Source organism: Actinomadura rupiterrae (assembly GCF_024172125.1).
GTDB lineage: Bacteria > Actinomycetota > Actinomycetes > Streptosporangiales > Streptosporangiaceae > Spirillospora > Spirillospora rupiterrae.
Map to the genome: position 1 here is coordinate 113,666 of NZ_JAMZEA010000015.1, position 57,671 is coordinate 171,336.

The window sequence follows — 57,671 nt, forward strand, 5'->3', positions numbered from 1 at the left end:
GAGTAGAAGGCCGCCAGCTTCATCGTGTCCGGGCAGTCGATGATGAAGTCGGTAAGTCGCAGCATCCCCCGATCCTTCCACAAACCCCCACCACTTCGCCCCCTCACCTGCCGTTATGCCCCCGCGCCCCGCTGTCACAGCCCCCGCCTAACCTCTACCCCAACGCCCGCCACGCAGGAGAGCCCGATGAGCACCGAGATCCGCTTCGAGACCGTGTCCCCCGTGATCCCCGTCCGGGACCTGTCCGCCGCCCTGGACCGCTACCGCGCCCTGGGCTTCGACGTGTCCCGGGCCCCGCAGGACCCGAACTACGGCTTCGCCGACCGCGGCCCGGTCTCCCTCCACCTCACCCAATGGGACGACCACGACCCCGCCCGCACCGCCGCGTCCGTCTACCTCTACGTCTCGGACGCCGACGCCCTCCACGCCGAGTGGAAGAACGCCAACGTCCCCGGCTGCCTGGGCGCCCCCGCCGACACCCCCTACCGCCTCCGCGAGTTCACCTACATCGACCCCGAAGGCACCCTCCACCGCATCGGCTCACCCCTCAGCTAGCGGGGGGTCAGGGGGTTACTTGGATTTGCTGGGTCCAGCGGGATTGGGGTGGGCCTTGGGGGTCGCCTTTGTGGGGGGACGTGACGGTGGCGATGGTCGCGTGGCCGGGGTGGAGGGCCTTGCAGGTGGCGGTGATGGCGCCGTGGGGGCCGGGGTGGGAGGTGCAGGTCAGGATCTTCTCGTCCGAGCTGGTCAGGGGGGTCCAGGGCTGGTGCGGGGACGGATCGGAGGTCACGTGGAGGACGGTGCCGACCTTCAGGTGCAGGGGGGCCGGGCGTGCGCCCTTGCGGACGGTGGTCCTGGGGCCGGGAGGGGTGGCGGCGCAGGCCGTGCAGAGGAGTAGGAGCAGCGCCGTCAGGGGTCGCATGGCACCTCCCTTGGGCGAGGGTACGCGTGCCCGCCGTCCTTTGGGACGGCGGGCACGGGGCGGGTCAGCTCAGGCTGATGTCGTCGTAGGCGGTGGCGGTGGCGTCGCCGGGGTAGTTGTCGTCGCGGTTGGTGAGGGTCAGGGTGTAGGAGTGGCCGGCCGTGATGGTCGCGGTGACCGGCTTCCAGCCGGAGCCGGCGACGCAGGTCTTGGCGAGGACGGTCGTGGTGGTGTTGGTGGTGTTGTCCTTCAGCGTGGCGGTCGCCCAGTCGTAGGTGACGGTGTCCGGGCAGGTCACGTTGTAGTAGAAGGTCAGCTTGGTCGTGCCGGCGGGCGCGGTGAAGGTCTGCGCGATGGACGAGTTGCCGTTGGTCGGCGTGGTCTTGCTGCCCAGCAGGGCGGCGTAGGCGCCGCTGTGGGGGCCGCTGCTGGTGACGCCGGTGGCCGGGCCGGTGGGGGTCCAGCCGGACAGGGAGCCGGTCTCGAAGCCGCCGTTGGTGATGCCGCCTCCGCCGACCGGGTTGACGGTGAGGCTGAAGCTCGTGCTGTGGGTGGCCGAGGTCCCGGTTCCGGTGATGGTGATCGGGTAGGTGCCCGCCGGGGTGGACGAGCTGGTCGTGATGGTCGCGGTGCTCGAACCGCCGGCCGTCACGGACGCAGGGTTGAAGGACGCGGTCGCGCCCGACGGGAGGCCCGAGGCCGACAGCGTGACGGTCTGCGCCGAGCCGGAGGTGACGGCGGTGGACACCGTGGTGGTGGCCGAGCCGCCGGGGTTCACCGACGCGGACGCGGGGCTGACGCTGATAGAGAAGTCGTTCGCCGGCGTGCCCGTGCAGCCCGGGAGGGTGAACGAGGTCAGGCGGGTGTGCCAGTTGAAGCTGCCGTTGGCCGGCTCGTACTCGTTGGTGTACCAGAAGGTGCAGTCGTCGGTCGGGTCGACGGCCATGGAGGTGTAGTCGCCCCACCGGCTGTAGGAGGTCTGCGAGCCCGCGCCGGTGATCGTCGTGGTCTCCGCCTGGGTCATGGTGCCGAGCGGGTCGCCGGGCGCCCGTCCGGTGAACCGGATCGACGGGTGGCTGGACGAGGACGACTGGGAGTAGCCGAGCGCGATGTTGCCGACGTGGTCCATCGCGATCGAGCCCATCCACCGGTACGTGGTGTCGGGCGCGTAGGTGCCCTGCTGGTAGACGGTCGGGTTGCCGCCCGACAGCCGGAACTCGTACCAGCGCGTCCCGACGGCGCCGCCCACGGTGACGGCGTGGTCGGTCACGAACGCTTCATGGTCGCCGTAGTTGCGGTAGGCGAGCCGGTACATGATGCGGTCGGACAGCGAGTCGAGCTGCTGGCTCGTGCCGCTCTGCGGTATGCAGGTTCCGGTGCTGCCGCAGGCGGTGGTGTAGGACGCCACGGTCATGCTGGACGGTCCGGTGAACGTGGAGTTGGCCGGGGTCGTCCAGTCGACGTGGAACTTCCAGTAGGCCAGCGAGGTGTTGGTGGTGCCGAGCCCGACGAGCAGCTCGTTCTCGCCGGAGGGCGGTGGGGACGAGCCGTCCAGGTCGCCGGCGAGCAGCCCGCCGTAGGACGAACTGGTGGTGTAGCACTGCTGGGTGGCGGCGGCGCCGGTCAGCATCTTGGCTCGGTCCATCGCGCACGCCTCGGCACCGACGAAGGTGTTGCCGTTGAACAGGTTGTACGTGACGTAGTAGGCGTCCGGCCAGACCGAGATCTTCGGGTAGTCGGGGAAGCTGCTGAACTGGTAGCTGTACCGGTTGTAGGAGCCGGTCGCGTCCGCGCCGGTGGAGACGGCGACGCACTCGTAGTACGGGCCGTTGGCGGACGAGACGTTGGCGAACTGGGTGATGATCCAGCGGTTCGCGAGGTTGTCCCAGCGCACCGTCGCGTCCCCGTCGTTGGTCGACTGGCAGTACCCGCCGAACCCGGAGAAGACCGTGCTGGTGTCGACGGGCCCGTAGGTCGCGGTTCCGGTGGACTTGTTGAACACCGCGTAGGCGGTGTTCACGACCTCGACCACCTGGGTCGAGCCGACGGTGGCGTTGGGGTCCGGCGGGACGCCGGTCACCGAGTAGGTGCCCTGCGGGCCGCTGAAGCCCTGCCCGACGCCGTCGAAGTTGCTCGCGGTCTGGACCGTCCGGCCGCTGCCGGCGGACCGCTGCCGGACGGGGTCGGGGATCTTCGCGGCGGGCGGGGTCGGCAGCCGGGGCTCGTCGTCCGGCTCGACGTGGCGGTCCGCCCTGGGCGGGACGGGACGGATCGACCGCAGCGGCGGCGAGACGTCGTGGTGCACCGCCGGCCCGGAGTCCGCGGACTGGCGCGGCGGGCGGGGCGGCTGGGCGGGCGCCGCGGCGGTCGCGGCGTGCGCGGCGGCGGGGGCGGACAGCGCGGTCAGGGCCGCGAGTGCCGCGGTGAGCGCGGCCAGGCCGGCTCGGGGGATACGGGGACGGGACACGGCGGGGTCCTTTCGGCCAGAGAGGGATCGCCCTTGACCAGTGGGACAAAACAGGCGCGATGCTGGCACCGCCCCTCCCCGCCAACAAGGCCCCGCCCGCCGGGGCCGCCCGCGCGAACGCAGGGAAAACCCGATGGCTTCGTCCGGTCCGTTGTGCGGGGCCGCCGGCGGGCGCACTCTCGACGGCCGTCCCGCGCTCCCGCGCCGCGCCCGATACCGACCGCGCGGGCCGGGACCCTACAGCCTGTCGTTTCGCTACGGGGAGTCACCACGCGTCCGGCGCCCGCCTAGCCACAACCGGTCAGGCACCGGACCGGGGAAAACGGGGGAGGCCCTGCGGTGGTGCGCAGGGCCTCGCCGGGGCGGTGTCAGCGCTTGAGGGTTACCGGGAGGGTGGCGAAGCCGGTGAGGCCCATGATGTCGCGGCGCTCGGGGGTGCCGGCGATCTCGATGTGGGAGAAGGTGTCGATGAGGGCGGGGAACAACTCCGCGCCCTCGATGCGGGCCAGGTTGCCGCCCATGCAGTAGTGCGCGCCGGCGCTGAGGCTCAGGTTCGGGCCGTCGTCGCGGGTCAGGTCCAGGCGGTGCGGGTCGGGGTACTTGAGAGGGTCGCGGTTGGCCGCGCCGAGGAGCGCGATGACGTGCGCGCCCTCGGGGATCTCGGTGCCGCCCAGCTCGACGGGACGCGTGGTGATGCGGCTGGTGGCGGCGGTGTGCGCGGTGTGCCGCAGGAGCTCGTCGACGGCGGACGCGGTGATGGACTTGTCGGCGCGCCAGCGGGCCAGCTCGTCCGGGTGCTCGATCAGCGCGACGACGCCGGTCGCGATGAGGTTGGTGGTGGCGGCGAAGCCCGCGGTGAAAAGGAACGCGACCAGCGCCATCAGCTCGTCCTCGTCCAGGCGGCCCTCCTCGGAGCCCTGCACGATGGACGACATGAGGTCGTCGCGCGGTTCGGCGCGGCGGGCGTCGATGGTCTCCTGGAGCCGGCCGGTCAGCTCCTCGACGGCGGCGTCGGCGCGGACCAGGTCCTCCTCGGGGTAGAGGCCGGACCAGACGCGGGACCAGTCGTCGGCCAGCTCCTGGAAGCGCTTGCCGTCGGCGTGCGGGAGGCCGAGCATCTCGCTGATGACCGCGACCGGGAACGGCTCGGCGAGCACGCCGACCAGGTCGACCGGCTCGCCGCCGGCGGCGCGCTCCTCGATCTCGTCCAGGAACCGCTTCATCAGCCGCTCGACCGCCGGTTGCATCTTCTTGATCTTGTTGGGCGTGAAGACCTTGCTGGCCACGCTGCGGATCCGGCCGTGGTCGGGGTTGTCCAGCGTGACCATGGAGTTCAGGTAGAGGCGCAGGGACGGGTGGTCGGCCCAGTCCTCGCGCATGACGGTCGCGGCGCGCGGGCCGCTGTTGGTGTCGGGCATCCGCAGGAAGGCGGTGACCTCGTCGTAGCCGGACAGCGCCCACAACCCGAGGGCGGCGCTCTGGTGGACGCGGTTCGCCGCCTGCAACGTCTCGTACAGTGGGAACGGATTGGCGGGCTGCGGCGGCGTGAACAACGCGATGAGGGCGTCGTCTGCCTGCTGCGCAGTGGTCTTCGTTTCCACGGACAACGTGGGCTCCCGTCGTAGGGTCTCGTCAGTCTCGGCGCGCGCCGGTGCGCGCGCCTGCTTGGGGGCGCGCGGCTACCGCGCGGACCTCGTGTCCAGCTCCTCGTCGAGGATGTCGAACAGCTCCGCGGCCGACGCCGACTCCAGGTCGGCCTCGTCGCCGGCGTCCGGACGGTGCGTCTCGGTCCACGCGGTGGTCAGCGCGCGCAGCCGTTCGGCAACGCGGTCGTAGTCGGACGGGTCGGGGGACGCCGCCTTGAGCGCGGCTTCCAGGCGGCTCAGTTCCGTCTCCAGCGCGGACCGTCCCGGGCCGGTCTCCTCGCCGAGCCGCTCGTCCAGTTCGGCGGCGATCGCGGCGGGGGTCGGGTGGTCGAAGACGAGCGTCGCGGGCAGTTTCAGGCCGGTCGCGCCGCGCAGCGCGTTGCGGAGTTCGACCGCGGTGAGCGAGTCGAAGCCGAGCTCCTGGAACGGACGGTCCGCGCGGATGGCGTCCGCGCCGTCATGTCCGAGGACGGACGCGACGTGCGTGCGCACGAGGTCGCGCAGGATCCGCTCGCGTTCGGCGGGGTCGGGCGCCGCCGCGAGCTTCCGGCGCAGCTCCGCGCCGCCGTCTCCGCTGCCGGACGCCGCTGCCGCCCGGTGTCGCGGCATCCGGATCAGTCCGCGGAGCAGCGCCGGAAGGTTGTCCTCGGCCGCCGCCCGCACGCGCAGGGCCGCGGCGTCGAGGCGGAACGGCGCGAGGGACGGTTCGCCCGTGCGGAGCGCATCGTCCAGCAGCGCCAGCCCTTCGTCCTGGGCGAGGGCGGGCAGGCCGAGGCGGCGCATGCGTTCCAGGTCGGCGGCGCTCAGCTCGCCCAGCCCCGTGTCGGCGGCCCACAGGCCGAAGGCCAGGGACGTCACCGGCAGGCCGAGGCCGTGCCGGCGGGCGGCGAGCGCGTCAAGGTAGACGTTCGCGGCGGCGTAGTTGCCCTGGCCGGCGGCGAGGACGAGCCCGCCGACCGAGGAGAACAGGACGAACGCGCGCAGGTCGCGGCCGGCGGTCAGCTCGTGCAGGTTCCACGCGCCGTCCACCTTGGGTCGCAGGACGCGTTCCAGGCTCTCCGGGGTGAGGCCGCCGACCAGCGCGTTGTCGACGACACCGGCCGCGTGCACGACCGTGTCGACCGGGTGCCGGTCCAGGACGGCGGCGAGCGCGGCCCGGTCGGTGACGTCGCAGGCCTCGACCGCCACGTCGGCGCCGAGGGAGGCGAGTTCCGCGCGGAGTTCGGCCGCGCCGGGCGCGTCCGCTCCCCTGCGGCTGGTCAGGACAAGCCGCCGCACGCCGTGGTCGGCGGCCAGGTGGCGGGCGACGATCGCGCCGAGCCCGCTCGTCCCGCCCGTGATCAGGACGGTCGCGTCGGGATGCCACGGCACGATCTCCGCGTCCACGGCCGCGGCGGGGACGCGGGTCAGGCGCGGAAGGTACGGCTCGCCCTCGCGGACGGCGATCTCCGGCTCGCCGGCCAGGACGATCGGCTTGGCGTCGGCGGTGTCCAGGTCGACCAGCGTGAAGCGGCCGGGGTTCTCGGCCTCGGCCGCCCGGACCAGGCCCCAGACCGGGGCGTGCGCCAGATCGACGTCCTCGCCCGAGACCGACACGGCCCGGCGGGTGACGACCGCGAGCCGTCCGTCGCCGTCCTCGGCGAGCCAGTCCTGAAGCCTCGCGAGAACCTGGGCGGTCAGAGCACGGACGGCTTCCGGCGTCTCACCGCCCGCCTGCGGCACGACGTACATTTCCGGCTCGGCCTCGCGCTCACCGGACGCCGCCGTCCACGTGACGCCGAACAGCGATTCGCGGTGCTCGCCGTCCTCGGGCTGGAGCTGCTCAATCGACACCGGACGCGACACGAGCGACGCCACGGACAGGACGGGCTCGCCCGAGCCGTCCGCGACGAGCAGCTCGACACCCTCGCCGTCGAGGCGGGCCATCCGGACGCGCAGCGCGCCGGCGCCCGCGCGGTGCAGCGTGACACCGTTCCAGGAGAACGGCAGGTGCGGGGCCTCGCCGTCGTTCTCCTCGATCAGGCCGCCGTGCATCGCCGCGTCGAGCAGCGCCGGGTGGACGCCGTACCGCTCGGGCTCGGCGCCCTCGGGCAGCGCGACCTCGGCGAACACCTCGTCGCCGCGACGCCACGCCGCACGCAGGCCCCGGAAAACCGGGCCGTAGTCGTAGCCGCGGGCGAGCAGCCTGTCGTAGGCGCCGTCCACGGGCAGCGGTGTCGCGCCGGGCGGCGGCCAGGCCGCCAGGTCGGACGCGCCGACCGGCGCGCTACCGGTCGCGATGCCGCCGGTCGCGTTCCGCACCCAGGCGTCGTCGCTGGGGCTGGAGTAGATCTCGATCGTGCGGGCGCCGGAGTCGTCCGGTCCGCCGACGACGACGCGGACGGCGACCGCGCCGCGCTCGGGGATGACCAGCGGCGCTTCGAGGGTCAGCTCGTCCACGGCGTCGCAGCCGACCTGCCGTGCCGCGCGCAGCGCCAGCTCGACCAGGCCCGTCCCGGGCAGCAGGACGGTGCCGAGGACGTCGTGGTCGGCGAGCCAGGGCTGCGCGTCGAGCGAGAGCCGCCCGGTGAACACCGCGCCGCCCGTGTCGGGGAGCAGGACCATCGCGCCGAGCAGCGGGTGCTCGATCGCGTCCAGCCCGGCCGAGCCGAGGTTCTCGGGGCCGGTCGTCCAGTACCGCCGATGCTCGAACGGATAGGTCGGGAGCAGGACGCGCTGGGCCCCGCGCCCGTCGAAGACGGCGTCCCAGTCGACCCGGACGCCGGCAGCGAAGAGCCGTCCGATGCCGGTGAACAGGCTCGCGGTCTCCAGCCGGTCGCGCCGGAGCGTGGCGGCCATCGTGCCTTCGATGGTCTGCGCCGCCATCGCGGTCAGCACGCCGTCCGGCCCGATCTCCAGGAAGCGCGTGACACCCTGGTGGGCGAGGTGCCGCACGTCGTCGGCGAACCGGACGGCGTCGCGGACGTGCCGCACCCAGTACTCGGGCGTCGTGACGTCCTTGGCGAGCGGGATGACCGGCTCGTTGTAGGCGACCGATTCGGCGACGGCTCGGAACTCGTCCAGCATCGGGTCCATGAGCGGCGAGTGGAAGGCGTGCGAGACGGTCAGGCGCGTCTGCTTGCGATCCGCGAACCGCTCGGCGAGGGCGAGCACCGCGTCCTCTTCGCCGGAGATGACCAGCGAGGACGGGCTGTTCACCGCCGCGATCCCGACACGCCCATCCAGCAGCGGAAGCACCTCGTCCTCGGTCGCCTGGAGAGCAACCATCGCTCCCCCGGCCGGGAGCGCCTGCATGAGGCGTCCGCGTGCCGTGATCAGGCGCGCCGCATCCTCTAGAGAGAACACCCCGGCGACGTGCGCAGCGGCCAGCTCACCGATCGAGTGTCCGGCCAAGAAGTCCGGACGAATCCCCCACGACTCGACCAGCCGGAACAGCGCGACCTCCAGCGCGAAGATCGCGGGCTGCGTGAACTCGGTCCGGTTCAGCCGGGCCTCGTCGCCCCAGATCACGTCCTTCAGCGGCAGGTCCAGAGCGTCGCAGACCTCATCGAACGCGGTCGCGAACGCCGGGAAGACCTCGTACAGCTCGCGGCCCATGCCGACGCGCTGGCTGCCCTGCCCGGTGAACAGGAACGCGAGCAGGCCAGGTCGGGCGACGTCGGTGACGGTCTCGCCGTCGACCATGACCGCGCGGTGTTCGAGGACGGCGCGTCCGGTGGCGGCGGAGTACGCGACGTCGAGCGCGTCGCCGTCCCGCGCCGCTTCGGCGAACCGCTCGACCTGGTGCTCCAGCGCCCCTGCCGAAGCGGCCGACATCACCAGCGGGACGGCCGGAAGGTCGTTCCGCTCGGCCGGAGCGCCCTCCGCCTCGGGCGCCTCCTCGATGATCACGTGCGCGTTGGTGCCGCTGATCCCGAAGGACGAGACGGCGGCGCGGCGCGGGCCCTCCCGGCGCGCCCACCCGCGCGCCTCGGTGAGCAGCTCGACCCGGCCGGACGACCAGTCGACCTGCGGGGTCGGCTCGTCCACGTGCAGGGTCTGCGGCAGGACGCCGTGCCGCAGCGACTCGATGATCTTGATAATCCCGGCGACTCCGGCTGCGGCCTGCGTGTGGCCGATGTTCGACTTGATCGAGCCGAGCCACAGCGGCTCGTCACGCTCCTGCCCGTAAGTCGCGAGCAGCGCTTGCGCCTCGATCGGGTCGCCGAGGGTCGTGCCCGTCCCGTGCGCTTCGACGGCATCCACGTCGGCGGGCGACAGGCCGGCGTTCGCGAGCGCCTGGAGGATAACGCGCTGCTGGGACGGCCCGTTCGGCGCGGTCAGCCCGTTCGACGCACCGTCCTGGTTGATCGCCGAGCCTCGGACGACCGCCAACACGGGATGCCCGTTGCGGCGCGCATCCGACAGGCGTTCGACGACGAGCATCCCGGCGCCCTCGCCCCAGCCCGTCCCGTCGGCGGACGCGGCGAACGACTTGCACCGGCCGTCCGCCGCGAGCCCCCGCTGCCGGGTGAACTCGATGAACGTCTCCGGCGTGGCCATCACGGTCACGCCTCCCGCGAGCGCCAGCGTGCACTCCCCCGACCGCAGTGCCTGGATCGCCCAGTGCAGCGCGACCAGCGAGGACGAGCACGCTGTGTCGACCGATACCGCCGGGCCTTCCAGGCCGAGCGTGTAGGCGACGCGGCCGGACACGATGCTGCCGTTACTGCCACCGCCGTAGTCGTGGTACATCACCCCGGCGAACACGCCGGTCGGGCTGCCCTTCAACGCGTGCGGGTCGATGCCGGCGCGTTCGAGCGCCTCCCAGGATGTCTCCAGCAGAAGCCGCTGCTGCGGGTCCATGTCGCGGGCCTCGCGCGGGCTGATCCCGAAGAACCCGGCGTCGAACTCGGCCGCGTCGTACAGGAACCCGCCCTGGTCGGTGAGGCTCTTGCCCGGCTCGACCTCCCAGCCCCGGTCGGACGGGAAGGAGGCGATGCCGTCCGAGCCGGACGCGACCAGGCGCCACAGGTCCTCGGGTGAGGTGACGCCGCCCGGGTAGCGGCAGGCCATCGCGACGATCGCGACGGGCTCGTCGTCCACCGGCGCGGACGCGGTGACGCGCGCCCGCACGGCCGACCCGGCGAGGGTGTCGCGGAGGTGGTCGGCGACGGCCCGCGCGGTCGGGAAGTCGAACACGAGCGTCGCGGGCAGCTTCAGCCCGGTGTCGGTGTTGAGCGCGTTGCGGAGTTCGACGGCGGTGAGCGAGTCGAAGCCGAGGTCCTTGAAGGCGCGGTCGGGTTCGACGGTGTCCACCGAGTCGTGCCCGAGGACGCCTGCGACCTGCGTGCGGACGAGGTCGAGCAGCGCACGGTCACGTCCGGCGGCGTCGAGCCCGGCGAGGCGGGTGAGCAGCGCCGATCCGCCACCGTCGCGCCGTGCCGGGACGCGCACCAGGCCGCGCAGCATCGCCGGGACGGTCCCGGACGCGGCGGCCTGCGCGCGCAGCGCCGCCAGGTCGAGCCGCACCGGGAGCAGCACAGCGGGATTGCCGGTCCGGACGGACGCGTCGAACGCCGCGAGCCCTTCCAGCACGGTCAGCGGCGGTGTGCCCGCGCGGGCGAGGCGGCGGACCTCCGTCTCGTCCAGACGGTCGGCCATGCCGCCCGCGTCCGACCACGCGCCCCAGGCCAGCGACCGGACGGGCAGACCGTGCGCGCGGCGGTGCTCGGCGAGCGCGTCGAGCCAGGCGTTCGCGGCCGCGTAGTTCGCCTGCCCGGCCGAGCCGACCGTCCCGGCGAGCGAGGAGAACAGCACGAACGCGCGCAGCTCGCGGCCGGCGGTGAGCTCGTGCAGATTCCACGCCGCGTCCACCTTCGGGCGGAACACGGTGTCCAGGCGCTCGGCGGTCAGGGACGCGACCATGCCATCGTCCAGGACGCCCGCCGCGTGCACGACGGAGTCGATCTCGTGCCGGTCGAGGAGCGCGGCGAGCGCGTCCCGGTCGGCGGCGTCGCACGCCTCGATGACGGCGTCCGCACCGAGCGCGGCCAGGTCTGCTTGCAACTCGGCGGCGCCGGGCGCAGCCGGGCCGCGGCGGCTGGTCAGGACCAGCCGCCGGACGCCGTGCGCCTCGGCCAGATGCCGCGCGGTGAGCGCGCCGAGGCCGCTGGTGCCGCCCGTGATGAGGACGCTGGTCCCCCAGTCGTGCGGCGCGTCACCGACCTCGGTCCTTGCCAGGCGCGGCACGCGGATCTCGCCGTCGCGGATCGCGATCTCGGGCTCGCCGGACGGCAGCTCCGCAGGGAGTTCGGCATCGGTGTCCACCAGGACGAACCGGCCGGGGCTCTCGGCCTCGGCCGCCCGGACCAGTCCCCAAGCAGTGGCGTGGGCGAGGTTCGAGCCGTCCAGCGCGCCGTTCGTGACGACCACGAGCTTCTCGTCGTCCGGCACGTTCTGGACGGCGGCGAGGACCGCTTCGGCGACCTTTCGGGCCGCGTCCGGGACGTTCTCCTCCGCAGCCGGGCAGTGCCAGACGCTCATCCCGTCAAGGGAGGCGAGATCGGCGGACGTCGCCGTCCACTCCACGCGGAACAGCTGGGTATCGGAGGAGCGCAGCTGCTCGGACGACACCGGCCGCGACACCAGCCCGCCGACCTGCAACACCGGCCGTCCGGCCTCGTCGGCGAGCCAGATCCCGGTGCCTTCGCCGGACGCCGGCGCGATCCGGACCCGCACCCGGGACACACCAGGCTTGTGCAGGACCACGTCGTTCCACGCGAACGGCAGCTCCGTTTCGCCGCTGCCGCCGTCGTCGTCCAGCAGGCCGGCGTGCATCGCCGCGTCGAGCAGCGCCGGGTGCACGCCGAACCGGCCCGCGTCCGTCCCCTCGGGCAGGACGACCTCGGCGAACACCTCGTCGCCGCGCCGCCAGGCGGCCTGGAGGCCCTGGAACACCGGGCCGTAGGCGTATCCGCGCTCGATCAGCGCCCCGTACGCGCCGTCCACGTCGATCGGGTCCGCGCCGGGTGGCGGCCAGGCCGCCAGGTCGAACGCCGGAGCGTCCGCGTGGGCGGCGAAGCGTCCGGTGGCGTTGCGGGTCCAGGGCTCGTCGGGGGTGCTCTCGTCGCGCGAGTAGATGGTGAACGTCCAGTCGCCGGTGTCGAGCACGACCTGGACGGCCACTCCGCCGCGCTCGGGCAGGACGAGCGGCGCCTGCAGCGTCAGCTCGTCCAGCGCCGCGGCCTCGATCTGCTCGCCCGCGCGCAGCGCGAGTTCGACCAGGCCGGTGCCGGGCAGCATGACGGTCCCGAGGACGTCATGGTCGGCGAGCCACGGATGCGTGTCCAGCCCGAGCCGTCCGGTAAGGACGAGCCCGTCCGAATCGGGCAGCGCGACGACGGCCTTCAGCAGCGGGTGATCAACGCCCTGCTGCCCGGCGCCGGACACGTCGCCCGCGCCCTTCGGCTCGGCCCAGTACCGGCGGCGCTGGAAGGGGTAGGTCGGAAGCTCGACGCGCCGCGCTCCCCGGTCTTGGAAAACGGCGTCCCAATCGACCGCGGCGCCAGCGGTGAAGATCCGTCCGACCCCGGTGAACAGCGCGGTGGTCTCGTCGCGGTCGCGCCGCAGCGTGGCGGCCATCGTGCCGTCGGCGGTCTGCTGCGCCATCGCCGCCAGGACGCCGTCCGGCCCGATCTCCAGGAAGCGGGTGACGCCCTCGTCCGCGACCCGCCGTACGTCGTCGGCAAACCGGACAGCCTCGCGCACGTGCCGCACCCAGTACTCAGGCGAGGCCACGTCCTTGACGAGCTTGATCCGCGGCTCGTTGTAGGTGACCGACTCTGCGACGGCCCGGAACTCGTCCAGCATCGGGTCCATCAGCGGCGAGTGGAACGCGTGCGAGACCGTAAGGCGGCTGGTCTTGCGGTCGGCGAACCGCGCGGCGACAGCGAGCACCGCGTCCTCTTCGCCGGAGATGACCAGCGAGGACGGGCTGTTCACAGCCGCGATCCCGACACGCCAGTCCAGCAGCGGAAGCACCTCGTCCTCGGTCGCCTGGATGGCGACCATCGCGCCACCCGCCGGGAGCGCCTGCATCAAGCGTCCGCGTGCCGTGATCAGGCGCGCCGCGTCCTCCAGGGAGAACACTCCAGCGACGTGTGCGGCGGCCAGCTCACCGATCGAGTGACCGACCAGGAAGTCCGGGCGAATCCCCCACGACTCGACCAGCCGGAACAGCGCCACTTCGAGAGTGAAGATCGCTGGCTGGGTGAACTCGGTCTGGTTCAGGCGTTCCTCGTCGTCCCAGATCACGTCCTTCAGCGGCAGATCGAGAGCGTCACAGACCTCGTCGAACGCGGACGCGAACAAGGGGAACGTCTCGTACAGTTCACGGCCCATGCCGACGCGCTGGCTGCCCTGCCCGGTGAACAGGAACGCGAGGCGCCCCTCGCCCACCGAGCCCGTGACGGTCTCCGAACCGACGAGCACCGCGCGATGCTCCAGCGCGGCGCGCCCGGTCGCCGCCGAATACGCGACGTCCAGCGGGTCAGCGTCCAGAGACGACAGCCGGGCGATCTGGATGTCCAGGGCCTCGCGCGTCTTCGCCGACGCGACCAGCGGGACGACCGGCAGCTCCCGGCGCTCTTCCGCCGGACGGGCCGCCTCCGCGGGCTGTTCCAGGATGACGTGCGCGTTCGTGCCGCTGATCCCGAAGGACGAGACGGCGGCGCGGCGCGGGCCGTCGTGCTCGGGCCAGTCGCGCGGTTCGAGCAGCAGCCGGACGGCCCCGGAGTCCCAGTCGACCTGCGGGGTCGGCTCGTCCACGTGCAGCGTCCGCGGGAGGACGCCGTGCCGCATCGCCTCGACCATCTTGATCACACCGGCGACACCGGCGGCGGCCTGCGTGTGCCCGAAGTTCGATTTCACCGACCCGAGCCACAAGGGCTGCTCGCGGTCGCGTCCGTAGGTGGCGAGCAGGGCCTGCGCCTCGATCGGGTCGCCGAGGGTCGTGCCCGTCCCGTGCGCTTCGACGGCGTCCACGTCGGCGGCCGACAGGCCGGCATTGGCGAGCGCGTGCCGGATGACACGCTGCTGGGACGGCCCGTTCGGCGCGGTCAGCCCGTTCGAGGCGCCGTCCTGGTTGATCGCGGAGCCGCGCACGACCGCCAGCACCGGATGCCCGTTGCGGCGCGCGTCCGACAGGCGCTCGACGACGAGCATGCCCGCGCCCTCGCCCCAGCCCGTCCCGTCCGTGGAGGACGAGAAGGACTTGCAGCGCCCGTCCGGGGAAAGGCCGCGCTGCTCGCTGAAGTCGACGAACGTGTCAGGCGTGGCCATTACGGTCACCCCGCCGACGAGCGCGAGCGAGCATTCGCCAGTTCGTAGCGCCTGCATGGCCCAATGCAGGGCGACCAGGGACGACGAGCACGCCGTGTCGACCGTCACCGCCGGGCCCTCCAGGCCGAGCGTGTAGGAGACGCGGCCCGAGACGATGCTCCCGGCCGCGTTCCCGCCGCCGTAGTCGTGGTACATCACGCCGGCGAACACGCCGGTCGGGCTGCCCTTCAGGCGGAGCGGATCGACCCCGGCGCGTTCGAGGGCCTCCCAGGAGACCTCCAGGAGGAGCCGCTGCTGCGGGTCCATGTCGCGGGCCTCACGCGGGCTGATGCCGAAGAAGGTCGCGTCGAACTCGGCGGCGTCGTGCAGGAAGCCGCCCGTCCGGACGTAGGTCTTGCCGGGCTTCCCGGGCTCGGGATCGTAGCGGCCCTCAACGTCCCAGCCGCGGTCGGACGGGAAGTCGGAAACGGCGTCCACGCCGCCTGCGACCAGGCGCCACAGGTCTTCGGGCGAGGCGACCCCTCCCGGGTACCGGCACGCCATCCCGACGATGACGATCGGGTCGGCGGCGTCGGCCACCGGCACCGCAGGCGCGACGGCAGAGACGGCGTCGCTCCCGGACAGCTCGTCCAGCAGGTATCGGGCAAGGTCGAGAGCGGTCGGGTAGTCGAAGACCAGGGTCGCGGGGAGCCGCAGGCCGGTGGCCGCCCCGAGCAGGTTCCGCAGTTCGATGGCGGTGAGCGAGTCGAAGCCGAGGTCGCGGAAGGCGCGGTCCGGCCCGACCGCCTCGGGCCCGGCGTGCCGCAGGACGGTCGCGGCCTGCGCGCGGACGAGGTCGAGCAGCTCGGCGGCGCGCTCGTCCTCGGGAAGCCCGGCGAGCCGCTGCCGCAGGGCCTCGGTCGCGGACGCCGAAGCGGCATCGACCGCGCGCCGGGCACGGCCCCGGACGAGCCCGCGCAGCATCGGCGGCGGCGCGTCGAACGACCCCGCGTCGAGCAGGACGGGCACCAGCGCGGGGTCGCCGACGCTTGCAGCGGTGTCGAGCAGCGCGAGGCCGTCCTCGCGGCTGAGGGCGCGCATTCCGGTCTGGGCCAGCCCATCGGCCATGCCGTCCCCGGCCCACGGGCCCCAGGCCAGCGACAGAGCGGGAAGCCTGGCCGCGTGCCGGTGCAGGGCGAGCGCGTCGAGGTAGGCGTTCGCCGCCGCGTAGTTGCCCTGGCCGGGCGCGTTCAGGACGCCCGCGACCGACGAGAACGTCACGAACGCGGTCAGGTCGTGGTCGCGGGTGAGCTCGTGCAGGTTCCACGCGGCGTCCACCTTCGGGCGGAACACCGCGTCCAGGCGGTCGGGCGTGAGCGCGGTGACCACGCCGTCGTCCAGGACGCCCGCCGCGTGCACGACGCCGCCGAGGGAACGCCCGTCGAGCAGGTGCGCGAGCGCGTCGCGGTCGGCGATGTCGCAGGCGGCGACCTCGACGTCCGCGCCGAGCCGGGTCAGCTCCTCGACCAGCTCGACCGCGCCGGGCGCGGCCATGCCGCGGCGGCTGGTGAGCAGCAGCCGCCAGACGCCGTGCGCGGTGACGAGGTGCCGGGCGACGGCCGCGCCGAGCGCGCCCGTCCCGCCGGTGATCAGGACGGTCCGGGACGCGTCCCAGACCGGTTCCGCCGAGCCGGCGGAGACCCGCGCGAGCCGCGGCACCTCCGCCACCCCGTCGCGAATCCGCAGTTCGGGCGCGTCGTACCGGAGCACGTCGGCGGACGCGTCCGGCGCATCAGCGAGGACGAACCGTCCGGGATGCTCGCCTTCGGCGGCACGCACCAGCCCCCAGACGGCCGCATGCCCGAGATCGGAGCCGTCCGTGGCCCCGTCAGTGACGACAACGAGCCGCGCATCGTGCTCCAGGACGTCCTGGACGGCGGCCAGTGCCGAAGCGACGACCTCCCGCACCGCCGCCGGACCGTCGCCGGTCGGGGCGCAGCGGTGGACCACCACCTCGCCGGACGGCGTAACCCCGCCCTCCGATGCCGGAACCCACTCGACTCGGAACAGCGCGTCCAGGTCACGGGCCAGCGCATCCGCAGTGACCGGACGCAGCGTCAGCGCCCCCACGGACGCGACCGGCCGTCCCGACGCGTCGGCCAGTTCCAGCGAGACCGTGTCGGATCCGCGCATCTGCAAGCGCACTCGCGCGGCCGTCGCGCCCGAGGCGTGCAGCACGACATCGGACCAGGCGAACGGCAGGACGGCCGCGTCCTCGTGCAGCAGGTCGAGCGCGTGCAGCGCCGAGTCGAGCAGCGCGGGATGCAGGCCGAACCGGTCACCGCCGACGCCTTCCGGCAGGGCGATCTCGGCGAACAGCTCCTCACCGCGCTGCCAGGCGGCACGCAACCCGTGGAACGCCGGCCCGTACGAGAGGCGGTCGTAAAGACCGTCCACTGGCAGAGCGGTGGCGTCGCGCGGCGGCCAAGTCTCCATCGCAACGCCGCTGGATGCGCCCTCGGGCGTCAGAACGCCTTCAGCGTGCAGAACCCATTCGCGGTCGAGGGGCGCGTCGTCCGCGCGGGAGTAGACGGCCACGGACCGGCGCCCGGACACGTCGGGCCCGCCGACCGCGACCTGCATCTGCACCCCACCGAGTTCGGGCAGGACGAGCGGCGCGTGCAGCGTGAGTTCCTCGACCCCGCCGCATCCGACCTCGTCGCCCGCGCGAACGGCCAGTTCCACGTACGCCGTGCCGGGCAGCAGCACCGAGCCGAGGACGGTGTGGTCGGCGAGCCAGGGGTGCGAGCCGGTCGAGAGGCGTCCGGTGAACACCACGCCGTCGGATCCGGGAAGCGGCACCATCGCGCCGAGCAGCGGGTGGTCGGGCCGATCCATCCCGGCGGCGGTGACGTCTCCGCTGCCGCCTCGCTTGTCGAGCCAGTAGCGGGCGCGCTGGAACGGGTAAGTCGGCAGGTCAACGCGCCGCGCGCCGCGTCCCTCGAAGATCCCGGCCCAGTCCACGGACAGGCCGGCGGCGTGCAGGCGGCCGATCGCGCTCAGCGCCGCCACGGGCTCGTCCTCGCGGCGCCGCAGCACCGGGACGAGCACGGCGGACTCGGCCGTCGTGGTCAAAGACTGCCGGGCCATGGCGGCGAGGACGCCGTCCGGGCCGACCTCGACGTACCGGGTGACGCCTTCGCGCTCCAGCTCGGTCACGGCGTCGGCGAAGCGGACCGTCCCGCGGACGTGCCGGACCCAGTGCTCCGGGTCGGTCACCTCGCCGTCCGCCACGACCGGGATGCCGGGCTCGGCGTAGGTGACGGACGCGGCGACGCGGCGGAAGTCGTCCAGCATCGGGTCCATGAGCGGCGAGTGGAACGCGTGCGAGACCGCGAGGCGGGTCGTCCGGCGGTCGGCGAAGCGCGCTGCGACGGCCTCGACCGCCTCGGACTCGCCCGACAGGACGACCGAGGGCGGGCCGTTCACGGCGGCGAGGTCCACGCCGTCGCCGAGCAGCGGGCGGACCTCGTCCTCGGACGCCTCGACCGCGATCATCGCGCCGCCGGGCGGCAGCGCGCCCATGAGCCGCCCGCGCGCGGCGACCAGCCGGGCCGCGTCGGCCAGGGAGAACACCCCGGCGACGTGCGCGGCGGCCAGCTCGCCGATCGAGTGGCCTGCGACGAAGTCCGGGCGGACGCCCCACGAGTCCAGCAGCCGGAACAGCGCGACTTCCAGCGCGAATATCGCGGGCTGGGTGGTCTCGGTCCGGTTCAGGGCGGCTTCGTCGCCCCACATCGCGTCCCGGACGGACGCGTCGAACAGCCCGCACACGTCGTCGAAGGCACGCGCGAAGACCGGGAACGCCTCGTACAGGCCGCGGCCCATGCCGAGCCGCTGGCTTCCCTGGCCGGTGAACAGGAACGCAGTCAGCCCGGTCGAACGCGCGGGGCCGTCCAGCGGCGCGGCGTCCGCCAGCACGTCCAGGCCGGTCAGGAGCTCGTCGCGCGTGCGGCCGACGACGAACGAGCGGTGGTCGAGCGCGGCGCGTCCGGTGGCGAGGGAGAACCCGGCGTCCACCGGCTCCACGTCGGTGCGGGCGCGCAGGAACGACCCGATCTGACGGGCCTGGGCGCGCAGGGCGTCCTCGGTGCGGGCGGCCAGCGGCAGCAGCACGGGCGCGGACGAAGCGGGACGTTCCCCCTCGTCCTCGCCGGCGGACGAGGCAGCCTGCTCGATGATGACGTGCGCGTTGGTGCCGCTGACGCCGAACGAGGAGATCCCGGCGCGGCGCGGGCGGCCGGCTTCCGGCCACGCGCGCGGCTCGGTGAGCAGCCGGACGTTCCCGGCGTCCCAGTCGGCCTGCGGGGTCGGCTCGTCCACGTGCAGGGTGGGCGGGAGGGCGCCGTGCCGGATCGCCTCGACCATCTTGATGATGCCCGCGACGCCGGCGGCGGCCTGGACGTGCCCGATGTTCGACTTGACCGACCCGAGCCACAGCGGCTCGGACCGGTCGCGCCCGTAGGTGGCCAGCAGCGCCTGGATCTCGATCGGGTCGCCGAGCGTCGTGCCGGTGCCGTGCCCCTCGACGGCGTCCACGTCGGCGGCGGTCAGCCCGGCCGAGGCGAGCGCCTGGCCGATGACGCGGCGCTGCGACGGCCCGTTCGGCGCGGTCAGCCCGTTGGACGCGCCGTCCTGGTTGACCGCCGAGCCGCGGACGACCGCCAGCACGCGGTGGCCGTTGCGGCGCGCGTCCGACAGCTTCTCCAGCAGCAGGACGCCCGCGCCCTCGCCCCAGCCCGTCCCGTCGGCGGACGCGGCGAACGAGCGGCACCGGCCGTCCGGCGACAGCCCGCGCTGCTCGCTGAACTCCACGAACGTCTCGGGCGTCGCCATGACGCTGACACCGCCGGCGAGCGCGAGCCCGCACTCCCCCGCGCGCAGCGCCTGGACCGCCCAGTGCAGCGCGACCAGCGACGACGAGCACGCGGTGTCGACCGTGACGGCCGGGCCTTCGAGCCCGAGGGTGTAGGCGACGCGGCCGGAGACCAGGCTGCCGTCGCTGCTGGTCACGCCGTAGTCGTGGTACATCGCGCCCGCGAACACGCCGGTGCGGGAGCCGCGCAGCGCGACCGGGTCGACACCCGCGCGCTCCATCGCCTCCCAGGCGATCTCCAGCATCAGCCGCTGCTGCGGGTCCATGGTCAGCGCCTCGCGCGGGCTGATCCCGAAAGCGGCCGGGTCGAAGTCGCCCGCCTCGTACAGGAAGCCGCCATCGCGGACGTAGCTCTTACCGGGCCTGCCCGGCTCCGGGTCGTACAGGGCGGACAGGTCCCAGCCGCGGTCGGCGGGGAACGGCCCGATCGCGTCGCGGCCGCCGGCGACCAGCGACCACAGCTCCTCGGGGGACGCCACGCCGCCGGGCAGCCGGCACGCCATCCCGATGATCGCGACCGGCTCGGCGGCCGCGTCGGCGGCGGCGCGCAGCCCGTCGTTGGTCCGGCGGAGCCGCTCGTTCTCCGCCAGCGAGCCGCGCAGCGCCTCGACGATCTCCTCGACCTTCGGTTCCACGCCGCTCAGCCCCTGCTCACCGTCGTCGCCCGCACCGCCGCCGCCTGCGTGGCGGCACCGGTGCGGATCTCGTCCAGGAACCCGCCGAGCACCTCGGTGAACCGCTCGGGCTCCTCCAGGTGCGGGACGTGGCTGGACTCCTCGAACACCTCCCAGCGGGCGCCGGGGATCAGATCCCGGAACGGCCGGACGGCGGCGGGCGTCGCCTCGTCGTGCCGTCCGGACAGCACGAGGGTCGGGACGTCGATGCGCGGCAGCGCATCGACCACTCCCCAGTCCCGCAGCGTTCCGATGACGTGGAATTCGCTGGGCCCGTTCATCGTCCGGTAAACCGTCGGGTCGCTGTGCGTTTCCATGAAGGTGGCCATGTATTCGCCGGGCCAGGGGTCCAGGCGGCAGACATGCCGTTTGTAGAAGACCATCATCGCGTCGATGTACTCTTCGCTTCCGGTGGTTCCGGCCGCCTCGTGGCGGCGCAGCGTCTCGTCCACGCCGGGCGGGAGGGCGGCGCGCAGCACGGCCATCTCGTCCAGCCAGAGGCGGTAGGAGGCGGGCGCGTTCGCGACGACCAGCCCGCGCAGCCCGGCGGGCCGGGTCGCGGCGTGCGCGGCGACGAGCATCCCGCCCCAGGACTGGCCGAACAGCGCGTAGTCGTCGGCGACGCCGAGGCGGTGCAGCAGGTTGTCCAGCTCGTCCAGGAACAGCTCGGGCGTCCAGAAGTCCGCGCCGCGGTCCGGCAGGTGCGTGGAGCCGCCGTTGCCGAGCTGGTCGTAGTGGACGACCTGCCAGCCGCGCTCGGCGAACGCGGTCAGCCCGAGCAGGTAGTCATGGGTGGCTCCGGGGCCGCCGTGCACGACGACCAGCGCGGGGCGGTCCGGGTCGGGCCGACCGGTCACCCGGTACCAGGTCCGGTGCCCCCGGAACGGGACGGTCCCTTTTGCCGTGGACGTCGGCGACATTCTCTCAACCACCTCGGGTCGCTCGTTGGCGGCCGGTTTCTCCCACGGCCGGAAATGGCGTTTCGCGGGCTGCGGAAAACGACGGTCTCCCGGGGAAATCCCGACGATCGCGACGCTAGTTCGAGGGGTGGTGCGCCGGACACCCTTAATCCGGCGCACCACCCCCTAACCCGCAATACGGGGCCCAGTCGCAGGGCGGGTCAGGCCGGGCCCTGTCGCAGGGCGCGTTCAGGCAGGCCCTGCCGCAGGGGGGGTCAGGCCAGCGACTCCAGCCAGCCGCCGATGGCGGCGGCCGTGTCGGGCGCGTGCTCCTGGCCGAGGGTGAAGTGGTTGCCCGGGACGGTGCGCAGGGTGTGCGCGGGGTCCCAGGGGCGCGCCAGCATCGCGTCCTTGTCCACGCCCTCGGGCGGCTCGATGAACGGCTCGGCGGCCTGCACGAACAGCGTCGGCACGTCCAGCCCGGACGGGTCGAACCCGGCGAGCACGTCGAAGTAGTGCGTCATCGCCGACAGCCGCGCCGCGTCGTAGCCGCCGTAGGTCGACTCCATGGTCAGCAGCGAGGTCATCAGCTGGTCGAACCCGACGTTCATGGCCTCGTCGTCCACGCGGAAGGTGTCGACGAGGACGAGCCCGGCGGGCGGGGCATCCCGGTGCTGCGCCAGGTGCCGCGCGAGGACGTGCGCGATGATCCCGCCGGACGAGTAGCCGAGCAGCGCGAACGGCTCGCCTTCGGCGGCGTCCAGCACGGCCTCGCCGAGGACGTGCGCGAGCGCGCGGGCCGAGCCGGGCAGGCTCTCGCCGCGCCCGAACCCCGGCAGCGGCAGCGCCGAGACCGTCCGGACGTCGCGGAACTCCGCGCCGAGGCGGGCGTGCTGGTGGACGCCGCCGCCGGCCATGGGCGTGGCGAGGCAGATCAGCCGGGGCCGTCCCGGACCGTCGGCGAGCCGGACGGCGCGCGGGGGCGCGGTCTCGTCGCCGGGCGCGAACCGGGGCCGCAGGGCCGCGACCGCGCCCATCAGCGCGATCGCCCCGGACGTGTCGCCCGCCTGGACGGCGTTGCGGAACAGGTCGGTGACCGTGTCGTCGGCGGCGTCCTGCTCCTTCGGCGCGGGCGCCGACGAGCCGGACAGCGCGGGGGCGAGTTCGTCGGCGAGGAGCCGCGCGAGCCCGGCCGGGGTCTTGCTGTCGAACACGGCCATCGCGGGCAGCTTGAGGCCGGTCGCGGCGTTCAGGGCCGTCCGGAGCTCCATCGCGGCGAGGGAGTCGAACCCCGATTCCAGGAAGTCGCGGTCCGGGTCGATGTGCTCGGGCCCGTCGTGGCCGAGCAGGACGGCGGCGATCGTGCGCACCAGCGTGCCCAGTTCGTCCGCGCGCTGCTCGGGAGGCAGGGCCGCCAGCTCGCGGCGCAGCGCGGCCGGGTCGATGTCGCCGCCGTCGCCGGATGCGGCGCGCCGCCTGGTCGCGGGGATCAGCGCGCGGAGCAGCGCGGGCGGTTCGCCGCCGGTTCCGGCGCGCAGCGTCCTCACGTCGAGGGCGAGCGGCACCAGCACGGCTTCGGGACGCGCGGACGCGAGGTCGAACAGCGCGAGGCCGTCCTCGTCGGAGAGCGCGGGCATGCCTTGGCGGCGCAGGCGGCGCAGGTCGGTCTCGGTCAGGCCGCCAGCCATACCGCCGCTGTCGGCCCACAGGCCCCAGGCGAGGGACTGCGCGGGCAGCCCCTCGGCGCGGCGGCGGTCGGCCAGCGCGTCGAGGAAGGTGTTGGCGGCGGCGTAGTTGCCCTGGCCGGGCGAGCCGAACACGCCCGCCGCCGAGGAGAACAGCACGAACGCGGCGAGATCCCGGTCCCGGGTGAGGACGTCCAGGTTGATCGCGCCGTCCACCTTGGGACGCAGGACGCGGGCCAGGTCGTCATCGGTCAGGTTCGCGATCATCCCGTCGGCGAGGACGCCCGCGGTGTGCACGACGGCGCTGAGGGTCCGGCCGTCCAGCAGGGCCTTGAGGGCGTCGCGGTCGGCGATGTCGCAGGCGGCGATCTCGACCGCCGCGCCGAGCGCGGCGAGTTCGCCGCGCAGTTCGGCGGCCCCGGGCGCGTCCGGGCCGCGGCGGCTGGTCAGGAGCAGGTCGCGGACGCCGTGCTCGGCGACGAGGTGGCGGGCGACGAGCGCGCCGAGGCCGCCCGTCCCGCCGGTGATCAGGACGGTGCCGGGCCGGTCCCAGGCGGTGGCCTCCTGCGTCACGGCGGCGGTGCGGGCGAGGCGCGGCACGAAGTACCGGCCGTCGCGGACGCAGACCTCCGGCTCGTCGGACGGGACGGTAGGCGCGGCGTCCGGGTCGTCGGTGTCGAGCAGCGCGAGACGGTCCTGGTCCTCGGCGCGGGCCGCGCGGACCAGGCCGGTCACGGCCGCATGCGCCGGCTCGTCCGCGCGAGTGACGACCACCAGGCGGGATGCGGCATAGCGTTCGCCGCTCAGCCACTCCTTGACGGTGCGCAGCACGCCGGTCGTGATGGTGCGGACGTCGGCGGCGAGGTCGCCGGTGCCTTTTGGCAGCGTCAGCGCGACGGTCGGCGGGACGGTTTCGGGCAGCTCGGCGAGGTCGGAGACGACGGTCACAGCCGCCTCGGGCGGCGTCGCGATCGGCGTCCATTCGACGTGGAAGAGGCTGTCGGCCGGGCCGTTCGCGGCGGCCGCGAGCTGCTCGGCGGCGATCTCCCTGACGACCAGCGCCTCGACGGACGCGACGGGCCGCCCCTGCGCGTCGGCGACGCGGATCTCCAGGTCGCCGCCGCTCGTCCGGGCCAGCCGCACGCGCGCCGCGCCCGCTCCGGACGCGTGCACCCGCACGCCCTTCCAGACGAACGGCAACCGCGCGGCGTCATCGTCGGACGCGCCGAGCATGAGCGCGTGCAGCGCCGAGTCGAGCAGCGCCGGATGCAGAAGGAAGCCCTCGGCTCCGGCGGTCTCGTCCAGGGCGATCTCGGCGTAGGTGTCGTCGCCGTCCCGCCAGGCCGCGCGCAAGCCCTGGAACACCGGGCCGTAGGTGAAGCCGAGCGCGTCCAGGTGCTCGTAGGCGCCGTCCGTGCTGAGCTGGGACGCGTCGTCCGGCCAGCCGAACGTTTCGGCTACTGCCCCGGTCTCGGGGGCCAGAACGCCTTCGGCGTGCAGCGTCCAGTCGGTGGAGTCATCCGGCTGGGAGTGGACGGTCAGGGGGCGCCGGCCCGTGTCGTCCAGAGGGTCGCCGACGGTCAGGCGCAGCCGCGCCCCGCCCTCCTCGGGGAGGATCAGCGGGGCGCGCAACGCCAGCTCTTCGACCGTCCCGCAGCCGACGCGGTCGCCCGCCTGGACGGCCATCTCGACGAACGCCGTGCCCGGCAGCAGCGTCGCGCCGAAGACCGCGTGGTCGGCCAGCCAGGGGTGGGTGTCCAGGGAGAGCCGCCCGGTGAAGACGGTCGTCCCCGAACCCGGGACGGCGACCTCGGCGGTCAGCAGCGGGTGGTCGAGCGCGGTGAGGCCCATGGCGGTCGCGTCGGCGCCGGCCCCGCCGGTGAACGGCTCGGCGAGCCAGAACGGGCGGCGCTGGAACGGGTAGGTCGGCAGGTCGGCGCGCTGCGCGCCGAGCCCGTCGAAGAAGGCCGTCCAGTCGGGTGACAGGCCGCTGACGTGCAGGGTTCCGAGCGCGGTGAGCAGCGTGGCGGCCTCGGGACGGTCGCGCCGGACGGCGGCGGCGGCCGTCGCGTCGGGCGCGGTCTGCCGGGCCATCGCGGTGAGGACGCCGTCCGGCCCGATCTCCAGGAACCGCGTGACACCCGCGCTGTCCAGCAGCGCGACGTCGGCGGCGAACCGGACGGCCTCGCGGACGTGCCGCACCCAGTACCCGGGCGTCGTGACGTCCTTGACCAGCTTCACGGTCGGCTGCCCGTAGGCCACGCTCTCGGCGATCTCGCGGAAGTCGTCGAGCATCGGGTCCATGAGCGGCGAGTGGAAGGCGTGCGAGACGGCCAGCCGCGTCTGCTTCCTGTCCTTGAAGTGCTCGGCGACGGCTAGCACCGCGGCCTCCGCACCGGACACGACCACCGAGGACGGGCCGTTGACGGCCGCGATCCCGATCTCGCCCGTGAACAGCGGCGCGATCTCGTCCTCGGTCGCCTGGATCGCGACCATCGCGCCGCCGGGAGGGAGCGCCTGCATCAGACGTCCGCGTGCGGTGACCAGGCGCGCGGCGTCCTCCAGGGTGAACACCCCGGCGACGTGCGCGGCGGCGATCTCGCCGATCGAGTGCCCGGCCAGGTAGTCGGGGCGGACGCCCCACGACTCCAGCAGCCGGAACAGCGCCACCTCGAAGGCGAAGATCGCGGGCTGGGTGAACGCGGTCTGGTTCAGGCGTTCCTCGTCGCCCCAGACGACGTCCTTGAGCGGCAGGTCGATCGCGGCGCAGACCTCGTCGAACGCGGCCGCGAACACCGGATACGTCTCGTACAGCTCGCGGCCCATGCCGACGCGCTGGGTGCCCTGCCCGGTGAACAGGAACGCGGTCTTCCCCTCGTGCGTCCGGCCGGACGTGACGGACGGCGCGGACGTCCCTTCGGCGAGCGCGGCCAGTCCGGCGAGCAGGCCGGGACGGTCGTCGGCGACGATCGCGGCGCGGTGTTCGAGGGCGGCGCGTCCGGTCGCGAGGCTGAACGCGACGTCGGCCGCGTCCAGGTCCGGGTGGGCGTTCAGGTGGGCGAGCAGCTGGTCGGCCTGGGCGCGCAGCGCGGTCGTGCTCCGCGCCGACAGGGTCCACAGGACCGGCCCGCCGACCGTCGCGTCCCGTTTGCCTGGTTCCTCGGCGGGCGCTTCCTCGATGATGACGTGCGCGTTGGTGCCGCTGATCCCGAAGGACGAGACGGCGGCGCGGCGCGGGCTCTCGCGGCGCGGCCAGTCGCGCGGCTCGGTGAGCAGGCGGACGTTCCCGGCGTCCCAGTCGACCGCCGAGGACGGCTCGTCCACGTGCAGGGTCCGCGGCATCGTGCCGTTGCGGATCGCCTGGACGACCTTGATGATCCCCGCGACCCCGGCGGCGGCCTGGGTGTGCCCGATGTTGGACTTGATCGACCCGAGCCAGAGCGGCTGCTCGCGGTCCTTGCCGTAGGTCGCGAGGAGCGCCTGCGCCTCGATCGGGTCGCCGAGCGTCGTGCCGGTCCCGTGGCCTTCGACCATGTCGATCTGGTCGGACGAGACGCGCGCGTTGGCGAGCGCCTGCTTGATGACGCGCCGCTGGGACGGCCCGTTCGGCGCGGTCAGCCCGTTGGACGCGCCGTCCTGGTTGATCGCCGTCCCGCGCACGACCGCGAGCACCGGGTGGCCGTTGCGGCGCGCGTCGGCGAGGCGCTCGACCAGCAGCATCCCGACGCCCTCACCCCAGCCGGTGCCGTTCGCGGCGTCGGCGTAGGACTTGCAGCGGCCGTCCGGGGCGAGCCCGCGCTGGCGGCTGAACTCGATGAACGTCTCGGGCGTCGCCATCACGGTCACGCCGCCGACCAGGGCGAGCGAGCACTCCCGCGTCCGGAGCGCCTGGATCGCCCAGTGCAGCGCGACCAGCGAGGACGAGCACGCCGTGTCGACCGTGACGGCCGGGCCTTCGAGACCGAGCGTGTAAGACACGCGGCCGGAGGCGATGGCGCCTGTGCTGTTGTTGTAGGTGTAGTCGTGGTACATCATCCCGGCGAACACGCCGGTCGGGCTGCCCTTCAGCGAGGTCGGGTCGATGCCCGCGCGCTCCAGGACCTCCCAGGACGCTTCGAGAAGCAGCCGCTGCTGCGGGTCCATGGTGAGCGCCTCGTTCGGCCCGACGCCGAAGAACTCCGGGTCGAACTCGGCGGCGTCGTGCAGGAACCCGCCCTCCCGCGAGTACGTCTTGCCGGGCTGCCCGGGTCCCGGGTCGTAGATGCGGGCCTCGTCCCAGCCGCGCCCGGCCGGGAACCCCGACACCGCGTCCACGCCGTCCGCGACCAGCCGCCACAGCGCCTCGGGCGAGTCCGCGCCCGGGTAGCGGCAGGCCATCGCGACGATCGCGACCGGCTCGCGGGACGCGGCCTCCAGCGCGCGGGTGCGCGCCCGCAGCTTCTCGGTCTCCTTCAGCGACGCGCGGAGCGCCGCCACGATCTTGCCGTCGGTGTCGGCCATCGTTCTCACGCTTCCCAGGTCGCATCGCCGGCGTCGAGGCCGGCGCCGGCGCCGTCCAGCGCCATGCTGATGAGGCTGTCGGTGTCCAGGTCGTCGATCGCGTCGCCCCCGCCGCCGTCCGCCGCCGGGGCGTCCGGGGCGGCGATCCCGGCGAGTTCGAGCAGGGCGTCCATCAGGCCCGCGTCGCGCAGGCGGGTCAGCGGGATCGCGGCGAGCGCCCGCCGGACGGCGTCCTCGTCCCCCGCGCCGCCCGCGTCCTCGGGCGCGATCTCGTCCGCGAGGTGCCCGGCCAGGACGCGCGCGTTCGGGTGATCGAACACCAGCGTCGGCGGCAGCCGCAGCCCGATCGCCGCGCCGAGCCCGGTGCGGAACTCGACGGCCGCGAGCGAGTCGAAGCCGAGGTCGCCGAACGCCCGGTCGGGCTCGACCGCCTCCGGACCGGCATGCCCGAGGACGGCCGCGGCGAGCGTCCGGACGATGTGCAGCAGCTCGTCCTGCCGCTCGTCGGCGGGCAGCGCCGCGAGCCTGCGCAGCTCGGCCGCGCCGCCCGCACCGTTCGCCACCGTCCGACGCGTCCCGCCGCGCGCCAGGCCGCGGAGCATCGCGGGCACCTCGGCCGGGTCGAGCGCCTTGGTGTCCAGGCTCATCGGGACGAGCAGGGGCGTGTCCAGGGTCCCGGCGAGGTCGAACAGCTCCAGGCCCTCGGCGATCGGCAGCGCCGCGGCGCCGCCGCGCGCGAGGCGCGTCCCGTCGGCGTTCGCGGCCATGCCGTCGTCGCTCTCCCAGAGGCCCCAGGCGAGCGACTGAGCCGGGAGGCCGTTCGCACGGCGGTGCGCGGCGAGGGCATCGAGGAACGCGTTGGCGGCCGCGTAGTTGCCCTGGCCGGGCGCGCCCAGCACCCCGGCCGCCGAGGAGAACAGCACGAACGCGTCCAGGTCCATGTCTTGGGTGAGTTCGTGCAGGTGGAGGGCCGCTTCGGCCTTCGGGGCGAAGACCCGGTCGAGGCGGTCGGGGGTCAGGGACTCGATCACGCCGTCGTCCAGGGCGCCCGCCGCGTGGATCACGCCCGTCAGCGCCCGGCCGTCGAGGAGCGCGGCCAGCGCCTCGCGGTCGGAGGTGTCGCAGGCGGCGAACTCGACGTCCGCGCCGAGGTCGGTCAGCTCGCGGCGCAGCTCCTTGGCGCCCGGTGCGGCCTCGCCGCGCCGGCTGGTCAGCAGGAGGCTCCTCACCTGCCGCTCGGCCACCAGGTGGCGCGCGATGATCCCGCCGAGGGCGCCTGTCGCGCCGGTGATCAGGACCGTGCCGGTGCCGAAGCCGCCGGTCGGCGCGTCCTGCTCGACGGACGTGTCCTGCTCGGCGGACGCGGCCCGGACGAGTCGCGGCGCGTACGCCTTGCCGTCCCGGACGGCCACCTGCGGTTCGCCGGTCGCGCGGGCGAGGGCGATGTCGGTGTCGCCGGCGGCGTCGATGACGACGACGCGTTCGGGGTCCTCGGACTGGGCGCTCCGGATCAGGCCCCAGACCGCCGCGCCCGCCAGGTCGGTGACGTCCTCCCCGTCCACGGAGACGGCTCCGTCCGTCACGATCACCAGCCTGGGCGTCTCGCTCTGCAGCGCCGCCAGGACGTCGTGGAGCGCGCTTCGCGGGTCCGTGCCTTGGATGCGGAGCACTTCGGCGTCGTCCTGGTTCGGGTTCGCGGCGGCGGTGACGGGCGTCCAAGCGACCTCGAACAGCGAGCGGTGCCCCGTCGGGGTGCCGCCGAACGCGTCCGGACTGAAGGGACGCAGGGCGAGCGCGCCGACCGACGCGACCGGAGAGCCGGACTCGTCGGCGGCCTCGATCGACACCGCGCCGTCGCCGTCCCGGGCGATCCGCACGCGAAGCGTCCGCGCGCCGGTCGCGTGCAGCTCCACGCCCGACCAGGAGAACGGCAGCGACGGCTCGCCGCCGGTCAGCGCGATCGCGTGCAGGGCCGAGTCGAGAAGCGCAGGGTGCAGCCCGAACCGTTCCGGGTCGCCGTTCAGGACGACCTCGGCGAACACCTCGCCGTCGCCGCCGCGCCAGGCGGCGCGAAGGCCCTGGAAGGCCGGACCGTAGGTCAGGCCGGCGTCGGCCATCTGGTCGTAGAAGCCGTCGAGATCGACGGGCTCGGCGGCGGGCGGCCACTGCGTGACGGCCGCCGGTTCCGCGGACGGCCTGGTCAGGATGCCTTCCGCGTGCCGGATCCAGTCCTCGCCGGTGTGCGAGTGGATGCTCACGGGACGCCGTCCGCCGTCATCGGCCGCGCCGGCCGTCACCCGGATCCGGACGCCGCCGTTCGCGGGCAGGACGAGCGGGGCCTCGATCGCCAGGTCCTCGACGCGCCCGCAGCCGACCTCGTCACCGGCCCGGATCGCCAGCTCGACCAGCCCGGTCCCGGGGAACACCACGGCGTCGCCGATGGTGTGGTCGGCCAGCCAGGGGTGCGCGTCCGCCGACAGCCGTCCGGTGAACACCACTCCCCCGTCGTCGGGAAGCTCGACCAGCGACGTCAGGAGCGGGTTGCCGGTGTCGTCGCCGGACGCGTCCGGCGCCTCGGCCCAGAACCGCTGCCGCTGGAACGGGTAGGTCGGCAGCTCGACGTGCCGCGCGCCGCGTCCGTCGAACACGGCGTTCCAGTCGACGGGGACGCCTGTGGTGAAAAGTCGTCCGATGGCCGTGAACAGGCTGGCCACCTCGTCACGGTCGCGGCGCAGGGACGCGGCCATCGTCCCATCGACGGTCTGCTGCGCCATCGCGGCCAGCACACCGTCCGGGCCGATCTCCAGGAACCGTGTCACACCCTCGTCAGCGAGGCGCTGCACGTCGTCGGCGAACCGGACGGCGTCGCGGACGTGCCTGACCCAGTACTCGGGCGTCGCGACGTCCTTGACCAGGCGGATCGTCGGCTCGTTGTAGGTGACCGACTCGGCGACCTCGCGGAACGCGTCCAGCATCGGATCCATCAGCAGCGAGTGGAAGGCGTGCGAGACGGTCAGCGAGGTCTGCTTCCGGTCGCCGAACTTCTGGGCGACATCGGCGACCGCGCCTTCGGTACCCGAGATCACCAGGGAGGACGGGCTGTTCACGGCCGCGATCCCCACGTGGTCGGTGAGGTGCGGGGTGATCTCGTCCTCGGTCGCCTGGATCGCGACCATCGCACCGCCCGCGGGGAGCAGCTGCATGAGGCGTGCGCGTGCGGTGATCATGCGGGCGGCGTCGTCCAGGTTGAGGACGCCCGCGACGTGCGCGGCGGCCAGCTCGCCGATGGAGTGGCCGACCAGGAGGTCCGGACGGATGCCCCAGGACTCGACCAGCCGGAACAGCGCCACTTCGAGCGCGAAGATCGCAGGCTGGGTGAACTCGGTCTGGTTGAGCCGGTCCTCGTCGTCCCAGATGACGTCCTTCAACGGGATGTCGATCGCTTCGCAGACCTCGTCGAAGGCGGACGCGAAGACTGGGAACGTCTCGTGCAGCTCGCGGCCCATGCCGACGCGCTGGCTGCCCTGGCCCGTGAAGAGGAAGGCCAGGCGGCCCTCGGATGCGACGCCCGTCACGGTCTCGTCCCCGACCACGACCGCGCGGTGCTCCAGCGCGGCGCGGCCGGTCGCGGCGGAGTACGCCACGTCGAGCGCGTCGTCCGCGACGGCCGTGAGCCGGTCGAGCTGGGCGTGCAGGGCCTCGGCGGTCTTCGCCGTGGCGACGAGCGGGACGACCGGGAGGTCGTTCCGCTCGGCCGGGGCGCCGTCCGGCGCGGGCGCCTCCTCGATGATCACGTGGGCGTTGGTGCCGCTGATCCCGAAGGACGACACGGCGGCGCGGCGGGGAGCCTCGCGCCCGGGCCAGTCGCGCGGCTCGGTGAGCAGCCGGACCTCGCCCTCGGTCCAGTCGACCTGCGGCGTCGGCTCGTCCACGTGCAGGGTCCGCGGCATCGTGCCGTTGCGGATCGCCTGGACGACCTTGATGATCCCCGCGACACCGGCGGCGGCCTGCGTGTGCCCGATGTTCGACTTGATCGACCCGAGCCATAGCGGCTCCCCGCCGTCTCGGTCGCGTCCGTAGGTCGCGAGGAGGGCCTGCGCCTCGATCGGGTCGCCGAGCGTCGTGCCGGTGCCGTGCGCCTCGACCATGTCGATCTCGGACGGTGCCAGACCCGCGACCGCGAGGGCCTGCGCGATCACCCGCCGCTGGGACGGCCCGTTCGGCGCGGTCAGGCCGTTGGACGCGCCGTCCTGGTTGATCGCCGTGCCGCGCACGACCGCGAGCACCTGGTGCCCGTTGCGGCGGGCGTCGGAAAGGCGCTCGACCAGGAGCATCCCGACGCCCTCGCCCCAGCCCGTGCCGTCCGTGGAGGACGAGAAGGACTTGCAGCGGCCGTCGGACGCCATCCCGCGCTGGCGGCTGAACTCGATGAACGTCTGCGGCGTCGCCATGACGGTCACACCGCCCGCGAGCGCCAGCGTGCACTCGCCGGAACGCAGCGCCTGGATCGCCCAGTGCAGCGCGACCAGCGACGACGAGCACGCCGTGTCGACGGTGACCGCCGGCCCTTCGAGGCCCAGCGTGTAGGACACGCGGCCCGAGGCGATCGCGCCGGTGCTGCTGTTGTAGGTGTAATCGTGGTACATCATCCCGGCGAACACGCCGGTCGGGCTGCCCTTGAGCGACGTCGGGTCGATCCCGGCGCGTTCGAGCGCCTCCCAGGAGGCCTCCAGGAGAAGCCGCTGCTGCGGGTCCATCGTCAGCGCCTCGTTGGGGCTGATCCCGAAGAACGCCGGGTCGAACTCGGCCGCGTCGTACAGGAAGCCGCCCTGGTCGACGTAGCTGGTCTCGGGACGGGTGCGGGTCGGGTCGTAGACGCGGTCCAGGTCCCAGCCGCGGTCGGACGGGAAGCCGGAGATCGCGTCCACGCCGTCCGCGACGAGCCGCCACAGGTCGTCCGGCGAGGCGACGCCGCCCGGGTAGCGGCAGGACATGCCGATGATCGCGATCGGGTCGTCGTCGGGCGCGGCGGCGACGCGGGCGAGGGCGGCCGGGACGTCCGCGACGGTGCCGGACAGCTCGTCCAGCAGGTGGCGGGCGAGGACGGCGGGCGTCGGGTAGTCGAACACCAGCGTCGCCGCGAGCCGCAGCCCGGTCGCCTCGCCGAGGCCGTTGCGCAGCTCGACCGCGGCGAGGGAGTCGAAGCCGAGGTCGCGGAACGCGCGGTCGGGGGCGATCGCCTCGGGACCGGCGTGGCCGACGATCGCGGCGGTCTGCCGCCGGACGAGGTCCAGCACGAACGCCTCGCGCTCGCCCGCCGCGACCTGGCCCAGCCGCTCCTGGAAGGCCGACGCCTCGCCGCGCGCGACCCGGCGTCCGCGGCCCCGGACGAGCCCGCGCAGCATGTACGGGACGTCCCCGCCGGCCAGGCTCGTCGCGTCCAGCTTCATCGGCACCAGCAGGGACGGTTCGAGCGTGCCCGCGGTGTCGAGGAGTTCCAGGCCGTGCTCGGCGGACAGGCCGGTCACGCCGGAGCGGTCGATGCGCTGGCGGTCGCGGTCGTCCAGGACGGCCGCCATGCCCGCGTCGCTCTCCCACAGGCCCCAGGCGAGCGACTGCGCCGGGAGGCCGTTCGCGCGGCGGTGCGCGGCGAGGGCGTCCAGGAACGCATTGGCCGCCGCGTAGTTGCCCTGGCCGGGGGCGCCCAGCACACCGGCCGCCGAGGAGAACAGAACGAACGCGCCGAGGTCCATGTCCCGGGTGAGTTCGTGCAGGTGGAGGGCCGCTTCGGCCTTGGGCGCCAGGACGTGGTCGATCCGCTCGGGCGTCAGGGACGAGATCACGCCGTCGTCCAGGACACCGGCCGCGTGGACGACACCGGTCAGCGTCCGGCCGTCGAGGAGTTCGGCGAGGGCCTCGCGGTCGGCGACGTCGCAGGCGGCGATCTCGACCGTCGCGCCGAGCCGCGCCAGCTCCTCGGCCAGCTCGGTCGCGCCGGGCGCGTTCATGCCGCGGCGGCTCGTCAGGAGCAGGTTCCGGACGCCGTGCTCGGTCACCAGGTGCCGCGCGACCAGCCCGCCGAGCGCGCCGAGCGCGCCGGTGACCAGCACCGATTCGCCGAAGACCGTCGAGGGCTCGGGCTGCGGCGCCGCGTCGGCCGGGATGAGGCGGGGCGCGTACGCCTGCCCGTCCCTGACGGCCACCTGCTGTTCGCCGGTCGCCAGCGCGAGCGCGATGTAGGCGTCGTCGGCCGCGTCGATGAGGACGAACCGTCCGGGATCCTCGGACTGCGCGCTGCGCACCAGGCCCCGGGCGGCGGCGCCGGCCAGGTCGGTCACGTCCTCGTTGTCCAGCGAGACGGCGCCGTTCGTCACGATCGCGAGCGTGCCGGTCGTCGCGGACTGGAGCGCTTCGAGGGCGCGATGCAGCGCCGTGCGGGCATCGGCGTCAACGATCTTGAGGATGGTCACGTCGGCGGGCGCTTCGCCCGCGGCGGCGACGGGGGCCCACTCGACCTGGAACAGCGAGTCGGCGCGGGTCGCGCGCTGGTCGGCGAGCGGGCGCAGCGCCAGGGAGGCGACCGAGATGACCGGTTCGCCCGTGCCGTCCGCTGCGTCCAGGGTCACCTGGTCCTGGCCGGACGCGGCGACGCGGACGCGCAGCATTTCGGCGCCCGAGGCGTGCAGCTCCACGCCCGACCACGCGAACGGCAGGACTACCCGCTCGTCGGTGGAAAGCAGCGGGATCGCGTGCAGGGCTGAGTCGAGGAGCGCGGGATGCAGGCCGAACCGGTCCGGGTCGCCGTTCAGGACGACCTCGGCGAACACCTCGCCGTCGCCGCCGCGCCACGCCGCGCGCAACCCCTGGAAGACCGGGCCGTAGTCGAGCCCGGCCGCCGCGAGATCGGCGTACAGGGTGTCCACGGCGACGGGTTCGGCGTCGGCGGGCGGCCACTGCGTGAGGGGCGCGGCCTTGGTTGTGGACGCGGCGAGGGTGCCTTCGACGTGGCGCGTCCAGGGGCGGAGCATGGCGTCCTCGTCGCGCGAGTACACCTCGACCGTCCGCCGCCCGGCGTCGTCCGCGGCGCCGACCACGACCTGGACGGCCACGGTCCCGCGCTCGGGCAGGACCAGCGGCGCCTCGATCATCAGCTCGTCGATGCGCCCGCAGTCCACCTCGTCCCCGGCGCGGACGGCCAGCTCCACGAACCCGGCGCCCGGGAAGATCGTCGTGCCGCCGATCGTGTGCTCGGCCAGCCAGGACTGCGACGCGGGCGACAGCCGCCCGCTGAGGACGATCTGGTCGGCGCCGGCGACGGACACGGCCGCGTCGAGCAGCGGGTGATCGGACGCGTCCAGCCCGCGCCCCTGCTCGATCCAGAAGAACTCCCGCTGGAAGGGGTAGGTCGGCAGCTCGACGCGCTGCGCGCCGCGACCTGCGAATACCGCATTCCAGTCGATGGCCACGCCTGCGGTGAAGAGCCGTCCGATGCCCGTGAACAGGCTCGCGGTTTCGGGGCGGTCGCGGCGGAGGGTCGCGGCCATCGTCCCTTCGGCGGTCTGCTGCGCCATCGCGGTCAGCACACCGTCCGGGCCGATCTCCAGGAAGCGGGTCACGCCTTCGTCGGCCAGCTGTTGCACGTCATCGGCGAAGCGAACGGCCTCGCGGACGTGCCTGACCCAGTACTCGGGGGACGTGACGTCCTTCGTGAGCTTGATCGTCGGCTCGTTGAAGGCGAGCGACTCGGCGACGGCCCGGAACTCGTCCAGCATCGGGTCCATCAGCGGCGAGTGGAAGGCGTGCGAGACCGTCAGCCGCGTCTGCTTCCTGTCGCCGAGCTGCTCGGCCAGCTCGGCGACGGCGTTCTCTTCGCCGGAGATCACCAGGGACGTGGGGCTGTTCAGCGCCGCGATGCTCACGTGCTCGTTGAGCAGCGGCGTGATCTCGTCCTCGGTCGCCTGGATCGCGACCATCGCACCGCCAGGAGGCAACGCCTGCATCAGGCGTCCGCGGGCGGTGATCAGCTTGGCGGCATCGCTCAGGCTCAGCACACCCGCCACCTGGGCTGCGGCCAGCTCGCCGATCGAATGACCGACCAGGAAGTCAGGCTTGATCCCCCACGACTCGACCAGGCGGAACAACGCCACTTCGAGCGCGAAGATCGCAGGCTGGGTGAACCGCGTCTGGTTCAGCTTCGTCTCGTCGCCCCAGATGACGTCCTTGAGGGGCAGATCGATCGCTTCGCAGACCTCATCGAACGCGGACGCGAAGACCGGGAACGTCTCGTACAGCTCGCGGCCCATGCCGACGCGCTGGCTGCCCTGCCCGGTGAACAGGAAGGCGAGCTTTCCGGTGGTCGCGACGCCGGTCACGGTCTCGTCGCCGATGATGACCGCGCGGTGTTCGAGGGCGGCGCGGCCGGTCGCGGCGGAGAACGCGACGTCCAGCTCGTTCCGGTCCTGGGCGAAGGCGGTCAGGCTCCGGACCTGGGCTTCGAGCGCATCGGCGGTCTTCGCGGACGCCACCAGCGGGACCGCCGGCAGGTCGCGGCGCTCGTCCCGGGCGGCGGGCTCCGGCGCGGGCGGCTCCTCGATGATCACGTGGGCGTTGGTGCCGCTGATGCCGAACGAAGAGATGCCCGCGCGGCGCGGACGGTCCTCGCGCGGCCACTCGCGCGCCTCGGTGAGCAGCTCGACCTGGCCCGCGTCCCAGTCGACCTGCGGGGACGGCTCGTCCACGTGCAGGGTCCGCGGCAGGACACCGTGCCGCATCGCCTCGATCATCTTGATGATGGACGCGACGCCGGCGGCGGCCTGGGTGTGGCCGATGTTCGACTTGATCGAGCCCAGCCACAGCGGACGGTCCCGGTCGCGTCCGTAAGTGGCGAGCAGCGCCTGCGCCTCGATCGGGTCGCCGAGCGTCGTGCCCGTCCCGTGGGCTTCGACGGCGTCCACGTCGGAGGTGGTGAGCCCGGCGTTGGCGAGGGCCTGCCGGATCACCCGGCGCTGGGACGGCCCGTTCGGCGCGGTCAGGCCGTTGGACGCGCCGTCCTGGTTGAGGGCGGAGCCGCGGACGATCGCGACGACCGGGTGGCCGTTGCGGCGCGCGTCGGAGAGCCGCTCGACCAGCAGCATCCCGACGCCTTCGGCCCAGATCGTCCCGTCGGCGGCCGCGGCGAAGGACTTGCAGCGGGCGTCCCGGGACAGGCCGCGCTGCTCGCTGAACTCCACGAACGTCTCGGGGGTCGCCATGACGGCGACGCCGCCGACGAGCGCGAGCGAGCACTCGCCCGAGCGCAGCGCCTGCGCGGCCATGTGCAGCGCGACCAGCGACGACGAGCACGCCGTGTCTACCGTGACGGCCGGGCCTTCCAGCCCGAGCGTGTAGGAGACGCGCCCGGACGCGATCGCGCCGGTGCTGCTGTTGTAGGTGTAATCGTGGTACATCATCCCGGCCCAGACGCCGGTCGGGCTGCCCTTGAGCGATGTCGGGTCGATGCCCGCGCGCTCCAGGACCTCCCAGGAGGCCTCCAGGAGGAGCCGCTGCTGCGGGTCGATGACCAGGGCCTCGTTAGGGCTGATGCCGAAGAAGTCGGCGTCGAAGCGCGGCGCGTCGTGCAGGAAGCCGCCCTCGTTCACGTAGCTGGTCTGCGGGCGGGTGCCGTCCGGGTCGAAGATGCGGCCGATGTCCCAGCCGCGGTCGGACGGGAAGTCGGAGATCGCGTCCACGCCGTCCGCGACCAGCCGCCACAGCTCGTCGGGCGAGGTGACGCCGCCCGGGTAGCGGCAGGACATCGCGACGATCGCGATCGGGTCGTCCGCGTCGGAGGCGGACACGGTGGTGGCCGGGAGGAGGGTCGCGTCGTCAGCCGTGCCGGACAGCTCGTCCAGGAGGTAGCGGGCCAGGACGGCGGGTGTCGGGTAGTCGAACACCAGCGTCGCGGCGAGCCGGAGGCCGGTCGCCTCGCTCAGCCCGTTGCGGAGTTCGACGGCGGCGAGCGAGTCTACGCCGAGATCGCGGAAAGCGCGGTCGGGGTCGACGGCGTCCGGGCCGGGGTAGCCGAGCGCGGCGGCGGACCGGGCGCGGACGAGCGCCAGCAGGACGTCGAGGCGCTCGTCCTCGGTGCGGCCGGCGAGGCTGCGGTGCAGGCCGTCGGCGTCGGCGCGGGAACCGGCCGCGCCGCGCGAGACGGCGGGGACGAGGCCGCGCAGCAGCTCCGGCACGGCTCCGCTCGCGCGGACCGCCGCCAGGTCGAGCTTGAGCGGGATCGCGGTGGGCGCCTCCGCGCGGACGGCGGTGTCGAAGAGGGCGAGGCCGTCGTCGGGCGCGATCGGCAGGACGCCGCCCCGCGACATCCGGGACCGGTCGGCGTCGTCCAGCGTTCCGGCCATACCGCCGACCTGGCTCCACGGGCCCCACGCGAGGGACTGCGCGGCGAGGCCGCTGGCCCGGCGGTGCTCGGCGAGAGCGTCCAGGACGGCGTTGGCCGCCGCGTAGTTGCCCTGGCCGGGCGCGCCGATCACTCCGGCGGCCGAGGAGAACAGCACGAACGCGCCGAGGTCCATCTCGCGGGTGAGTTCGTGCAGGTGCAGCGCCGCGTCCACCTTCGGACGCAGGACGTGATCGAGCCGCTCGGGCGTGAGCGACGCGATCACACCGTCGTCCAAAACGCCCGCTGCGTGGACGACGCCGGTCAGCGTCCGGCCGGCGAGGAGTTCGGCGAGGGCGTCGCGGTCGGAGACGTCGCAGGCGACGATCTCGACGGTCGCGCCCTGCGCGGTGAGTTCGCCGGCGAGTTCGGCCGCTCCGGGCGCGTCCGGGCCGCGGCGGCTGGTCAGCAGGAGGTTCCGGACGCCGTGCTCGGCCACCAGGTGCTTGGCGAACAGCCCGCCCAGCGCGCCGGACGCGCCGGTGATCAGCACCGAGTCGCCGAAGTCGGAAGGGTCGCTGTCGGCGGTTAGTGCCAGGCGGGCCAGGCGCGGCGCGAACGTCTCGCCGCTGCGAAGGGCGATCTGAGGTTCGTTAGTGGCGAGCGCTTGCGCCAGATCGGCGTTGTCGTCATCCACGTCGATGAGGACGAACCGTCCGGGGTCCTCGGACTGGGCGCTGCGCACCAGGCCCCAGACCGCCGCGCCGGCCAGGTCGGTCACGTCCTCGCCGTCCGGCGAGACCGCGCCGTCGGGCGAGACCGCGCCGCGCGTCACGATCGCGAGGTTGCCGCCGGCCGTTTGCAGCGCGGTAAGGGTCTCGTTGAGCGCTACGCGGATGTCGGACGTCGTGATGCGGAGGACGTCGGTCTCGGCGGGAGTGTCACCGGTGGGCGCGACTCGCGTCCACGCCACCCGGTACAGGGCGTCGGCGCGGGCCTCGGTCTGGACGGCCGCGAGCGGGCGCAGCGCCAGCGCCTCGACGCTCGCCACGGGATCGCCCGCCGCGTCCGCGACGGTCAGCGCGACCTGGCCCTCGCGGACCCGGGTGATCCGCACGCGCAGGGCGGACGCCCCGGACGCGTGCAGCTCCACACCCGACCACGAGAACGGCAGCGACGCCTCGCCGCCCTCCACGGCCCCGGACAGCGCGATCGCGTGCAGCGCCGCGTCCAGGACGGCCGGGTGCAGCCCGAACGCGCCCGCTTCGGTGCCGCTGGGCGCTTCGACCTCGGCGAACACCTCGTCCCCGTGCCGCCAGACCCTCTTCAGCCCCTGGAAGACCGGACCGTAGGCGAGGCCGGCGTCGGCGAGTTCGGCGTAGAAACCGTCGAGGTCGAGCTGCTCGCCGGTCGGAGGCCAATGGGTGAGATCGGTTCCGCGCGTCGCCGGTGCCGCGGTCAGGAAGCCGGATGCGTGCTGCGTCCACGGAAGGTCGATGGCGTCCTCGTCGCGGGAGAAGATGCGGAGCGTGCGGCGGGCCGCGTCGTCCGCCTGGCCGACGACGACCTGGACGGCGACGCCGCCGCGCTCGGGCAGGACGAGCGGCGCCTCGATCGTCAGGTCCTCGACGCGTCCGCAACCGACCTCGTCGCCCGCGCGGACGGCCAGCTCCACGAACCCGGTCCCGGGGAAGAGCACCGCGCCGCCGACGACGTGATCGGCGAGCCACGGCTGAGCGCTCGCCGAAAGCCGTCCGGTGAACACCACCTCGTCCGAGCCGGCGACCATCACGGTCGCGCCGAGCAGCGGATGCCGCGCCGCTCCGAGGCCCATCGAGGCGGGGTCGCCGTTGGCGGCCTCGTCGATCCGCCAGTACCGCTCGCGCTGGAAGGGGTACGTCGGCAGATCGACGCGTTTCGCGCCGCGTCCTTCAAAGACCTGGTTCCAGTCGATGTCGGCCCCGGCGGCGAAGAGCCGTCCGATGCCGGTGAACAGGCTCGCGGTTTCGGGGCGGTCGCGGCGCAGGGTCGCGGCCATGGTCCCTTCGGCGGTCTGCTGAGCCATCGCGGTCAGCACGCCGTCCGGGCCGATCTCCAGGAAGCGGGTTACGCCTTCGTCGGCGAGGTGTTGGACGTCGTCGGCGAAGCGGACGGCGTCGCGGACGTGCCTGACCCAGTAATCGGGGGACGTGACGTCCTTCGTGAGCTTGATGGTCGGCTGGTTGTAGGTCACGCTCTCGGCGACCTTGCGGAACTCGTCCAGCATCGGATCCATCAGCGGCGAGTGGAAGGCATGCGAGACCGTCAGTCGCGTCTGCTTGCGGTCGCTGAACTGCTCGGCCAGCGCGGCGACCGCGTCCTCTTCGCCGGAGATCACGCACGAGGTCGGGCTGTTCACAGCCGCGATCCCCACGCGGTCATTGAGCAGCGGGAGGATCTCGTCCTCGGTGGCCTGGATCGCGACCATCGCACCGCCGGAAGGGAGCGCCTGCATCAGACGTCCGCGCGCGGTGATGAGCTTGGCCGCATCACTCAAGCTGAGGACGCCCGCGACGTGCGCAGCGGCCAGCTCACCAATCGAGTGACCAGCAAGGAAGTCCGGACGAATCCCCCACGACTCCACCAGCCGGAACAACGCAACTTCGACAGCGAAAATCGCAGGCTGCGTGAACTGCGTCTGGTTCAGTCTCGTTTCATCGCCCCAGACGACGTCCTTGAGGGGCAGATCGATCGCTTCGCAGACCTCATCGAACGCTGCGGCGAAGACCGGGAACGTTTCGTACAGCTCGCGACCCATGCCGACGCGCTGGCTGCCCTGACCGGTGAACAGGAAGGCGGTCAGGCCGTCGCGGACGGTGCCCGTGACGACGTCCGATCCGATCTTGACCGCGCGGTGTTCCAGCGCGGCGCGGCCGGTCGCGGCGGAGTACGCCACGTCCAGCGCATCGTCCTCCACGGCTGACAGGCGGTCGAGCTGGATCTCCAGGGCTTCGCGCGAACGGGCGGACGCGACCAGCGGCGTCGCAGGCAGTTCGCGGCGCTCCTGCGGGGCCAATTCCGTCTCGGGTGCGGCTTCAATGATGACGTGGGCGTTGGTGCCGCTGATCCCGAAGGACGACACCGCGCCGCGCCGGAGGCCGTCGGCCTGCGCGTCCCAATCCTGGGATTCGGTCAGCAGGCGGACGTTGCCCGCCGTCCAGTCGACCTGCGGGGTCGGCTCGTCCACGTGCAGCGTCCGCGGCAGGACACCGTGCCGGATCGCCTCCACGACCTTGATGACTCCGGCGACGCCGGCGGCGGCCTGCGTGTGGCCGATGTTCGACTTGATCGAGCCCAGCCACAGCGGACGGTCCCGGTCGCGCCCATAAGTGGCGAGCAGCGCCTGCGCCTCGATCGGGTCGCCGAGCGTCGTGCCCGTCCCGTGGGCTTCGAGGAGGTCGATCTCGGACGACTCCAGACCGGCGGAGGCGAGGGCCTGTGCGATCACCCGCCGCTGGGACGGCCCGTTCGGCGCGGTCAGGCCGTTGGACGCACCGTCCTGGTTGATCGCCGAGCCGCGCACGACCGCGAGAACCGGGTGCCCGAGCCGCTGGGCGTCGGAGAGGCGCTCGACGACGAGCATGCCGGCGCCCTCGCCCCAGCCCGTCCCGTCGGCGGCAGCGGCGAAAGCCTTGCACCGGCCGTCCGCCGCCAGGCCGCGCTGGCGGCTGAACTCCACGAAGGTCTGCGGCGTCGCCATGACGGTCACGCCGCCGGCCAGCGCGAGCGAGCACTCCCCCGCGCGCAGCGCCCGCATCGCCCAGTGCAGGGCGACCAGCGACGACGAGCAGGCCGTGTCGACCGTGACCGCCGGGCCTTCGAGGCCGAGGGTGTAGGCGACGCGTCCGGAGACCAGCGCGCCCATCATGCTGCTCGCCGGGTAGTCGTGGTAGACGAGCCCTGCGAACACGCCGGTCGGGCTGCCCTTGAGCGACGTCGGGTCGATCCCGGCGCGTTCCAGGGCCTCCCAGGACGTCTCCAGGAGGAGCCGCTGCTGCGGGTCCATCTGCACGGCCTCGTTCGGGCTGATCCCGAAGAACGCCGGGTCGAAGTCACCCGCGTCGTGCAGGAAACCGCCGACGTTGACGTAGCTGGCGTCCTCGCGGACGCCGTCCGGGTCGTAGAGGCGACCGACGTCCCAGCCGCGGTCGGACGGGAAGGCGGACACGGCGTCGCCGCCGTCCGCGACCAGCCGCCACAGCTCCTCGGGCGAGGTGACGCCGCCGGGGAAGCGGCAGGCCATCCCGACGACCGCGATCGGCTCGCGGTCCCGGTCCTCGACCTCGCGGAGCCGCTGCCGGGTCTGCTGCAGCTCGGCGGCGGCCCGGCGCAGGTAGTCGCGCAGGCGGTCGTCGTTCGACATCTCCATCAACCCATCCGGTGAGGTACGAAGATCGGTGCGGGGGCGGGGCGTTGGGCGGGGCGTTGGGCGGGGCGGGCGGTCAGGAGAACCCGAGTTCCTTGTCCAGGGCGTCGAACAGCTCGCTGTCGGACGCGGACGTGAAGTCGGTCGCCGCCTCGGCGGTCGCGGCCTCGCGGGTGCGGCGCAGGACCGCCTCAAGGCGGGCCGTCACCCGGACGCGGGCGTCGTCGGATGCGTCGAGGCCGGTCAGGGCGGCCTCCAGGCGGTCCAGCTCGGCCAGCAGCGGCTCGGCCGGGTCGGTCTCCGCGGGCCGCAGCTCTTCGCTGAGGTGGACGGCGACGGCGCGCGCGGACGGGTGGTCGAACACCAGCGTCGCGGGCAGCTTCAGGCCGGTCTCGGCGTTCAGCGCGTTCCGCAGCTCGACGGCGGCGAGCGAGGTGAAGCCCATCTCGTTGAACGCGCGGTCGGGTTCGACCGCTGCCGCGCCTTCGTGTCCGAGGATGCGTGCCACGCGATCGCGGACGGTTTCCAGGAGGAGGCGTTCGCGTTCCGCGTCGGTCAGGCCGTCCAGACGGGCTTCCCAGGACACCGGGGCGTTCGTGCGTGTGCGCACGAGGCCGCTGAGCATCGGCGGGACGAGTCCGAGCTCGGCCTGGTCGCGCAGCGCGGCGAGGTCGAACCGTACCGGCACGGTCGCGGCGGGACGTCCGGGTTGTGTCGCGGCGTCGAAGAGGGCCAGGCCGTCCTCGGGGGTCAGCGGCGGCATGCCGGAGCGGGCGAGGCGCTGCACCTCGGCGTCGTCCATGCGGTCGGCCATGCCGCCGACCTGCGTCCACGGGCCCCAGCCGAGGGATAGCGCGGGCAGGCCCTGCGCGGCCCGGTTGCGGGCGAGCGCGTCCAGGTAGGCGTTGGCGGCGGCGTAATTGCCCTGGCCTGCGCCTCCAAGCGTGCCCGCGATGGACGAGAACAGGACGAAGGCCGTCAAGTTCTGGTTGCGGGTGAGTTCGTCGAGGTTGCGGGCGGCGTCCAGCTTGGGACGCAGGACGTTGTCGAGCCGCTCTTGCGTGAGCGCGCCGATGAGCGCGTCGTCCAGGACGCCCGCCGAGTGGATGACGCCGGTGAGCGTCCTGTTCTTGAGAAGGTTCTCTACCGCGCTGCGGTCGGCGACATCGCAGGCGGCGATCTCGACCGCTGCGCCTTGCTTTTTCAGTTCGGCGGCGAGTTCGGCGGCGCCTGGCGTGTCCATGCCGCGCCGGCTGGTCAGGAGGAGGTCGTGGACGCCGTGGTTCTCGACCAGGTGCCGGGCGACGAGGGCGCCGAGGCCGCTCGTCCCGCCAGTGATGAGGACTGTGCCGTCGGTGTTCCAGATCGGGGCGTTGGTGCTGGTGGCGGGTACGCGCGCGAGGCGCGGGACGCGGATCTCCCCGCCGCGAACGACCAGTTCCGGCTCGTCGTGATGCGCGATCTCGTCGGGGATGCTTTGCGTTTCGGCGTCCAGGTCGAGGAGGACGAAACGTCCGGGATGCTCGGCTTCAGCGGCCCTGACCAGACCGGGGACGGCCGCGTGGCCCAGATTGGAACCGTCGGTCGCGCCGTGCGTGACGATGACGAGCCGTTCGTCCTCGGGGCGGTCGGCGCCCAGCCAGCTCTGGATGGCCGTGAGAACGTCGTTGACGACTGCGCGGGCTGCCTGCGGAGTGTCGTCGCTCGGCTGCGGGCACTCGTAGACCACGCGCGGCCCGTGGTTCTCGCTGGTCGAGGTTGCTGCGACCCACTCAATGTGGAAGAGGGAATCGCGTCCGCCCGTTGCGGCGCGCAGCTCGTCCGGCGTGATCGGCCGGGTCTCCGCCGACTCGATCGACAGCGTGCCGTCCGCATTCAACTCAACGCCCTGCCAGGCGTGGGCAAGCGTGGCCGTGTCGTGTTCGTCAAGACCCGCAGCCTTGAGCAGGGCCGCGTATGAGTCTTCGTCGCGCGGGCTGTTCGTCGTGGCTTCGCCGGTCAGGACGGCTTCGGCGTGCTTGATCCAGGCCGTGTCGTCATTGCGGCGCGAGTGGACGCTGAGTGTGCCGTCCGTTTCGACTAGGACGCGGAGGCTCTGCGTTTCGTCGTCGGCGAGGATCAGCGGCGTGGCGACGTTGAGTTCGTCGACCCGTCCGCGGCCTGTCTGCTCGGCGCCGAACAAGGCGAGTTCGAGGAAAACCTCACCCGGCACGACGACCGCGCCGAAAGCGTCGTGCGCGGCGAGCCAGGGCTGAGCGTCCAGCGAGACGCGTCCGGTGAAGACCGTTCCCTTGTCGTCCGGCAGCTCGACCAGGGCGGTGAGCAGCGGATGCTCGACGGAGTCGGCGCCGGCGGCGGCCTTCGGCTGCTCCAGCAGCCAGTACCGCTTGCGCTGGAAGGGGTAGGTGGGCAGGTCTACGCGGCGTGCGCCGCGTCCATCGAAGACCTTGTTCCAGTCGACGTCCACGCCGTTGGCGAAGAGGAGTCCGATGGCCAGGAAGAGGCTCGCGATCTCGGGCTTCTCGCGGCGGAGGGACGCTGCCATCGTGCCGTCCGCGGTCTGCTGAGCCATCGCGGTCAGCACACCGTCCGGACCGATCTCCAGGAACCGGCTAACGCCCTCAGCGGCAAGCTGCTGGACGTCGTCGGCGAACCGGACAGCGTCGCGGACGTGCTTGACCCAGTACTCAGGCGTGGTGACGTCCTTGACGAGCCGGATCTCGGGCCCGTTGTAAGTGATCGACTCGGCGACCTTGCGGAAGTCGTCCAGCATCGGATCCATGAGCGGCGAGTGGAACGCATGCGAGACGCTCAAGCGCGTCTGCTTCCGATCGCCGAACTGTTGGGCGACCTTTGCGACCGCGTCCTCGGTACCCGAGATGACCAGCGAGGACGGGCTGTTCACGGCCGCGATGCTCACGTCGTTGTCGAGCAGCGGCGTGACCTCGTCCTCGGTCGCCTGGATCGCGACCATCGCACCGCCACCTGGTAGCGCCTGCATCAGACTGCCGCGCGCGGAGATGAGCTTCGCCGCGTCCTCAAGTGAGAACACCCCGGCCACATGCGCGGCCGCGACCTCGCCGATCGAGTGGCCGACAAGGAAGTCCGGACGAATCCCCCACGACTCCACCAGCCGGAACAACGCCACCTCAAGCGCGAAGATCGCAGGCTGGGTGAACTGCGTCTGGTTGAGGCGTTCTTCGTCGTCCCAGATCACGTCCTTCAGCGGAAGGTCGATCACTCCGCAGACCTCATCGAACGCCGACGCGAAGACCGGGAACGTCTCGTACAGCTCGCGCCCCATCCCGACGCGCTGGCTCCCTTGCCCGGTGAACAGGAAGGCGAGCTTACCCTCGGCGGCAACGCCGCTCACGCTCTCATCCCCGACGATGACCGCGCGATGTTCGAGCGCGGCCCGTCCGGTCGCCGCCGAGAACGCGACGTCCAGCGCGTCCCCTTGGGCGGCGGCCAGCCGGTCGATCTGGTCACGGATCGCTTCGGACGAGTGGGCGGACGCAACAAGCGGCACGACCGGCAGCTCTTTACGCTCGACCTCCTGCGCCTGCGCCTCGGGCGCCTCCTCAATGATCACGTGCGCATTAGTGCCGCTGATCCCGAAGGACGAGACGCCCGCCCGGCGCGGACGATCGCCACGCGGCCAGTCGCGCGCCTCGGTGAGTAGTTCGACAGCGCCCGAGTCCCAGTCGACCTGCGGGGATGGCTCGTCCGCGTAAAGGCTCTTGGGCAGGACGCCGTGACGCATCGACTGGACGACCTTGATGATGCCCGCGACACCGGCCGCGGCCTGCGTGTGCCCCATGTTCGACTTGATCGACCCGAGCCACAACGGCTCCTCGCGGTCGCGCCCATACGTGGCAAGCAGCGCCTGAGCCTCAATCGGGTCACCCAGCGTCGTCCCGGTGCCATGCGCTTCAACCGCGTCCACATCGGAGGGCGACAGACCCGCACTCTCCAGCGCCTGCCGAATAACGCGCCGCTGCGCGGGTCCGTTCGGCGCGGTAAGACCGTTGGACGCGCCATCCTGGTTCAACGCAGATCCACGAATGACCGCAAGCACTTGGTGCCCATTCCGCTGCGCGTCCGAAAGACGCTCAAGCAGCAGAACACCGGCCCCTTCCGAACACCCGACACCATCGGCCGCAGCAGAGAACGACTTGCAACGCCCGTCCATAGCAAGCCCGCGCTGCTCGCTGAAGTACACGAACATGTCTGGAGTCGTCATAACGGTGACCCCGCCCGCCAACGCCAGCGTGCACTCACCGTTCCGAAGCGCGTTCATGGCCATGTGAACGGCCACCAGCGAAGAGGAGCAAGCAGTGTCGACCGACACAGCGGGCCCCTCCAGCCCAAGCGTGTAGGCGACCCGCCCCGACACGATGCTGCCGGCGTTACTACCGTTGGCATAATCGTGGTACATCACGCCGGCGAACACACCGGTCTGCGTCCCCTTCAACGACAGCGGGTCGATACCGGCCCGCTCAGCCGCCTCCCAGGCCGTCTCCAACAGCAACCGCTGCTGCGGATCGGTTTCAATCGCCTCACGCGGGCTGATACCGAAGAACCCCGCGTCAAAGTCGGCCGCGTCATAGAGGAACCCGCCTTCCCGAGCCGCGCTCTTACCGGCCTTACCAGGCTCCGGGTCGTAGATCCCCTCCACGTCCCAGCCACGATCGGGCGGAAAGTCAGAGACAGCGTCCACGCCGTCCGCAACGAGCTGCCACAGATCCTCTGGCGACGCGACACCACCCGGATAGCGGCATGCCATGGAGACGATCGCGATGGGCTCACGCTCACGCTCCTCCATTTCGGCGATGCGCTTGCGGGCCGCGCGCAGATCCATCGTCGCGCGCTTGAGGTAATCGAGAAGCTTTTCCTCGTTGCGGTCCTCGCTGCCCACCAAAGCCACCCCGGTTGTGAAGAAATCGCCGAATGCGACACGGCGCCGTGTTCCGGGTTCACGCTACGGAGACCAACAAACCCCCCCAAGCCCCTAGCCGCCCCTAACGTCCCCCACCCGCCCAGGCGCCCCCAGCCCGTACAGGTCGACAACCACACGCCGACAGCCACGGGCCTGCCGTTCTATCGACGGCCTCGAACGCGCAAGCCGAGCTGACCTGACGACACCGGGCCATGAGGCCGTCAGCCCGATAGGACCATCAGCCCGCTGCCCGAACGGATGGCCGACCACTGCTGTTAGCGCACGGGTTCGGCCCGGCCACGCCTGCTGGTTTGGCTCATCCTCCTGGACGACCAGCCCGCGGCTCGCACAACGCCCCGAGCAAGCAGCGCTTGCAGTCTGGCTGGGTCATGGCGCCGAGGCACCGTGCCATGGAGTTACGCCATCAGGATGACGTCCCTTCCTCCGGCCTTGTCCACACCGTAGGGTCGCGCCATGACCGATGTCCTGCAGGTCTTGACCACTGCCGACAATCGCGAGACCGCTCTGCAGCTGCTGCAGTCGGCCGTGTCCGCCAAGCTTGCGGCCTCCGGTCAGGTCAGCGGCCCAGTCGCCTCCGCGTTCTGGCACCTGGGAGAACTCGGCAAGGGTGAGGAATGGGTACTCACCCTGCGCACCACACGGGACCGCTACGAAGAGCTGGAGCAGCACCTTATCGAGCATCATCCTTGGGACAACCCGGAAGTGACCTTCACTGTGATCGCGGGCGGCTCGGCGAGCTACATGAATTGGGTCAGGCAAGCGACGTCTGCCTAGCCCATCCAGGGCGTCGCAGAGGCCAAGGAACGTAAAGACGCCGGCCAAAGCCGAGACCGTGTGCAGGCAACCACGTGCGCCCCGACTTCGCGGTCCGGTTGCCATTGGTCAGCGCATCGAGGATGCGTTTCGGTGGGCTTGTTCAGCAGCGTCAAGTGCCAGGTTCCAGGGGTAGGAGTCGAGTCGAGAGCCGCCGGTGCCAGGTGGGTGGGGTTCGAACTCTCCCGGGCCGTAGAGCACGCGCACGCCCATGGCGCGCAGGTCGGAGATGCTGCGGGAGAGCGGCGGGTTGGCTGCGAGGGCGGAGTTGATGAAGGGCAGCACGACGGTCGGGACGCCGAGCGGGACGAGTTCGGCCAGCAGACCGAGGGGGTAGTTGTCGGCGATCCCCAGCGCCCACTTGTTGAGGGTGTTGTAGGTGGCGGGCGCAACGATGATGGCTTGAGCCTTGGGCAGACTTCCGGCCTCGCCGGGCTTGCGGTGGCGGGACCGGACGGGATGTCCGGTCAGATTTTCCAGCTCGGCAGCGTCCATGAAGTCAACGGCGTTGGGGCTGGGAATGACACAGACGTCCCAGCCGCGTTCTTGTGCTTGTGCGACGAGCCGCTCGACGTGGGAGGCGGGTCCGGCCGCGCAGACAATGACGTACAGGACGGGGCGGGAAGCTGTGTCGCTCACACCGGTAGTCCAGCGTGGACCGCCAGCTGTCGCAAGCGCGCCGAGCCGTGGATCTGGTCCCGTGACTCCCACAAGCCCGCGATCAACTCCTGGGCCAAGGGTCGGCGGCGGACTTCCTGGGGCGCGGTCTCGTCCGCCTCCCAGAGTGCCGTCACAGCCTGGTCGAGGTTGCCGCATCGTCTGTGCGCCTCGGCGAGATCGAGGAGGAAGTTGGCTTTGCGCTCGCGTGGCAGGCGGGCCAGCGCGTCCGCTTCGACGTGGCTCGCTGCGGCCAGGGCGGCCCTCCCGTCCCCGAACCGGACGAGCGCCGATACCCGATGCAACAGGACATTCGCCGTCCCGAACGCGGTGTTGCGGTCCTCGTAGCCCGGACCGAGTCTCTGTGCGATCGCCTCGGCTTTGGCGTGCATGGCGCGGGCGACGTCGGCGTCTCCGGCGCGGGCGGCCGCGATCTCGGCCGCGAGCCACACCATGCCGACCAACGACAACACGTCCGGCGAAGCGTCGCACAGCGTGGGTTCCAGCTCCGCCGCTGTCGCCCTGAGCTGGTCCAATGCCTCGGGCATGAGCCCGGTCGACATCAGCGCCCGGCCGACGCAACGGCCCGCCCGCGCGAGGGAGGCCGGGTCGCCGGCAAGGCGTGCGGCGGACATGGCACGGTCGGCGGCGAGCCACGCCAGGTCGTGGGCACCGAACTTGTGCAGGGTCGAAGCGGCCAACTTGTAGATCATGACCAGCAGGGCAGCCGCTTCGCGCCGCTGCTGCTCGTGCGTCTTGATCGCCCGCTGCCCGTCGTCGATGAGGCTCGGAAGAGTTCGCCCGACGACCGCGAAATCGGATGCCAAGAACGCTTCGAGGGCGTAAGAGACCTGTCCTGAGAGTCTGCCGAGGTCAGGCTGGTGATCGCGCTCCATCTGCGGCTGTGCGATGGGGTATCGGGCAAGCGCTGACTTGATCGCGTTGACCTCGGCCGCGTCCGGACGTCGGCGTGCTCGTTCGGCCTCGTCGTCGTCCACCAGGACACGCCATGAGACCTGGAGCGCGTCGGCGACGCGCTCGATCATCGGGAGGCGAACCAGGCTTCGCTCGCCTGCCTCGATCTTCTCGACCCAGCTGAGGGAACGGCCGATCTGGTCGGCGAAGTGCCGGCGCGTCATACCGCGCCGCTCGCGCCAATAGGCGACGCGACGTCCGATCTTCGTGTTGTCGGTCATCGGCGACAGAATCCCCGCCTGGCGGAAGCACGATCCACACAAATTGTACGGTCCCCGCCCTCACGGTCGCTCTAGCTTCGCCTTTGACGCAGAACAGCCGGCGCGCCTGCCTGGGCAGGTGACAGGCCGCGCTCCTCACTCGCAAACTCTGGAGGTTTCCGATGCGACGCCTGCGACGGCAGGAGGGGCGGCATGCGGCCGGTAGCGTGCCCGCCTCGGGCGATGCCTCGTCCACGGACGAGCCGAAGGAACGGACCGAGCGGATCACCACGCTCAGCGATCTGGCGGACGCCTGCCAGCTGGCCGGGATGCGCGTGGCGTGGGGGCCGTTGAGCGGCGGAGCGACGCGCCACGTCCGCGTGTGGGTGGTCGGGGCGACGCCGGTCGGGGTGCGCGCCGACTTCGTGGGCGGCGCATGGTTTTACGTCTGGCACACCGGTGCAGATGAAGGGCGCAGTATCGCCACCGCGGACGACGTGACCGTCACCGTGGACGTGATCCGGTACGTCCTGCACCGGCGGGTCATGTGATGGACGAGACCAGACGCGGGCAGGGTCCGTACGATCACTATGCCACCCCGCCCGAACTCGCGGAGATCGTCACGGATGCGGTGATCGAAGAGCACATGGGACGCGGAACCGTCACGGAAACGCTTGCGCTGGTGGCACTCAGGGCTCGACAGGAGTCCGACATCGCCCGCGAGCGGGTGTCGCTCGTCCACCGCGCGTACCGGGCCGCGATGGCGCGCGCCGGGAGCAACGAGCGATTCGCGAAGTACGTTGCGGGGCTCGCGGTAGCGATCCTCGAAGAACCCAAGCTGCTCGACATCCTCAATCTCGCGGACGTTGCGACGTGGGACAACCTTGCGCGGCTCGGCGACGCCCAGGACCAGCGCGAGAGCCGCGACCAGGGCGACAGGAGCAGGACATGCAGCCGAGCAAAGACATCGAGCAACGGGCCGACCGGTCCTCAGTCATGACCAACGCCGCGCCGCCGATGCTGGGCGACAGGCGCGCGGCGGAGCTCAGCCACCGCATTTCCGAACTTGAGGAGGTCGTATGACAACCCAGCAGAACGAGCACGGCCGCGTCTTCCGCGAGGCGTGGATTGCCGGAGTGCGGAAGCATTTCCCCGGGGAACCCAAGCCCGGCTACGTCGCCGACTGGGACGACACTCCAGACTGGGAGCGTCAGGCAGCCGGCGCGGTCTACAACCAAGTCGCCCATTTCGTGGAGATCGCCGATGGCGCGACCCGGCACCTGTCCCGGGAGCAGAAGGGGCGCTTCGTCGCGCTGTGCTGGATCGCCCAGATCCACAAGCACATCCCCAACCCCAAGCCGTCCTACGTCGCCGACTGGGACGACATGCCGTCATGGCAGCAGGAGACCGACAGCGACATCTTCGAGGAGATCGAGAGGCGCAACCGTCCCTAGCCGTCTGACTGGCCGTTCACGGCGGACTGATCCGCCAGCCCGACCTCGCGGGTCTGATGGGGCCTTGGTCCAGGGGCGGGTCATGCGGATTGCCAGGTGGGGGCGTGTTCGGTGGCGAAGGCGGTGAAGGTTCGGGCGGGGTGGGCGGTTAGGCGTTCGATGGTGTTGGTGATGGTGGCGTCGGAGCCGTCGCGGATTTGGGAGAAGAGGGCGGCTTGCCAGGTGATGGTGCGCTCGGGGGCTCCGGCGGCGCGCATTGCTTCGGTGTGGGCGGACGGGTCTAGAGGGACGTAGCGCAGGTCGCGGTCGGCGACTTTGCTCAGGATTTCCAGGGCCTCGGTGTGGGTGAGGGCCTCGGGGCCGGTGAGTTCGTATGTCTGGCCCGAGTGGCCGTCCGAGGTGAGGGCTATGGCGGCGACCTCCGCGATATCGCGGGTGTCGACGAAGCTCACTGCGGCGTCCCCGGCCGGGAGTTCCAGCGTTCCGTTCTGGAGGGCCGGTAGGAAGCCTTCGGCGAAGTTCTGCTGGAACCAGTTCGGGCGCAGGATGGTCCATTCCTTCCCGGAGTTCTGGACGTCTCGCTCCCAGCCGGCCATTGGGACTATGGAAGGCAGTTTGTCCGCGCCGATTACCGATAGGAGGACGATCCGGCGGACGTTGGTTGCGGTCGCCAGCAGGTCGCGCAGCAGGACGTCCGCGTCGGGCTGGGCGTACGGGCCGACGATGTAGAGGGCGTCGGCGCCCTCTAGGGCGGGCTTCCAGGTGGTGCGGTCGGCCCAGTCGAAGCGGACTCCGTCGGGCGACGGGTTGCGGATCGCCGCGAGCGCTTCGGCGCCGCGTGCCGTCAGCGCGTCCATCACGGCCCGGCCCGTCTTGCCGGTCGCTCCGATCACCAGAACCTTCATCTCAGGCACTCCCTCTGTTTGCTGACGTGGATGAGATTAGGGCTCTGTAGCCGGACGATGAATGCTGCAAGATCCGGATTTCATGTCTGTGCGTCCGGCGTTAGGGTCTGGGCATGGATGTCCTGGCCGATGCTCTGGCCGCCATGCGCGCCGGTCCCGTCCGGTCTGCTCGTACCGAGGTCAGGGGGCCGTGGGGGCTGCGCTTCCCTGCTATCACCGGGGCGAGTTTCCACGTTGTCCTTCAGGGCTCCTGCTGGCTGCTCCCGGACGGTGGCGGGGAACCGTTGCAGCTCGGTACCGGGCATGCGGTGTTTCTCCGCCACGGCAGTGCGCACGTCCTCGCGGACGATCCGGCCACGCCGCCCGTTGACTTCCGGCCGGGCCGTTGGAAGCCGGGCACGACGATCGGACGGGTGGAGATCGACGGTCCCGGAGAGCGTGCGCTGCTGTTGTGTGGGGCGTATCAGCTCGGTCGCAGCCGTCCGCATCCGCTGACCCGCGAGCTCCCCGACGTCCTGCACGTGCCACCGGGGCAGCGCGCGCTCGGGTCCACCATCGACCTGCTCAGCGGCGAGTTGGAGGACTACCGCCCCGGACGGGACGGGATCGTGCCCGCGCTCGTCGACGCGATGCTGCTCTACATCCTGCGGGCCTGGGCGGACGAGCGCGCCGGAGCAGCCCCGGGCGGGTGGGCGTCCGCCATCACCGATCCGGCTATCAGCGCCGCATTGGCCGCGCTCCACGAGGAACCTGGGCGGCTGTGGACAGTGCAGGAACTCGGCTCGCGCGCCGGTTTGTCGCGGTCGGCGTTCGCCGAGCGGTTCACCGGGCTGGTGGGCGAACCACCGCTGACCTACCTCACGTGGTGGCGCATGACGACGGCCGCGCGCCTGCTGCTGGAATCCGATGCTCCGCTCAGTGCCGTGGCAGCGCAGGTCGGCTACCAGTCGGAGTTCGCGTTCGCCAAGGCATTCAAGCGCGAGTACGGCCTGGCACCCGGCCGCTATCGCCGCGCCGAGCGCTCCCAGGCCGGCTAGGGCAGCAGCCACGAGGCCCACACCAGACGAGCCCGTGGCGTGTGCTTTGGATCGTCGATTCCAAGAGTGTGCTGACCTGGGAGGCGAACGTGCCCCAAGCCGCTCGCACTCAAGAACGGAAGATGACATGGCGCTCCAGGACCAACCCGCCTACATCATCAGGATGCGCGCCAAGCCCGGACTCGGCGACAGGCTGTTCGAGCTGGCGACCGCCGGCATGGAGAAATCCGGCGCGTCGGACCGCTACATCATCGCCCGCGAGGACGACGACCCCGACGTTCTCTGGAACGTCGAGGTCTTCATCTCTGACGAGGCCAAGGACGCCTACGAGAGCGGCCCCCTGGCCGACGAACTCCGCGACGAGATCATCGGCCTGCTCGCCGAACCTCCGATGCGCATCCCCGTCCACCCCTACTCCGCCCTGCCCGCCACCACGACCTGAGACGTCGCGCTTCTGCCGGTCGATCCTCATCTTCACCGACTCGGCATGAGATGCGACAAGAGTCACCGCTTGCCACCTGGAGGCTTTGAGGCGGTAGAGAATTCCTTGTCGTTGAGTGCGAGGGTGGGAAGACGTGGACGTGTATGAAGCCGTGGACAGTCGGCGGGCCGTGCGGGCGTTCAGCGACAAGGCGGTGCCTCATGAGACGCTCGAACGTGTGCTGGGCGCGGCGGCCAGGGCGCCGTCCAGCGGGAACCTTCAGCCGTGGCGTGTGTACGTCGTCACCGGTGAGCCCTTGGTCGAATTGAAGAGGCGCGCGACGGCCCGGGCGTTTGCCGGGGATCCGGGTGATGAGCGCGAGTATCCGATGTATCCGGCCGAATTGACGTCGCCGTATCTGGATCGGTTTGGCGCTGCTGCGGCTCAGCGGTACGCGGCGTTGGGAATCGAGCGGGACGACCCGGAACGGCCCAAGAAGATCGCGGCATTGAACTCTGACGCGTTCGGCGCGCCGGTCGTCCTGTTCTGCTATCTCGACCAGGCGATGGGGCCCGGGCAGTGGGCGGACGCGGGGATGTATCTGCAAACCGTCATGCTGCTGCTGAGAGCCGAAGGTCTGCACACCTGCCCGCAGGTGATGTGGACGATGTACCGCAAGACCGTCAGCCAGATCGTCGGAGCGGAGGAAGGGGAGCAGCTGCTCTGCGGCGTCTCCATCGGGTTCGAGGACGAAGAGGTGCCGCCTCTGCGTACTGAGCGGGCCGCCATGGCGGAAACCGTGACCTTCGTCGGCGCCTGATCCTCACTCGACACGTCCGCCCATTCGGATGTCGAGCCAGGTCAAGAGGGAGGTCGGGACGAAAACCAGAAGGCCGGACGCGCAGAGGACCAGGACGACCGCGTCGGCGGAGGCCGTCGAGGCAGGGCCCGCCAGATCGGCGACCGCGGCCGCGATCCCGCCCAGGCAGAAGACGGTCATGAGCGGAAGGACCACGGCGCCGAGGCGGTCGCGACGCCGGGCTTCGCGATGCGTCTGCGCTTGGAGTTCGTCCCGGCGGGCTACCAGTTCGTCGAGCTGTTCACGGAGCAGCCGTCCGGCCGGGTCCCGCGGAAGCTCGTCATTTATGATCCCTCCGGGTGATGCATATGGGAGCTTTGCGGCGAGCGACGGGGGTTTCGGTACTCGCGTTAGCGGTTGCGAGTTGCGGCCACACCCATGCGAAACAGCAGACGACGGAAAAGGTCACCTGGCGGACGTTCGGGATCACTGACGCGGCGCAGGTGCGGAGCGAGCAAGGCGGGCAGATGCTCGCCGTGGACTTCGAGGTGCCCGCAGGACGCGATTGCTACCGCAACCCGCAGGCCGCCGTCATCCAGTCCGAAGCCAAGTTCGTCCGGGTGAACGTGCTGTACCAGTCCCTGGAGGACGACTCGGGGCGTCCGATCAAGGGGTGCCGGGCGATCGGGGTTCCGCCGAAGGCGTTGGCCACGGCAAGAGCGAAGCTGCCCGCCGTCCTCGGGAAACGGACGGTCGTCATCGGTGACAGCAGCGAGCACCAATATGCGGTGGCCTCGGCAGGCGACGGGCCGTTGCGGCGGTGCGGGTCTGACGGGTGCTTCCCGGCTCCGACCGGATGTACGACCTCTTCGTACGAGCAAACCGTGAAGCATGAGGACATTCCGCGGCACACCTGGTGGGACGCGCACTGCGAGGGCTACTGGCTCGTGATCGACTTCAGCATGCCGACCGGGCCCGTGTGCGGCGACCCCGGCACGTGCGACTCCCACCCCATCGGAAAGCGGACGTTCTACCGGTACAGCCCGGCGGGCTGGCTCGCCATCGCGTCCAGTAAGGGCAAGGACTGCGGCAACGTGCTCCAAGTGGAGCCCCGCTTTCCGCGTCGCCTCTGCGCAGCGCGATAGCCAGGTCCATCCCGCGCACAACAGCCCCGGCCCGCACGCAACAGGCCGGGGCCGCACGCAACAGGCTGGGGCCGCGGGCAGCTCGTGCAACAGGCCGGGGCCGCGCGCAACAGAACCAGGGCCGCACGCAACTCGCGCAACAGGGCCGAGGCCACGCGCAACTCGCGCAACAGGCCGGGGCCGCGCGCAACAGAACCAGGGCGCGCGCAGCTCGTGCAACAGGCTGGGGCCGCGCGCAACTCACGCAACGGGGCCGAGGCCACGCAACTCGCGCAACAGGCCGGGCGGCACGCAGCAGGGCCAGAGCGAGCGCAGCTCGTGCAACAGGCCGGGGCCGCGCGCAACAGGCTGGGGTCGCGCGCAGCTCGTGCAACAGGCCGGGGCCGCACGCAACAGGCTGGGGTCGCGCGCAACTCACGCAACGGGGCCGGGGCCGCGCGCAACTCGGGCAACAGGCTGGGGCCGCGCGCAACAGGGCTGGGCCGCGCGCAATCGGGTCTTGCCGTGCGCGGCGGGGGCGCTGTGGCGGCATGAAGGGGCCCCTGGCCCGGCGGGGGAAGGATGCGGGCAGGGGCTGGGTGCGGGGCGCGGGGTTGGGAGTCGGTCAGACGGCCTCCAGGCCGTCCAGGCGGAGGACGGTGGGGAGTTCCTCGCGGTTGCGGACGTTCATCTTGCGGTAGACGCGGGTGAGGTGCTGCTCGACGGTGCTGACGGTGATGAAGAGCTTGCCGGCGATCTCGCGGTTGGTGAGGCCCTGGACGGCCAGGAGCGCCACGCGGCGTTCGGAGTCGCTGAGGTTGCCGTAGGCGTCGTTGTACTGCATGGGGATGACGCTGCCTCCCGGTGGGCGGGTGGCGGGGCTGTACAGGGCGGGTGCCTCCTCGTAGAGGTCGTGGGCGTTGCAGTTCTTGGCCAGGCGGCGGGCGCGGCGCGTCGCGGTCTGCGCGCGGGCGCGGTCGCCCTGCTGGTGGTAGGCCTCGCCGAGGTCGGTGAGGACGCGGGCCAGCTCGTAGCGGGCGCCGCCGCGCTCCAGGAGCTTCTGGGAGCGGGACAGGATCGCGGGCCGCTTGTCGGGGGCGCTGACGGCGGCCAGCACCCGGAGGGTCTTGCCGAAGGCGCGGGGCAGGTCGGCGCGGAACTGGCCGAGCTGCTCGGTGACCAGGTCGGCGGCGCGGTCCCGGTCGCCGATCTTCAGCCAGGCCTCGGCGGCGGCGACGCGCCAGGGGGCGAGCGCCGGGGTGTCGATGTTCCAGTGCAGCATGTGCTCGCCGCAGGCCATGAAGTCGGCGAGCGCGGCGTGCTCGCGGTCGGTCGCCAGGTGGTGGCGGCCGCGCGCGTACAGGTAGTGCAGGCCGACGGTGGTCTTGAAGACCTCGGCCGGGACGGGGTCGGCGAACAGCTCGGCCGCCGCGGCGTGGTCGCCGAGCGCGGTGAGCGCCTCGGCGAGCGTCGCGACCGCGAGGACGGACGTGGCGTTCCAGCCGTTGCGTCCGACCTGGTCCAGGACGCGGCGGGAGCGCTCGACGGCGGTGTCCAGGTGGCCGGTGCGCAGCGCGATGACGGCGCTGAACCCGGTGAGGAACGCCCGCCACGCGCCGGACCTGCCGTCCGAGCCGTCCGGGGCGCCGGTCTCGGCGAGGAACCGGTCGCACCACGCGGCGGCCGACTCCAGCCGGTCGGTGTAGACCAGGCTGAGGATGGCCGGGCCGATCGCCATCAGCGCGCCGACGCTGGCGCGGCTGCCGAGCAGCACCTGCTCCGCCTGGGCGATCGTGTGGTCGTCGGCGGACTGCCGCAGCACCGCCGAGAGGATCTCCAGCGACCGCAGCTCCGGCACCACCATCGACGGCGGGCGGTCCCCGGTGGCCGGGCAGGACGTGCGCAGCCGCGGCAGGACGCCGGGGAACATCGTGTCGAGGCTGAGCCGGGTGACCTGGTAGGCCTCGGCGACCGAGCCCAGCACCTCCGGGTCGCCGGCGACGCGTTCGATCGCCTCGGTCGCCTCGTCGAAGCGCAGGAACCACAGCATCGCCTGCGCGACGTCCAGCGCGCATTCGGGACGGACGCGTCCGGCCGCGATCGGCGCCCGCAGCGCCGCGAACGACGGCGCCGAGGTCGCCGGTTTGACCAGCCAGCGGACGGCCGCGAGCCGCGCCTTGGCCGAGTACCGCTCGGTCTCGGACGTGCAGGACTCCCCGGCGATCTGCAGGCAGCGGATCGCGCGCGCCACGTCGTCGTCGACGAGCGCGTGCCAGGCCGCCTCGGACAGGACGGGCGGCACCCAGTCCTCACGCACCGGTCCGGCCACCAGCAGGTGCCGCGCGATGGCCTGCGCGGGCGCGCCCTCATCGTGCAGCAGGCACGCGGCGCGGCGGCGCAGCCCGGCCTCCTGGCCGGCGGGCAGGCCGTCCAGGATCGCCTGCCGCGCGGCCGGGTGCCGGAACCGCGTCCCGTCCAGGACGCCGACGTCGGTGAGGTACTGCAGCGCGCGCCGGACCATGC

The 57,671-nt window shown here is 72.4% G+C and carries 23 protein-coding genes (2 of these 23 running past the window's edge); 9 read left to right on the forward strand and 14 right to left on the reverse strand.

Going from position 1 to position 57,671, the window contains the following annotated elements; translation table 11 throughout:
- A protein-coding gene (locus FHU30_RS39890; protein ID WP_253882904.1) for a VOC family protein crosses the window boundary here: on the reverse strand, positions 1-65 show its 5' portion. It extends 349 nt beyond the left edge of the window; the window shows 65 of its 414 coding nt (coding positions 1-65); the start codon lies at positions 63-65; its stop codon lies off the left edge, out of view.
- A gap of 121 nt (positions 66-186) precedes the next feature.
- On the opposite strand from FHU30_RS39890, the gene FHU30_RS46660 reads away from it, so the two are divergent.
- Positions 187-555: a bleomycin resistance protein gene (locus FHU30_RS46660; RefSeq protein WP_301324350.1), complete on the forward strand. Its 369-nt coding sequence runs from the start codon at positions 187-189 to the stop codon at positions 553-555.
- A gap of 7 nt (positions 556-562) precedes the next feature.
- Here FHU30_RS46660 and FHU30_RS39900 read toward each other — a convergent pair whose 3' ends face one another.
- The 8 genes from FHU30_RS39900 to FHU30_RS39935 all read right to left on the reverse strand — a co-directional run bounded on the left by FHU30_RS39900 (position 563) and on the right by FHU30_RS39935 (position 46,721).
- Positions 563-922 carry a hypothetical protein gene (locus tag FHU30_RS39900; RefSeq protein ID WP_253882905.1) on the reverse strand — a complete coding sequence of 120 codons (360 nt, stop codon included), beginning with the start codon at positions 920-922 and terminating at the stop codon, positions 563-565.
- Between the two features lie 64 nt (positions 923-986).
- A complete protein-coding gene (locus FHU30_RS39905; RefSeq protein WP_253882906.1) occupies positions 987-3,389 on the reverse strand; it encodes a hypothetical protein in 2,403 nt (800 codons plus the stop codon).
- Positions 3,390-3,757: 368 nt separating this feature from the next.
- Positions 3,758-4,990 carry a cytochrome P450 gene (locus FHU30_RS39910; protein WP_253883025.1) on the reverse strand — a complete coding sequence of 411 codons (1,233 nt, stop codon included), beginning with the start codon at positions 4,988-4,990 and terminating at the stop codon, positions 3,758-3,760.
- Between the two features lie 78 nt (positions 4,991-5,068).
- A complete protein-coding gene (locus FHU30_RS39915) occupies positions 5,069-19,906 on the reverse strand; it encodes an SDR family NAD(P)-dependent oxidoreductase (RefSeq protein WP_253882907.1) in 14,838 nt (4,945 codons plus the stop codon).
- 5 nt (positions 19,907-19,911) lie between these two features.
- Complete coding sequence (locus FHU30_RS39920) at positions 19,912-20,865, reverse strand: proline iminopeptidase-family hydrolase (RefSeq protein WP_253882908.1); 954 nt, start codon at positions 20,863-20,865, stop codon at positions 19,912-19,914.
- 254 nt (positions 20,866-21,119) lie between these two features.
- A complete protein-coding gene (locus FHU30_RS39925; protein ID WP_253882909.1) occupies positions 21,120-27,029 on the reverse strand; it encodes a type I polyketide synthase in 5,910 nt (1,969 codons plus the stop codon).
- Between the two features lie 5 nt (positions 27,030-27,034).
- Positions 27,035-41,806 (reverse strand): type I polyketide synthase, encoded by a 14,772-nt coding sequence (locus FHU30_RS39930; RefSeq protein ID WP_253882910.1) that lies wholly within the window; start codon positions 41,804-41,806, stop codon positions 27,035-27,037.
- Between the two features lie 73 nt (positions 41,807-41,879).
- Positions 41,880-46,721 (reverse strand): type I polyketide synthase, encoded by a 4,842-nt coding sequence (locus FHU30_RS39935; RefSeq protein WP_253882911.1) that lies wholly within the window; start codon positions 46,719-46,721, stop codon positions 41,880-41,882.
- A 495-nt stretch (positions 46,722-47,216) separates the two neighbouring features.
- On the opposite strand from FHU30_RS39935, the gene cutA reads away from it, so the two are divergent.
- Complete coding sequence (gene cutA, locus FHU30_RS39940) at positions 47,217-47,537, forward strand: divalent-cation tolerance protein CutA (protein ID WP_253882912.1); 321 nt, start codon at positions 47,217-47,219, stop codon at positions 47,535-47,537.
- 108 nt (positions 47,538-47,645) lie between these two features.
- On the opposite strand, the gene FHU30_RS39945 is transcribed toward cutA, so the two are convergent.
- Positions 47,646-48,215 carry a flavoprotein gene (locus tag FHU30_RS39945; protein WP_253882913.1) on the reverse strand — a complete coding sequence of 190 codons (570 nt, stop codon included), beginning with the start codon at positions 48,213-48,215 and terminating at the stop codon, positions 47,646-47,648.
- A complete protein-coding gene (locus FHU30_RS39950; RefSeq protein ID WP_253882914.1) occupies positions 48,212-49,429 on the reverse strand; it encodes a helix-turn-helix domain-containing protein in 1,218 nt (405 codons plus the stop codon). Before FHU30_RS39950 ends, FHU30_RS39945 begins: the two co-directional genes overlap by 4 nt.
- A gap of 161 nt (positions 49,430-49,590) precedes the next feature.
- On the opposite strand from FHU30_RS39950, the gene FHU30_RS39955 reads away from it, so the two are divergent.
- The 3 genes from FHU30_RS39955 to FHU30_RS39965 all read left to right on the forward strand — a co-directional run bounded on the left by FHU30_RS39955 (position 49,591) and on the right by FHU30_RS39965 (position 50,862).
- Positions 49,591-49,959, forward strand: coding sequence for a hypothetical protein (locus FHU30_RS39955; RefSeq protein WP_253882915.1), 369 nt, complete (start codon positions 49,591-49,593; stop codon positions 49,957-49,959).
- Complete coding sequence (locus tag FHU30_RS39960; RefSeq protein ID WP_253882916.1) at positions 49,959-50,408, forward strand: hypothetical protein; 450 nt, start codon at positions 49,959-49,961, stop codon at positions 50,406-50,408. Before FHU30_RS39955 ends, FHU30_RS39960 begins: the two co-directional genes overlap by 1 nt.
- A 79-nt stretch (positions 50,409-50,487) precedes the next feature.
- Positions 50,488-50,862 carry a hypothetical protein gene (locus FHU30_RS39965; protein WP_253882917.1) on the forward strand — a complete coding sequence of 125 codons (375 nt, stop codon included), beginning with the start codon at positions 50,488-50,490 and terminating at the stop codon, positions 50,860-50,862.
- A gap of 80 nt (positions 50,863-50,942) precedes the next feature.
- Here the strand turns inward: FHU30_RS39965 and FHU30_RS39970 are convergent, their stop codons facing one another.
- A complete protein-coding gene (locus tag FHU30_RS39970) occupies positions 50,943-51,767 on the reverse strand; it encodes an NAD(P)H-binding protein (protein WP_253882918.1) in 825 nt (274 codons plus the stop codon).
- A 113-nt stretch (positions 51,768-51,880) separates the two neighbouring features.
- Between FHU30_RS39970 and FHU30_RS39975 the strand changes: the two genes are divergently transcribed.
- From FHU30_RS39975 to FHU30_RS39985, 3 genes are all read left to right on the forward strand, one after another.
- Positions 51,881-52,804: an AraC family transcriptional regulator gene (locus FHU30_RS39975; RefSeq protein ID WP_253882919.1), complete on the forward strand. Its 924-nt coding sequence runs from the start codon at positions 51,881-51,883 to the stop codon at positions 52,802-52,804.
- Between the two features lie 127 nt (positions 52,805-52,931).
- Positions 52,932-53,246: a putative quinol monooxygenase gene (locus tag FHU30_RS39980; protein ID WP_253882920.1), complete on the forward strand. Its 315-nt coding sequence runs from the start codon at positions 52,932-52,934 to the stop codon at positions 53,244-53,246.
- 133 nt (positions 53,247-53,379) lie between these two features.
- Entirely contained in the window at positions 53,380-54,045 is a 666-nt protein-coding gene (locus FHU30_RS39985; protein WP_253882921.1) for a nitroreductase, read from the forward strand.
- Between the two features lie 3 nt (positions 54,046-54,048).
- Here FHU30_RS39985 and FHU30_RS39990 read toward each other — a convergent pair whose 3' ends face one another.
- Positions 54,049-54,225 carry a hypothetical protein gene (locus FHU30_RS39990; RefSeq protein ID WP_253882922.1) on the reverse strand — a complete coding sequence of 59 codons (177 nt, stop codon included), beginning with the start codon at positions 54,223-54,225 and terminating at the stop codon, positions 54,049-54,051.
- Positions 54,226-54,527: 302 nt separating this feature from the next.
- On the opposite strand from FHU30_RS39990, the gene FHU30_RS39995 reads away from it, so the two are divergent.
- Positions 54,528-55,169 carry a hypothetical protein gene (locus FHU30_RS39995; RefSeq protein WP_253882923.1) on the forward strand — a complete coding sequence of 214 codons (642 nt, stop codon included), beginning with the start codon at positions 54,528-54,530 and terminating at the stop codon, positions 55,167-55,169.
- A gap of 604 nt (positions 55,170-55,773) precedes the next feature.
- Here FHU30_RS39995 and FHU30_RS40000 read toward each other — a convergent pair.
- On the reverse strand, positions 55,774-57,671 hold the 3' portion of the coding sequence (locus FHU30_RS40000) for a helix-turn-helix transcriptional regulator (protein ID WP_253882924.1). It continues 841 nt past the right edge of the window; only the last 1,898 of its 2,739 coding nucleotides appear in the window; the start codon falls outside the window, past its right edge; it ends in the stop codon at positions 55,774-55,776.

What these genes read in the sequence shown, in the direction of transcription:
- FHU30_RS46660 (WP_301324350.1), top strand. Translation starts at nt 187, where the DNA reads ATGAGCACCGAGATCCGCTTCGAGACCGTGTCCCCCGTGATCCCCGTC.
- FHU30_RS39900 (WP_253882905.1), bottom strand. Translation starts at nt 922, where the DNA reads ATGCGACCCCTGACGGCGCTGCTCCTACTCCTCTGCACGGCCTGCGCC.
- FHU30_RS39920 (WP_253882908.1), bottom strand. Translation starts at nt 20,865, where the DNA reads ATGTCGCCGACGTCCACGGCAAAAGGGACCGTCCCGTTCCGGGGGCAC.
- FHU30_RS39925 (WP_253882909.1), bottom strand. Translation starts at nt 27,029, where the DNA reads ATGGCCGACACCGACGGCAAGATCGTGGCGGCGCTCCGCGCGTCGCTG.
- FHU30_RS39930 (WP_253882910.1), bottom strand. Translation starts at nt 41,806, where the DNA reads ATGGAGATGTCGAACGACGACCGCCTGCGCGACTACCTGCGCCGGGCC.
- cutA (WP_253882912.1), top strand. Translation starts at nt 47,217, where the DNA reads ATGACCGATGTCCTGCAGGTCTTGACCACTGCCGACAATCGCGAGACC.
- FHU30_RS39950 (WP_253882914.1), bottom strand. Translation starts at nt 49,429, where the DNA reads ATGACCGACAACACGAAGATCGGACGTCGCGTCGCCTATTGGCGCGAG.
- FHU30_RS39955 (WP_253882915.1), top strand. Translation starts at nt 49,591, where the DNA reads ATGCGACGCCTGCGACGGCAGGAGGGGCGGCATGCGGCCGGTAGCGTG.
- FHU30_RS39960 (WP_253882916.1), top strand. Translation starts at nt 49,959, where the DNA reads ATGGACGAGACCAGACGCGGGCAGGGTCCGTACGATCACTATGCCACC.
- FHU30_RS39965 (WP_253882917.1), top strand. Translation starts at nt 50,488, where the DNA reads ATGACAACCCAGCAGAACGAGCACGGCCGCGTCTTCCGCGAGGCGTGG.
- FHU30_RS39970 (WP_253882918.1), bottom strand. Translation starts at nt 51,767, where the DNA reads ATGAAGGTTCTGGTGATCGGAGCGACCGGCAAGACGGGCCGGGCCGTG.
- FHU30_RS39975 (WP_253882919.1), top strand. Translation starts at nt 51,881, where the DNA reads ATGGATGTCCTGGCCGATGCTCTGGCCGCCATGCGCGCCGGTCCCGTC.
- FHU30_RS39980 (WP_253882920.1), top strand. Translation starts at nt 52,932, where the DNA reads ATGGCGCTCCAGGACCAACCCGCCTACATCATCAGGATGCGCGCCAAG.
- FHU30_RS39990 (WP_253882922.1), bottom strand. Translation starts at nt 54,225, where the DNA reads ATGACCGTCTTCTGCCTGGGCGGGATCGCGGCCGCGGTCGCCGATCTG.